At 60.0% G+C, this 55,460-nt stretch carries 60 protein-coding genes (2 of these 60 only partly in view); 52 read left to right on the top strand and 8 right to left on the bottom strand.

Annotation, left to right across the window (positions count from 1 at the left end; translation table 11 throughout):
• The 5 genes from tmk to NAV32_RS03490 form a co-directional block, all read left to right on the top strand.
• On the top strand, positions 1-25 hold the end of the coding sequence (tmk, locus tag NAV32_RS03510; protein WP_256051402.1) for a dTMP kinase. The gene continues 608 nt to the left of window position 1, outside the view; the window shows 25 of its 633 coding nt (coding positions 609-633); its start codon lies off the left edge, out of view; its stop codon occupies positions 23-25.
• On the top strand, positions 18-1,004 hold the full coding sequence (locus tag NAV32_RS03505) for a DNA polymerase III subunit delta' (protein WP_256051401.1): 987 nt from the start codon (positions 18-20) through the stop codon (positions 1,002-1,004). The genes tmk and NAV32_RS03505 overlap by 8 nt, the downstream gene beginning before the upstream one ends.
• Before the next feature lie 31 nt (positions 1,005-1,035).
• Positions 1,036-1,392, top strand: coding sequence for a PilZ domain-containing protein (locus NAV32_RS03500; RefSeq protein ID WP_256051400.1), 357 nt, complete (start codon positions 1,036-1,038; stop codon positions 1,390-1,392).
• 110 nt (positions 1,393-1,502) lie between these two features.
• Entirely contained in the window at positions 1,503-2,288 is a 786-nt protein-coding gene (locus tag NAV32_RS03495; protein ID WP_256051399.1) for a TatD family hydrolase, read from the top strand.
• 170 nt (positions 2,289-2,458) lie between these two features.
• Positions 2,459-3,856 (top strand): amino acid permease, encoded by a 1,398-nt coding sequence (locus NAV32_RS03490; protein WP_256051398.1) that lies wholly within the window; start codon positions 2,459-2,461, stop codon positions 3,854-3,856.
• 208 nt (positions 3,857-4,064) lie between these two features.
• Here the strand turns inward: NAV32_RS03490 and NAV32_RS03485 are convergent, their stop codons facing one another.
• Positions 4,065-5,198, bottom strand: a complete 1,134-nt coding sequence (locus NAV32_RS03485; RefSeq protein WP_256051397.1) for an aminotransferase class V-fold PLP-dependent enzyme — start codon at positions 5,196-5,198, stop codon at positions 4,065-4,067.
• Positions 5,199-5,270: 72 nt separating this feature from the next.
• Between NAV32_RS03485 and NAV32_RS03480 the strand changes: the two genes are divergently transcribed.
• The 4 genes from NAV32_RS03480 to NAV32_RS03465 all read left to right on the top strand — a co-directional run bounded on the left by NAV32_RS03480 (position 5,271) and on the right by NAV32_RS03465 (position 10,118).
• Positions 5,271-5,891, top strand: coding sequence for a TetR/AcrR family transcriptional regulator (locus NAV32_RS03480; RefSeq protein ID WP_181082353.1), 621 nt, complete (start codon positions 5,271-5,273; stop codon positions 5,889-5,891).
• A gap of 61 nt (positions 5,892-5,952) precedes the next feature.
• Positions 5,953-6,555, top strand: a complete 603-nt coding sequence (locus NAV32_RS03475) for a DUF4823 domain-containing protein (protein WP_256051396.1) — start codon at positions 5,953-5,955, stop codon at positions 6,553-6,555.
• An 8-nt stretch (positions 6,556-6,563) separates the two neighbouring features.
• The gene (locus NAV32_RS03470) at positions 6,564-7,127 is read left to right on the top strand and encodes a DUF1285 domain-containing protein (RefSeq protein ID WP_256051395.1); all 564 of its coding nucleotides are present in this window, start codon (positions 6,564-6,566) and stop codon (positions 7,125-7,127) included.
• Between the two features lie 336 nt (positions 7,128-7,463).
• Entirely contained in the window at positions 7,464-10,118 is a 2,655-nt protein-coding gene (locus tag NAV32_RS03465) for a molybdopterin-dependent oxidoreductase (protein ID WP_256051394.1), read from the top strand.
• Positions 10,119-10,211: 93 nt separating this feature from the next.
• On the opposite strand, the gene NAV32_RS03460 is transcribed toward NAV32_RS03465, so the two are convergent.
• Positions 10,212-11,867 (bottom strand): electron transfer flavoprotein-ubiquinone oxidoreductase, encoded by a 1,656-nt coding sequence (locus NAV32_RS03460; RefSeq protein ID WP_256051393.1) that lies wholly within the window; start codon positions 11,865-11,867, stop codon positions 10,212-10,214.
• 330 nt (positions 11,868-12,197) lie between these two features.
• Between NAV32_RS03460 and NAV32_RS03455 the strand changes: the two genes are divergently transcribed.
• The 6 genes from NAV32_RS03455 (at position 12,198) to NAV32_RS03430 (ending at position 17,529) form a co-directional block, all read left to right on the top strand.
• Positions 12,198-12,947, top strand: coding sequence for an electron transfer flavoprotein subunit beta/FixA family protein (locus NAV32_RS03455; protein WP_256051392.1), 750 nt, complete (start codon positions 12,198-12,200; stop codon positions 12,945-12,947).
• Positions 12,948-13,877, top strand: a complete 930-nt coding sequence (locus NAV32_RS03450) for an electron transfer flavoprotein subunit alpha/FixB family protein (protein WP_256051391.1) — start codon at positions 12,948-12,950, stop codon at positions 13,875-13,877. It abuts the gene before it with no gap.
• Between the two features lie 117 nt (positions 13,878-13,994).
• Positions 13,995-14,810, top strand: a complete 816-nt coding sequence (locus tag NAV32_RS03445) for a substrate-binding periplasmic protein (protein ID WP_256051390.1) — start codon at positions 13,995-13,997, stop codon at positions 14,808-14,810.
• 52 nt (positions 14,811-14,862) lie between these two features.
• Positions 14,863-15,186, top strand: coding sequence for a DUF4398 domain-containing protein (locus NAV32_RS03440; protein WP_256051493.1), 324 nt, complete (start codon positions 14,863-14,865; stop codon positions 15,184-15,186).
• On the top strand, positions 15,183-15,983 hold the full coding sequence (locus NAV32_RS03435) for an OmpA family protein (protein WP_256051389.1): 801 nt from the start codon (positions 15,183-15,185) through the stop codon (positions 15,981-15,983). The genes NAV32_RS03440 and NAV32_RS03435 overlap by 4 nt, the downstream gene beginning before the upstream one ends.
• 115 nt (positions 15,984-16,098) lie before the next feature.
• A complete protein-coding gene (locus NAV32_RS03430) occupies positions 16,099-17,529 on the top strand; it encodes a PLP-dependent aminotransferase family protein (protein WP_256051388.1) in 1,431 nt (476 codons plus the stop codon).
• 3 nt (positions 17,530-17,532) lie between these two features.
• On the opposite strand, the gene NAV32_RS03425 is transcribed toward NAV32_RS03430, so the two are convergent.
• Positions 17,533-17,700 (bottom strand): DUF2897 family protein, encoded by a 168-nt coding sequence (locus NAV32_RS03425; RefSeq protein ID WP_256051387.1) that lies wholly within the window; start codon positions 17,698-17,700, stop codon positions 17,533-17,535.
• Positions 17,701-17,853: 153 nt separating this feature from the next.
• Between NAV32_RS03425 and pyrF the strand changes: the two genes are divergently transcribed.
• Positions 17,854-18,564, top strand: a complete 711-nt coding sequence (gene pyrF, locus NAV32_RS03420) for an orotidine-5'-phosphate decarboxylase (protein ID WP_256051386.1) — start codon at positions 17,854-17,856, stop codon at positions 18,562-18,564.
• A 92-nt stretch (positions 18,565-18,656) separates the two neighbouring features.
• Here the strand turns inward: pyrF and NAV32_RS03415 are convergent, their stop codons facing one another.
• Together NAV32_RS03415 and NAV32_RS03410 are read right to left on the bottom strand one after the other, a co-directional pair.
• Complete coding sequence (locus NAV32_RS03415; RefSeq protein ID WP_256051385.1) at positions 18,657-19,658, bottom strand: NADP-dependent oxidoreductase; 1,002 nt, start codon at positions 19,656-19,658, stop codon at positions 18,657-18,659.
• 124 nt (positions 19,659-19,782) lie between these two features.
• Positions 19,783-20,979: a benzoate/H(+) symporter BenE family transporter gene (locus NAV32_RS03410; protein ID WP_256051384.1), complete on the bottom strand. Its 1,197-nt coding sequence runs from the start codon at positions 20,977-20,979 to the stop codon at positions 19,783-19,785.
• A 255-nt stretch (positions 20,980-21,234) separates the two neighbouring features.
• Here NAV32_RS03410 and fliE point away from each other — a divergent pair, with 255 nt between their 5' ends.
• The 16 genes from fliE to flhB all read left to right on the top strand — a co-directional run bounded on the left by fliE (position 21,235) and on the right by flhB (position 34,415).
• A complete protein-coding gene (fliE, locus tag NAV32_RS03405) occupies positions 21,235-21,564 on the top strand; it encodes a flagellar hook-basal body complex protein FliE (RefSeq protein ID WP_256051383.1) in 330 nt (109 codons plus the stop codon).
• A gap of 14 nt (positions 21,565-21,578) precedes the next feature.
• Entirely contained in the window at positions 21,579-23,360 is a 1,782-nt protein-coding gene (fliF, locus tag NAV32_RS03400; protein WP_256051382.1) for a flagellar basal-body MS-ring/collar protein FliF, read from the top strand.
• A complete protein-coding gene (fliG, locus tag NAV32_RS03395) occupies positions 23,353-24,369 on the top strand; it encodes a flagellar motor switch protein FliG (RefSeq protein WP_256051381.1) in 1,017 nt (338 codons plus the stop codon). Before fliF ends, fliG begins: the two co-directional genes overlap by 8 nt.
• A gap of 3 nt (positions 24,370-24,372) precedes the next feature.
• Positions 24,373-25,164 carry a flagellar assembly protein FliH gene (fliH, locus tag NAV32_RS03390; protein ID WP_256051380.1) on the top strand — a complete coding sequence of 264 codons (792 nt, stop codon included), beginning with the start codon at positions 24,373-24,375 and terminating at the stop codon, positions 25,162-25,164.
• Complete coding sequence (gene fliI / locus NAV32_RS03385; RefSeq protein ID WP_256051379.1) at positions 25,154-26,512, top strand: flagellar protein export ATPase FliI; 1,359 nt, start codon at positions 25,154-25,156, stop codon at positions 26,510-26,512. The genes fliH and fliI overlap by 11 nt, the downstream gene beginning before the upstream one ends.
• A 3-nt stretch (positions 26,513-26,515) precedes the next feature.
• A complete protein-coding gene (gene fliJ / locus NAV32_RS03380) occupies positions 26,516-26,968 on the top strand; it encodes a flagellar export protein FliJ (RefSeq protein WP_256051378.1) in 453 nt (150 codons plus the stop codon).
• A 141-nt stretch (positions 26,969-27,109) separates the two neighbouring features.
• Positions 27,110-27,418 carry an Hpt domain-containing protein gene (locus NAV32_RS03375; protein ID WP_256051492.1) on the top strand — a complete coding sequence of 103 codons (309 nt, stop codon included), beginning with the start codon at positions 27,110-27,112 and terminating at the stop codon, positions 27,416-27,418.
• A gap of 93 nt (positions 27,419-27,511) precedes the next feature.
• Entirely contained in the window at positions 27,512-28,741 is a 1,230-nt protein-coding gene (locus tag NAV32_RS03370; RefSeq protein WP_256051377.1) for a flagellar hook-length control protein FliK, read from the top strand.
• Positions 28,742-28,949: 208 nt separating this feature from the next.
• Positions 28,950-29,480: a flagellar basal body-associated FliL family protein gene (locus NAV32_RS03365; protein WP_256051376.1), complete on the top strand. Its 531-nt coding sequence runs from the start codon at positions 28,950-28,952 to the stop codon at positions 29,478-29,480.
• A gap of 11 nt (positions 29,481-29,491) precedes the next feature.
• Positions 29,492-30,463 (top strand): flagellar motor switch protein FliM, encoded by a 972-nt coding sequence (fliM, locus tag NAV32_RS03360; RefSeq protein ID WP_256051375.1) that lies wholly within the window; start codon positions 29,492-29,494, stop codon positions 30,461-30,463.
• A gap of 39 nt (positions 30,464-30,502) precedes the next feature.
• Complete coding sequence (fliN, locus tag NAV32_RS03355; RefSeq protein ID WP_256051374.1) at positions 30,503-30,982, top strand: flagellar motor switch protein FliN; 480 nt, start codon at positions 30,503-30,505, stop codon at positions 30,980-30,982.
• 1 nt (position 30,983) lies between these two features.
• Positions 30,984-31,403 carry a flagellar biosynthetic protein FliO gene (gene fliO / locus NAV32_RS03350; RefSeq protein ID WP_256051373.1) on the top strand — a complete coding sequence of 140 codons (420 nt, stop codon included), beginning with the start codon at positions 30,984-30,986 and terminating at the stop codon, positions 31,401-31,403.
• Positions 31,403-32,179, top strand: a complete 777-nt coding sequence (fliP, locus tag NAV32_RS03345; protein ID WP_256051372.1) for a flagellar type III secretion system pore protein FliP — start codon at positions 31,403-31,405, stop codon at positions 32,177-32,179. The genes fliO and fliP overlap by 1 nt, the downstream gene beginning before the upstream one ends.
• A gap of 11 nt (positions 32,180-32,190) precedes the next feature.
• On the top strand, positions 32,191-32,460 hold the full coding sequence (fliQ, locus tag NAV32_RS03340; protein WP_256051371.1) for a flagellar biosynthesis protein FliQ: 270 nt from the start codon (positions 32,191-32,193) through the stop codon (positions 32,458-32,460).
• Positions 32,460-33,239 carry a flagellar biosynthetic protein FliR gene (fliR, locus tag NAV32_RS03335; protein WP_256051370.1) on the top strand — a complete coding sequence of 260 codons (780 nt, stop codon included), beginning with the start codon at positions 32,460-32,462 and terminating at the stop codon, positions 33,237-33,239. The genes fliQ and fliR overlap by 1 nt, the downstream gene beginning before the upstream one ends.
• Positions 33,240-33,275: 36 nt before the next feature.
• Positions 33,276-34,415 (top strand): flagellar biosynthesis protein FlhB, encoded by a 1,140-nt coding sequence (gene flhB / locus NAV32_RS03330; protein WP_256051369.1) that lies wholly within the window; start codon positions 33,276-33,278, stop codon positions 34,413-34,415.
• A gap of 70 nt (positions 34,416-34,485) precedes the next feature.
• On the opposite strand, the gene sodC is transcribed toward flhB, so the two are convergent.
• Positions 34,486-35,007 carry a superoxide dismutase [Cu-Zn] SodC gene (gene sodC, locus NAV32_RS03325; RefSeq protein WP_256051368.1) on the bottom strand — a complete coding sequence of 174 codons (522 nt, stop codon included), beginning with the start codon at positions 35,005-35,007 and terminating at the stop codon, positions 34,486-34,488.
• 201 nt (positions 35,008-35,208) lie between these two features.
• Here sodC and flhA point away from each other — a divergent pair, with 201 nt between their 5' ends.
• The 14 genes from flhA (at position 35,209) to NAV32_RS03255 (ending at position 49,426) form a co-directional block, all read left to right on the top strand.
• A complete protein-coding gene (gene flhA, locus NAV32_RS03320; protein ID WP_256051367.1) occupies positions 35,209-37,329 on the top strand; it encodes a flagellar biosynthesis protein FlhA in 2,121 nt (706 codons plus the stop codon).
• Positions 37,330-37,344: 15 nt separating this feature from the next.
• Positions 37,345-38,625, top strand: a complete 1,281-nt coding sequence (flhF, locus tag NAV32_RS03315; RefSeq protein WP_256051366.1) for a flagellar biosynthesis protein FlhF — start codon at positions 37,345-37,347, stop codon at positions 38,623-38,625.
• Between the two features lie 91 nt (positions 38,626-38,716).
• Positions 38,717-39,544 (top strand): flagellar synthesis regulator FleN, encoded by an 828-nt coding sequence (gene fleN / locus NAV32_RS03310; RefSeq protein WP_256051365.1) that lies wholly within the window; start codon positions 38,717-38,719, stop codon positions 39,542-39,544.
• A 17-nt stretch (positions 39,545-39,561) separates the two neighbouring features.
• Entirely contained in the window at positions 39,562-40,287 is a 726-nt protein-coding gene (gene fliA / locus NAV32_RS03305) for an RNA polymerase sigma factor FliA (RefSeq protein ID WP_256051364.1), read from the top strand.
• A gap of 123 nt (positions 40,288-40,410) precedes the next feature.
• Positions 40,411-40,785, top strand: a complete 375-nt coding sequence (locus NAV32_RS03300; protein ID WP_171819274.1) for a chemotaxis response regulator CheY — start codon at positions 40,411-40,413, stop codon at positions 40,783-40,785.
• Positions 40,786-40,805: 20 nt separating this feature from the next.
• Entirely contained in the window at positions 40,806-41,600 is a 795-nt protein-coding gene (locus NAV32_RS03295) for a protein phosphatase CheZ (protein ID WP_256051363.1), read from the top strand.
• Positions 41,601-41,611: 11 nt separating this feature from the next.
• Positions 41,612-43,759 carry a chemotaxis protein CheA gene (locus NAV32_RS03290; RefSeq protein WP_256051362.1) on the top strand — a complete coding sequence of 716 codons (2,148 nt, stop codon included), beginning with the start codon at positions 41,612-41,614 and terminating at the stop codon, positions 43,757-43,759.
• 47 nt (positions 43,760-43,806) lie between these two features.
• A complete protein-coding gene (locus NAV32_RS03285; protein ID WP_256051361.1) occupies positions 43,807-44,910 on the top strand; it encodes a protein-glutamate methylesterase/protein-glutamine glutaminase in 1,104 nt (367 codons plus the stop codon).
• A complete protein-coding gene (locus tag NAV32_RS03280) occupies positions 44,910-45,650 on the top strand; it encodes a flagellar motor protein (protein WP_256051491.1) in 741 nt (246 codons plus the stop codon). Before NAV32_RS03285 ends, NAV32_RS03280 begins: the two co-directional genes overlap by 1 nt.
• Positions 45,651-45,810: 160 nt before the next feature.
• Positions 45,811-46,593, top strand: coding sequence for a flagellar motor protein MotD (gene motD / locus NAV32_RS03275; RefSeq protein WP_256051360.1), 783 nt, complete (start codon positions 45,811-45,813; stop codon positions 46,591-46,593).
• Positions 46,594-46,761: 168 nt separating this feature from the next.
• A complete protein-coding gene (locus NAV32_RS03270; protein ID WP_256051359.1) occupies positions 46,762-47,550 on the top strand; it encodes a ParA family protein in 789 nt (262 codons plus the stop codon).
• 79 nt (positions 47,551-47,629) lie between these two features.
• Complete coding sequence (locus NAV32_RS03265) at positions 47,630-48,442, top strand: CheW domain-containing protein (RefSeq protein WP_256051358.1); 813 nt, start codon at positions 47,630-47,632, stop codon at positions 48,440-48,442.
• Between the two features lie 84 nt (positions 48,443-48,526).
• Entirely contained in the window at positions 48,527-49,006 is a 480-nt protein-coding gene (locus NAV32_RS03260; protein ID WP_181082312.1) for a chemotaxis protein CheW, read from the top strand.
• 3 nt (positions 49,007-49,009) lie between these two features.
• Positions 49,010-49,426 (top strand): DUF2802 domain-containing protein, encoded by a 417-nt coding sequence (locus NAV32_RS03255; RefSeq protein ID WP_256051357.1) that lies wholly within the window; start codon positions 49,010-49,012, stop codon positions 49,424-49,426.
• 6 nt (positions 49,427-49,432) lie between these two features.
• Here NAV32_RS03255 and NAV32_RS03250 read toward each other — a convergent pair whose 3' ends face one another.
• Positions 49,433-49,756, bottom strand: a complete 324-nt coding sequence (locus NAV32_RS03250; RefSeq protein WP_256051356.1) for an EscU/YscU/HrcU family type III secretion system export apparatus switch protein — start codon at positions 49,754-49,756, stop codon at positions 49,433-49,435.
• The gene (locus NAV32_RS03245) at positions 49,753-51,276 is read right to left on the bottom strand and encodes a flagellar hook-length control protein FliK (RefSeq protein ID WP_256051355.1); all 1,524 of its coding nucleotides are present in this window, start codon (positions 51,274-51,276) and stop codon (positions 49,753-49,755) included. The genes NAV32_RS03250 and NAV32_RS03245 overlap by 4 nt, the downstream gene beginning before the upstream one ends.
• A gap of 133 nt (positions 51,277-51,409) precedes the next feature.
• Between NAV32_RS03245 and ccmA the strand changes: the two genes are divergently transcribed.
• The 6 genes from ccmA to NAV32_RS03215 all read left to right on the top strand — a co-directional run.
• A complete protein-coding gene (gene ccmA, locus NAV32_RS03240) occupies positions 51,410-52,045 on the top strand; it encodes a cytochrome c biogenesis heme-transporting ATPase CcmA (RefSeq protein ID WP_256051354.1) in 636 nt (211 codons plus the stop codon).
• Positions 52,042-52,713, top strand: coding sequence for a heme exporter protein CcmB (gene ccmB, locus NAV32_RS03235; protein ID WP_256051353.1), 672 nt, complete (start codon positions 52,042-52,044; stop codon positions 52,711-52,713). The genes ccmA and ccmB overlap by 4 nt, the downstream gene beginning before the upstream one ends.
• A 153-nt stretch (positions 52,714-52,866) precedes the next feature.
• A complete protein-coding gene (locus NAV32_RS03230) occupies positions 52,867-53,622 on the top strand; it encodes a heme ABC transporter permease (RefSeq protein ID WP_256051352.1) in 756 nt (251 codons plus the stop codon).
• Positions 53,619-53,795 (top strand): heme exporter protein CcmD, encoded by a 177-nt coding sequence (ccmD, locus tag NAV32_RS03225; RefSeq protein ID WP_256051351.1) that lies wholly within the window; start codon positions 53,619-53,621, stop codon positions 53,793-53,795. Before NAV32_RS03230 ends, ccmD begins: the two co-directional genes overlap by 4 nt.
• A complete protein-coding gene (gene ccmE, locus NAV32_RS03220) occupies positions 53,792-54,259 on the top strand; it encodes a cytochrome c maturation protein CcmE (protein WP_256051350.1) in 468 nt (155 codons plus the stop codon). The genes ccmD and ccmE overlap by 4 nt, the downstream gene beginning before the upstream one ends.
• Positions 54,256-55,460: the 5' portion of a heme lyase CcmF/NrfE family subunit gene (locus NAV32_RS03215; protein WP_256051349.1), read on the top strand. The gene runs 769 nt beyond the window's last position; the window shows 1,205 of its 1,974 coding nt (coding positions 1-1,205); its start codon is at positions 54,256-54,258; its stop codon lies off the right edge, out of view. The genes ccmE and NAV32_RS03215 overlap by 4 nt, the downstream gene beginning before the upstream one ends.

Genomic DNA, 55,460 nt, shown 5'->3' with positions numbered 1-55,460 from the left:
GATTCTGGAGCGTGTCAGTGGCTGAAATCCTTCCCTGGCAGGCTGGTCTGTGGCAGCTACTGGCAGGCCGCGCGCAGCATGCACATGCCTATTTGCTGCATGGGCCGACGGGTATCGGCAAGCGAGCACTGGCCGAACGCCTGATGGCACTGTTGCTGTGCCGACAGCCATCGATAGAGGGTGCTTGCGGTGAGTGCCGAAGCTGCCAGCTACTCGCTGCGCAGACTCACCCCGATCATTGCATTCTCGAACCGGAAGAGGCTGACAAGGCGATTCGTGTCGATCAGGTGCGCCAGCTGGTCGGTTTCGTGACCCAGACCGCTCAGATGGGTGGACGCAAGGTGGTGCTGCTCGAACCGGTCGAGGCAATGAATCTCAACGCAGCCAATGCGCTGCTCAAGAGTCTCGAGGAGCCCGCTGGCGATACGGTGCTGCTGCTGATCAGCCACCAGCCAAGCCGACTGCTGCCGACCATCAGAAGCCGATGCGTGCAGCAGGCCTGTCCCTTGCCGGCGCGGGCGCAAAGCCTCGACTGGCTGGCTGTGCAGCTCCCGGAGTTGCCTGCCGAGCAACGCGAGGAATTGCTGACGCTGGCGGCGGGTTCGCCCCTGGCCGCATGCCGACTGCATGCCCTGGGCGTGCTCGAGATGCGGGTGCAGGTCGTGGACGGGATAAAGAAGTTGCTCAAGCAGCAGCAATCACCCAGTCAGTTGGCTGAAGCCTGGAATCCACTTTCATTGATCCTGCTGTTCGACTGGTTCTGCGAATGGGCGCACCTGATCCTGCGCTATCAGATGAGCGAGGATGAGTCAGGGCTTGGCGCGACCGATATGGCCAAGGTGATCCAGTATCTGGCGCAGAAAACGACACCGGCAAAACTCTTGACGTTGCAGGATTGGTTGCTGGCCCATCGGCAGAAAGTGCTGGGCAAGGCCAACCTCAACCGTGTCTTGCTTCTCGAAGCGCTGCTGGTGCAGTGGGCAAATCTGCCTGGGGCGCGTTAGACTTCATCGGAATTTCTGCTAGGAACATCCCATGAGCCTGCCCGCAAATCTCGGCCCGCGTAACGGCATCCTGTCCCTGACCATCAAGGACAAGTCGGTGCTCTATGCCGCCTTCATGCCGTTCATCAAGCATGGCGGGTTGTTCATTCCTACCAACAAGAGCTACAACCTCGGCGATGAAGTCTTCATGCTGCTGAGCCTTATGGACGAGCCGGAGAAGATTCCGGTTGCCGGCAAGGTCGTCTGGATTACCCCGAAGGGCGCCCAGGGCAACCGCGCTGCAGGTGTCGGCGTGCAGTTCAGTGAAGGCGACTCGACGGCCCGGAACAAGATCGAAACCTACCTGGCCGGCGCGATGAAATCCGACCGACCGACGCACACCATGTAGAGAGTAACCGCGGTAATCATGCTGCTCCGACCCGAGCACCCTTTGCGCTTGGCCCCCAGAATTTTCCCCTATAATGCGCGCCCCGTTTCGATTCTCAGGTGGCGTGTTCAATGCTGGTAGATTCCCACTGTCATCTTGATCGGCTTGATCTCACTGCGCACGAGGGTTCCCTTGATGCGGCGCTGGAGGCTGCGCGGCAGCGTGGCGTTGGGCATTTCCTCTGCATCGGGATCAGTGCCGACAACGCCGCAGCCGTAAAGACGCTGGCGGAGCGTTATGCGGATGTCGATTGCTCGGTGGGTGTGCATCCTCTGGATCTTGCGCCGAATGCCGAGCCTGCGCTCGACTGGCTGTTGGCCGAGCTGGAGCATCCGTATGTGGTTGCCATCGGCGAGACGGGTCTCGATTACCACTACGAGCCGGAAGCTGCCGAGTTGCAGCAGCGCTCGTTCCGTCTCCACCTGGACGCGGCCAGCGTCTGTGGCAAGCCGGTGATCGTGCATACCCGCGCAGCCCGAACCGATACCCTTGGCCTGTTGCGTGAAGCGGCGTTGCCGCAGGCGGGCGTGCTCCACTGTTTCACCGAGGATTGGGACATGGCCAGGGCCGCGCTTGATCTGGGCTACTACATTTCGTTTTCAGGCATTGTGACCTTCCGCAATGCAGACGCTCTGCGTGATGTCGCGCGTCGGGTGCCGGCTGATCGCCTGTTGGTCGAGACTGATTCGCCCTATCTGGCGCCGATGCCTTATCGGGGCAAATCGAACCTGCCACAGTATGTGCGTGAAGTGGCGCAGTTCCTGGCCGAGCTTCGTGGCGTCGATTTCGAGCAGCTGAGCGAGCAGACCACCGATAATTTCCGGCGGCTGTTTCCGCTGGCGCGGGTCACTGCCTGACCACGCCCCGACAAAACGCAACGTCATGACGCAGGCCGTACGCACCGGCAACCTGTACAATCCGCGCCGCTTTTGTATGCCTGTCGTGTAGTGACTGGTAAGCAGGGCAGCATCTCTCCCGCGGATATCCAGCCGTTCGGGACGATACTTTTTCAGTAATAGGTGGCGCCATGTCCAGCGACACACTGCATACAGGCTCCCTGCAACGGGGCCTTAAAAACCGACATATCCAGTTGATTGCTCTGGGCGGCGCCATCGGCACGGGGCTGTTCCTCGGCTCTGCAGGCGTGCTGCGCAGTGCCGGGCCATCGATGATTCTCGGCTATGCCATTGGCGGTTTTATCGCCTTTCTGATCATGCGCCAGCTGGGCGAGATGATCCTCGAAGAACCGGTCGCCGGCTCTTTCAGCCACTTTGCGCACAAGTACTGGACGCCTTATGCGGGTTTTCTCTCGGGCTGGAACTACTGGGTGCTCTACGTGCTGGTGGGCATGGCCGAGCTGACGGCAGTCGGTAAATATGTGCAGTTCTGGTGGCCGGAGGTGCCGACCTGGGCCACGGCAGCGGCATTTTTCATTCTGATCAACCTGATCAATCTGGCCAACGTAAAAGCGTTCGGTGAGACCGAATTCTGGTTCGCGATCATCAAGGTCGGGGCAATTGTCGGCATGATTGTCCTGGGGCTGTATCTGCTGCTGAGCGGGCGGGGCGGCGAGCAGGCCAGCTTCAGCAACCTCTGGACGCACGGTGGATTCTTTCCCAACGGCATCAGCGGGATGGTGATGGCGCTGGCGATCATCATGTTTTCTTTTGGGGGGCTGGAACTGGTGGGTATTACTGCCGCCGAGGCGTCCAATCCCAAGACGGTGATTCCCAAGGCTATCAATCAGGTCGTTTACCGCATTCTGATCTTCTATATCGGCGCCTTGAGCGTACTGCTGGCCCTGTACCCCTGGGATAGCCTGCTGCAAACCCTGGGTTCGGCGGGCGATCCGTACAGCAGCAGCCCCTTCGTGCAGATATTTTCCCTGATCGGCAGCGACACTGCGGCACATATCCTCAATTTCGTGGTGCTGACGGCGGCGCTTTCGGTCTACAACAGTGGTGTGTATTGCAACAGCCGCATGCTTTACGGGCTGGCCGAACAGGGTGATGCGCCGCGGGCGCTGATGCGGGTGAACCGTCGCGGCGTACCGGTTTTGGCTATTGTTTTTTCGGGGCTGATGACGCTGCTGTGCGTGGTGGTTAATTACCTGCTTCCGCAGGGCGCCCTGGAACTGCTCATGTCGCTGGTGGTTGCGGCACTGCTGATCAACTGGGCCATGATCAGCCTCGCACACCTGAAATTTCGCAAGGCGATGATGGCGCAGGGCGTCGAGCCATCCTTCAAGTCGTTCTGGTACCCCTTCAGCAATTACCTGTGCCTGGCTTTCGTGGCGCTGATCGCAGTGATCATGCTCTGGCTGCCAGGTCTGCGCATGTCGGTCATGGCGGTGCCGTTCTGGGTGCTGTTCATCTGGTTCTGTTTCCGGCTGCGCCTTGCCCGGCAGCGCGCCGGATCGAACTGATTCGTTAAGCAGGATAAAAAGAACCCGGCGCAGGGCCGGGTCAAGACCATTAGGAGTTTGAGGTCACGTTCCTCGCTCCCTCAACTGGTCGTGCTTTTGGGGGGATGGCACGACCAGTGATTGAAGTATTGGCTGCTATCAAGGAGTTTGCAGGGTAATTGACGTGTTTTTAAAACGGATTTGGAATAGCCACCAGGCCACTGATCGCTCATCCCGCTTTCATGTTGCGAATGATCGACAGGGTCTGTTCGATGATCTCGGTCCGGGTATAAAAGTGCGGTGAAAGGCGTATGCCGCCACCGCGCTGCGCACAGACGATCTGTTCGGATTTCAGCCGTTCGAACAGCGCCTGATTGTCCCAGCCGTCGATCCTGAAGGTCAGGATACCGGCGCGCCGGAGGGGTTCGACAGGGCTCAGCAGCTGCACTCCCTGCATGGCCGACAGCTCGCGCTGCAAATGATCGATCCGTTCGGACAATCCCTGCTCCACTTTTTCCATGCCTACCTCTTCCAGTAGCGACAGGCTTGCCTCCAGTGCCATGGTAGCCAGCATGTTCGGACTGCCGCATTCGAAGCGGCGTGCGCTGCGTGCCGGTTCCCAGTCTTCGCGGTCGTAATCACCGGCGTGCTCGAGCATGTGCCAGCCGTACTCGTGCAGTTTCAGGCGGGCGCGCAAGTCGCTGCGGCAATAGAAAACGCCGAGGCCTTCGGGGCCCAGCAACCATTTGTGGCCATCGGCCATGGCAAAGGCGCAGCGGTTCTGCTGCACGTCGAAGGGCAGGGCGCCCAATTGCTGGATCGCATCGATGCACAGCAATACGCCGCGTTGCTCGCAACCTTCGCCGAGTCGCGGCAGGTCCAGGCGCAAGCCGCTGGCGTACTGCACGGCGCTGATGGCCATCAGGCGTACCTTCGGGCTGCAGGCGGCAAGCAGCGCGGCTTCAGGGTCTGCACCCTTCAGGCTGACGCGTATCACCTCGACGCCCTGCGGCTGCAAGGCCTCCCAGACGACCCGGTTGGAAGGGAATTCCTCATCGCTGATGACGATCTGGTCGCCCGTTTTCCAGTCCAGCCCGAAGGCGACGAATGACAGCGCTTCGGAGGTGTTCTTGACCAGTGCGATGTCTGCCGTGGACGGTGCGTTGAGCAGTCTGGCCAGCCGTCCGCGCAGGCTCGTCTCGACTTTCAGCCATTGCGGGTAATCCCGCGCGCCAACTGACATGTTCTCCTGGGCGAAGCGTTTCACAGCGTCGGTTGCACGACGTGGCCAGGGTGCGACTGCCGCATGGTTCAGGTAGCGAAGGCCTTCAATCTGTGGAAATTCGTCATTCAATGTGCTCATTGGTCTGGTTCCGTGCATTTTCTGACTGGATAGGCATAATGTTCTGCCTCGATTTTCACGTTGCAGCCTCTTATGCAGATTGAACCGCGCAAGGTCCGCGAATTCCGCCGTCGCGAGCAAGAGATTCTCGATATTGCTCTTCAGCTCTTTCTTGAGCAGGGCGAAGACAGCGTCACTGTCGAGATGATCGCCGACAAGGTCGGGATCGGCAAAGGCACCATCTACAAGCATTTCAAGTCCAAGGCCGAGATCTATCTGCGGCTGATGCTCGACTACGAGCGCGACCTCAACGAATTGCTGCATTCGCCGAGCCTCGATCAGGACAAGGAAGCGCTGTCGCGCGCCTACTTCGAGTTCCGCATGGGCGATCCGCAGCGCTATCGTCTGTTCGACCGCCTTGAAGAAAAAGTGGTCAAGGGCAATCAGGAACCTGAAATGATCGAGGAGCTGCACCGTATTCGTGCCTCGAACTTCGAGCACCTGACCCAGCTGATCAAGGGGCGGATTGCCGAAGGCAAGCTGGAAGACGTGCCGCCATACTTCCACTACTGCGCGGCCTGGGCGCTGGTGCATGGCGCTGTGGCGCTGTACCACTCGCCGTTCTGGAGTAACGTACTGGAAGATCAGGAAGGCTTTTTCCAGTTCCTGATGGATATTGGCGTGCGCATGGGTAACAAGCGCAAGCGCGATTGATCGTCTGCTGCATGGTCGACGGCGCAAAGCCTGATTGCTGGTTCATGAAGGGAGGGGGGATATGCGACTGTGGAGCCTTGCACTACTGGTCTTTGCGCTGAGTGGCTGCATGAAGGTCAGCGATATGGCTGAAGGCACGCGCTATCACCTGCGCGATGTTGGCATTCTCGACCATAGCGAGACCCGTCGTGCCGCTTCCTGGCGGTTGCAGGCAGATTCCTTCATCTATGTAGCCCAGGCCCATTTCGTTCCGCCGGGAGACGCCTATCCACGGCCTAACGTGGTCGCCGAGGAGGCCTTCAAAGGCTTCGTCGAATACTTTCCCATGGTGCGTCGTTCGGCTCAGCCGCTCGGCTTTGAGGAGGCGATGGCTCAGGCGTCATCCGTCGGCGCCCACTACCTGCTGTATACACGCTTCGCCGCCGCGGACGACCGCATCGGCAGTTTCGACGAGCTGAATGATCAGCGTGCGCTGGATCGTCTTGGGGTGGACAGCAGCGTGGTGCAACTGATGCTGGTGGAAACCGGGACGCGCTACCTGGTGGATACGGCGCGCATCCGCAGTCGAGGTGGGTTGTTGTGGCTGTACGACAATCAGCCCGAAGAGTTGCTGGGGCCGCCGTTGCGTGACTATGCACGGCGCTTGTTGGGTACCGCTCGCTGAGGCATGCAATGACTGATTCAGACCAGGCCGCAAATCTGCTGGGGCAGATTCCACGAAGCGAGAAAAAGGGACCGGCCCCCGTGCATCTGTGGAATCCGCCATTCTGCGGTGACCTGGACATGCGCATTGCCCGTGACGGTCGCTGGTACTACATGGGCACGCCAATCGGTCGCCCGGCCATGGTGCGATTGTTTTCCACGGTGATTCGCCGCGACGGTGATGATTATTTCCTGGTGACGCCTGTCGAGAAGGTCGGAATCCAGGTCGAGGATGTGCCCTTCGTGGCGGTTCGACTCGAGGTTGAGGGGCAGGGTGAGGTGCAGTTACTGCGCTTTTTCACCAATGTTGAGGATGAGGTCGAAGCGGGAGCTGAGCATCCCTTGCGTTTCGAGATTGATCCGGCTACTCGGGAGCCGGCTCCCTACATACATGTACGCGCCAATCTCGAAGCGCTGATGCATCGCAATGTCTTCTATCAGTTGGTGGACCTGGCGGTGCCTTGCGAGATTGACGGCCAGAGCTGGCTCGGCGTCTGGAGCGGCGGGGTGTTTTTTCCCATCGGGTCGTTGTAGCGCACCCCACGCGTTGTTTGCTGCCATGCCATGCAGATAGCCACCCGAGCATCAATGTCATCGGCTCGCCTGGGCTCAACAGACGCTAGTCATGGGCGAACTCTCTTCTTTGCTTTCCGTAGTGCGCTCCTTCCTCTGCTGCAGTTCTGCATTGTGCGCTCATTCATTTGAGCGTCTGCCAGGTTGGTAGATGTTCCGGATATAACCATGCGGATAGCGCGTGATCTTCAATCTATCTGTGCTAGCTTAAGGCCAACCCACACTCCTAACCGCCTAAAAAATAAATATTTTTTGGCCTGGCGATGGGAAGTTGTGGATAGAGTCGAAGGAGACGATATGCCGGTCAGCAGAAGAAAGTTTCTCAAAACTACAGTGGCTTCGGCCGTGGCTGTACAGGGGTTCAGTTGGTTTGGCAGCGATGAGGTTTTTGCCGACGATACCGTCATCATTCCCAGTGCTGACCACTGGGGGCCTTTCCGGGCGGTGGTCAAGGACGGTGTTCTGGTAGGTATTCAGCCGGTGCCTGAATTGGACGCCATGCCCAACAAGATGCTGACCGAAGGTTATCTGGAGCGTGTCTACCACAAGACGCGGGTTATGTACCCGATGGTGCGCAAGTCGTACCTGGCTGATCCCACTGGCGATACCAAGCCGCATTTGCGTGGCAAGGAACCCTTCGTGCGGGTTACCTGGGAGCAAGCCCTGGCGCTGACGGCCAATGCCATCCTGAATACCGCTGAGAAACATGGCAACGAGGCGTTGTTCAGTGCTTCCTACGGCGGCTGGTCCCATGGCGGGCTGTTACGCCCGCAAGTGCTGCAGGGGCGCCTGTTCAACCTGATCGGCGGGCACTCCGTAACCACCGGCGACTATTCGGGTGGCGCCTCGCAAATCAGCCTGCCTCACATCATCGGCGATATGGAGGTCTATTCGCCGCAGACGTCCTGGACCATGGTGGCTGAAAATACCGAGGTTATGGTTATGGTCGGTTGCGATCCCTGGAAGAACAACCGGGTCGAATTCACCACCGCCGATCATCAGATGTACCCGCGCTGGCAGAAGATCAAGGAAAAGGGCGTCAAGTTCATTTCCATCAATCCGCAGTACACGATTACCGATGTGGAGCTGGGCTCGGACTGGGTGAAAATCATCCCCAACACCGATACGGCGCTGTTCCTGGCCATGTCCTACCATGTCTATAAGACCGGTAAGTACGATCAGGCCTATCTGGATAAGTACACAGTGGGCTTCGATAAATTCCTGCCCTATCTGCTGGGTGAGGATGCCGACGGAACTCCTGCCAAGACGCCCGAGTGGGCGGCGGCCATCACTGGTATTGCTGCAGAAAAAATCATCGAGATGGCCGAGTTGTTCGCCAGCAAGCGTACCCAGTTCGCCATGGCCTGGTCGTTGCAGCGTGCGCACCATGGTGAAATGCCGCACTGGGCCGCAGTCAACTTTGCCGCCATGGTCGGCAAGATTGGCAAGCCGGGCGAGGGTATCGGGTTCAGCTGGCATTACGGCGGTGGCGGTATGCCGCAATCCACCAAGACCATGCCTATCGGTCTTCCGCAGGGGCGCAACCCGGTCAAGACACGTTGTCCAGCCTCGCGAATCAGCGAAATGTTGCTCAACCCCGGCAAGAAGTTCACTCGCGATGGCAGCGAGGAGGCTTACCCAGACGTCAAGCTGGTGTATGTGGCGGGTAACAACGTGTTTTCCCATCAGCAAAACACCAATGAACTGCTGCGGGCGATGAACCAACAGGTAGAAACTTATATCTGCCAGGACCCTTGGTGGTGTGCGTCTTCACGCTTCGCCGATATTGTCTTGCCCGCGACCACGGTGCTGGAACGCGACGACATGAGTTCGGGCGGCACTTACAGTAACGACAAGATCTATGCGATGCGCCAGGTTATCGAGCCGTATGGCGAAAGCCTTGATGACTTCGAGATATTCAAGCGCCTGGCTGATCTGATGGGTGTGGGCTATCAGTTCACCGAGGGCCTGACGGTTCGTCAGGTGCTGGAAAATGCCTATGCCCATGCCAATCCGGGGATTCCCTTCGAGGAGTTCTGGGAAAAAGGCTACGTCAAGCTGGACGTGCCGGAAGAGATGTACCGCTGGGTGCGTCACGGCGATTTCTTCACGGACCCGGAAAAGAACCCGCTACATACAGCGTCTGGAAAAATCGAGCTGTATTGCGAAACCATTGCCAAGGCCAATGTGCCGGATTGCCCGCCGATACCGAAGTACCTCGAACCGGCAGAGTTTCTGGGTAACGCCAAGCCGGGACAGGTGCATGTGGTCAGTCCGCATCCGTTCAACCGCTTGCATTCGCAAATGGCCAACACGGAGCTGCGTCACGAGGAGCATGTGCAGGGACGCCAGCATGTGCTGATCAGCATTGAGGACGCCCAGGCCAACGGCATCGAAGAGGGTGACCTTGTCGAGTTGTTCAATGATCGCGGCATTACCATTGCCGGAGCGCGGGTGACCGATCAGATCATGCAGGGGGTTGCCAGTCTTGAAGAGGGTGGCTGGGTGCAGTTCGACTCGAAAGGACGTTGCAATAGCGGGTCGATCAACGTCATCACCACCAGTCTCGCAGCGAGTGGCCTCAGTCAGGCAACCAGCGCCAATACCTGCCTGGCCGGCCTGAGGAAGTGCATCGATCCCGAGTCGGAGAACCTGGCGTTCGAGCCGCCGGAAATCGAAGAGGCACCGCAGGATCTACTCATCGATGCTGCTTCGATGAACCTTATGGCCCGCGCTCAGGCCGTTAAAGGCGCGACGATGGGGAGCATGGGGCCGGGTGAGAAGCTGTTCTACGGTCGTTGTACGCTGTGTCACGTTGCCAAGGAGCCAAGTGACTACACCATCACTCAGTGGCGTGGCATTACCCAGAGCATGTTCCCGCGTGCGGGCTTGACGCCCAGTGAGCAGGAGCTGGTGCTGCAATTTTTGGCGGAGAATGCCAAAGGCGGTTAGTTTGGTTGTGAGAGCGAAGGGCATGAGTCGACGGATGTGACTTCATGCTATTCGGGAGACGAAAAAGGCGGGCTGAATAGCCCGCCTTTCTTTTTACATGTTGGGATAGTTAGGTCCGCCGGCACCTTCCGGTGCCACCCAGGTGATGTTCTGGGCGGGGTCCTTGATATCGCAGGTTTTGCAGTGCACGCAGTTTTGCGCGTTGATCTGGAAGCGCTTGCTGCCGTCGTCGTTGGCCACCACTTCGTAGACACCCGCAGGGCAGTAGCGCTGTGCGGGCTCGTCGTACATCGGCAGGTTCTTGTCGATCGGGATGCTCGGGTCGGTCAACTTGAGGTGAACCGGTTGTTCTTCCTCATGGTTGGTATTGGAGAGGAACACTGAACTCAGCTTGTCGAAACTGAGCTTGCCGTCGGGTTTCGGGTAGTCGATCTTCTTCGCTTCGTCGGCCAGTTTCAGGCAGGCATGATCCGGCTTGGTGTCATGCAGCGTGAAGGGAATCTTGCCGCCGAAAATGTTCTGATCGATGAAGTTGAATGCGCCACCCTTGATCGCGCCCCACTTGTGGATCGCGGGCCCGAAGTTGCGGCTCTTGTACAGCTCGTCGTACAGCCAGCTGTTCTTGAAGCCCTCTTCGTAGGTGGTCAGTTCATCGCCACCTTCGTTCCCTGCCAACAGCGCATCGGCGACAGCCTCCGCCGCCAGCATGCCGGACTTCATCGCCGTGTGGCTGCCTTTGATCTTGGCGAAGTTCAGCGTGCCCGCATCGCAGCCGATCAATGCGCCGCCCTTGAAGACCATCTTCGGCAGGGAGTTCAGGCCGCCTTTGGCGATGGCGCGGGCACCGTAGGACACACGCTTGCCGCCTTCCAGGTACTGCTTGATTACCGGGTGGTGCTTGTAGCGCTGGAATTCATCGAACGGAGACAGGTGCGGGTTGCTGTAGGACAGGTCGACAATCAGCCCGACCACCACCTGGTTGTTCTCCAGGTGGTAGAGGAAGGAGCCGCCAGTATTCTCGTCATTCAGCGGCCAGCCGGCGGTATGCACGACCAGGCCCTGTTCATGCTTGGCCGGATCGATGTCCCAGAGTTCCTTGATGCCGATACCATAGTGCTGCGGATCGACGTTGGCGTTGAGCTGGAAGCGGCTGATCAGTTGTTTGCCGATATGACCACGGCAGCCTTCGGCAAACAGCGTGTACTTGGCGCGCAGTTCCATGCCGGGCGTGTACATGCCTTCCTTGGGATTGCCTTCGCGATCAACGCCGAGATCGCCAGTGAGGATGCCCTTGACTACACCCTGTTCATCAATGAGCGCTTCCTGGGCAGAGAAGCCGGGGTAGATTTCAACGCCCAGGTTCTCGGCCTGCTGCGCCAGCCAGCGGCACAGATTACCCAGGGAAATGATGTAGTTGCCCTCGTTGTGCATGGTCTTGGGCACGAAGGCATTGGGCAGCTTGCTGGCCGATTCGGCGTTCTTGAGCAGGTAGATGTCGTCGCGCTTGACCGCTGTATTAAGCGGCGCTTCGAGCTCCTTCCAGTTGGGAAAGAGTTCATTGAGCGCACGTGGTTCGAATACCGCACCGGAGAGAATATGTGCGCCGACTTCAGAGCCTTTCTCGACGACACAGACACTGATTTCCTGGCCTGCGTCGGCAGCTTTCTGTTTCAGCCTGCAGGCAGCGGACAGGCCCGCGGGGCCGGCGCCGACGATGACGACGTCGAATTCCATGTATTCGCGTTCCATTGGCTTTCTCCTACTCAGGCTTGATTGTTTTATAGAGGGTGGAGGGGGCTGTGAGCGGTTCCCTGACCCCGCCGGGCAGGCATTATATATAGCCGCCCGAATGGGTCCAATACAAACGTTTGTTTGAATTTTTCCGAACCCTGTTAGAATCGGTCCGTCGTACCCCGTGACGGGCTGTATGTTTTGTTGACCGGCCCAATGCCCAGCGTTCAAGATACGGGCAGTTTTGTACTCGCCGAACAGGCTGGCGGCCATGATTGCAGCCAGAATCACGAATCGAGCTCGGTTCGCCTCGGCGGAATCCCCATCACCGGAGAGTAAGAGGAATCCATGAAGATTCTCGTAGCTGTCAAACGAGTGGTCGATTACAACGTCAAGGTTCGCGTCAAGGCGGACAACTCCGGCGTCGACCTCGCCAACGTCAAGATGTCGATGAATCCCTTCTGCGAAATCGCCGTGGAAGAAGCCGTGCGCCTGAAAGAGAAGGGTGTGGCGAGTGAAATCGTTGTCGTCACCATCGGCCCGACCGCTGCCCAGGAGCAGCTGCGTACCGCATTGGCGCTGGGCGCTGATCGCGCCGTGCTGATCGAATCCGGCGAGGAACTCAACTCCCTGGCCGTGGCCAAGCTGCTCAAGGCCGTAGTCGACAAGGAACAGCCGCAGCTGGTCATTCTCGGCAAACAGGCCATCGACAGCGACAACAACCAGACTGGCCAGATGCTTGGTGCGCTGACCGGCTATGCCCAGGGCACCTTCGCCTCCAAGGTGGAAGTCGAGGGCGACAAGGTCAAGGTTGCGCGTGAAATCGACGGAGGTTCGCAAACTGTCGCGCTGAACCTGCCCGCCATCGTTACCACCGACCTGCGCCTGAACGAGCCGCGCTATGCGTCGCTGCCAAACATAATGAAGGCCAAGAAGAAGCCGCTGGAAACCCTTACGCCAGACGCGCTGGGTGTTACCACTACGTCTACTCTGAAGACCCTGAAAGTCGAGGCGCCGGCTGCACGCAGCGCCGGCGTCAAGGTCAAGTCCGTGGCTGAACTGGTCGAGAAACTGAAGAACGAGGCGAAGGTAATCTAAATGACTATCCTGGTTATCGCTGAACACAACAACGCCGTCCTCGCGGCCGCGACCCTGAACACCGTTGCCGCGGCGAAAGCCATCGGTGGTGACATCCACGTGCTGGTAGCCGGTAGCGGCTGCGGCGCCATCGGCGAAGCTGCTGCCAAGATCGAGGGCGTGGCCAAAGTGCTGGTTGCTGACGACGCTGCCTACGCCAACCAGCTGCCCGAGAACGTCGCGCCGCTGATCACTGACCTGGCGAAGAATTACAGCCACGTGCTGGCCGCCGCTACCACCAATGGCAAGAACTTCCTGCCGCGCGTGGCTGCGCAGCTGGACGTCGATCAGATCTCCGAGATCGTTTCGGTAGAAAGCCCCGACACCTTCAAGCGTCCGATCTACGCCGGTAACGCGATTGCCACCGTGCAGTCCTCGGCGGCCATCAAGGTCATCACCGTGCGCGCCACCGGCTTCGATCCGGTCAGCGCCGAGGGCGGTTCTGCTGCAGTCGAGCAGGTGTCCGGTACTGGCGACAAGGGCATTTCCTCCTTTGTTGGTGAAGAACTGGCCAAGTCTGACCGTCCTGAGCTGACCGCTGCCAAGATCGTCGTTTCCGGCGGCCGCGGCATGGGTAACGGCGAGAACTTCAAGCATCTGTACTCGCTGGCCGACAAGCTCGGCGCCGCTGTCGGTGCTTCCCGCGCCGCTGTCGACGCAGGCTTCGTACCCAACGACATGCAGGTCGGCCAGACCGGCAAGATCGTCGCGCCGCAGCTGTACATTGCGGTTGGTATCTCCGGTGCCATCCAGCACCTGGCGGGCATGAAGGACTCCAAGGTGATCGTCGCGATCAACAAGGACGAGGATGCCCCGATCTTCCAGGTAGCCGACTACGGCCTGGTAGGCGATCTGTTCGAGATCGTGCCGGAGCTGGAAAAGCTCGTCTGAGCTGATGCGTTGTAGAAAAAAACCCGCTCGCGTAGCGGGTTTTTCTTGGGCGCTCGGTTGCAATGCTAAGATCGCCGTTCGGCTCCATCGGGCCTGCTATCCATGACGAGGCTTTCCATGCGCTGTGCTTTGCTGCTGAAATCCGCTTTGATCGTGCTGTCACTGGCGGCTCCGCTGGCTGCGAGTGCAGCGGCAGGAAAGTGCGAGCGGCTGATAGCCACCGGGGGCGCGGACAATCCGCCGTTTCTCTGGCGAGATCCGCAGAATCCCAAGCGATTGATAGGCGCCAATGCCGATCTGTTGAAAAAAATCACCGACTCACTCGACTTGAAGCTTGAAGTGCTCTACGCAGGTGATGCCAGCAAAGCCTTCGAGGAGGTTCGAAGCGGCAGGATGGATCTGTTGGTCGATGCAGGCCTGAATGTGCAAACGCTTGAGCATCTGGATGTCGTCCATCCGGCGATAACTTCGCTGCAGCTGGTGGCCTGGGTTCGTCATGAGCCGGGCTTTCTTTATGCCAGTCGCGAGGATCTGCACGGGCGCTCTGGAGCCTATGTGGCGACGATGAGCACTGGCGAGGCATTCGACCATTACGCGAAGAACAACCTGCGCCTGCGTTCGGCAACCGGCCTGACTGAATCGGTGCAGCAATTGCTGGGTGGAAAGCTCGATTACGTCCTGCATGAGCGCTACAACGCTGTTGCACGGCTGAATTCACAGGGGCTGCTGGATGATGTGCTGCGCCTGGAACCGCCCGTGGCCGAGCGAAGCATGCATTTCGCGATCGCCCACGACTCTGCCTGCAACAGCCCCTGGCTGCGCGGACAGCTGGCGGTCAAAATGACAGAATTGCGCGCGGCTGGCGTTGAGGAGCAACTGCTGGCGGAAAATCTCGAACGCTGGAAGCAGCAGTCGATGAAGACGAAACCCTAACCTGCTATCCGGGAATACGCGCTTGAGAACATCTCTTTCCTGCACGCTTGTGATGCTGGCCATGATCGGCGGTTGCGCCAGTGATCCAGCGCCATATGCGCAGCTGAAACTCAGCGAACAAGCTGTGGCACAGGCACATGCAGTTGGCGTTCCGGTACAGGCACCGGAACTGCTCATGGCTCAAGAAAAACTCGACGAAGCCCGGGCTGCGATGGACCGCGGGCACTACCGGGAAGCGCGTCTACAGGCTGAGCAGGCGGAGCTGGATGCGCGGCTGGCTGAGGCCAGGGTATTGAACGAGAAGAGCCAGTTGCAGCTGCTGGAACTGAACGGACGTATCGCGCGGCTCCGCGAACAGCTGGGGGCTGTGCAGTGAAGAATTGTCTTGTCGCCGGACTGTTGGCACTGGGCGTGCTTCAGGGATGCGCGAGCCCTGATGTCAAACAGGCGCTGGAAGAGGCGAAGCTGGCATACCAGGCCGTCAGCAGTAATCCGCAGGTAGTGGGTGATGCGCCCCTGGATGTGAGACGTGCCGAGGAGTCGCTGGAGCGCGCTCAGCGCTTTGCCAGTTATCTGGGCAACACCGAGGATGCCTTGCATTACGCCTACCTGAGCCAGCGTTATAGCCAGATCGCCAGCCAGCATGGCGAGCAGACGCAGAACCAGCGCCGCGTGACGCAGCTGGAAATGGAGCGCGAACGGTTGCGCCGGACCCTGCAGCAGGCGCGTTTGATGAATATCCGCCAGCAGGGCCAGTGGCTGGAAGATCAGATGATCAACCTTGCTGCAGCCGAAACCGGTCGTGGCCTGGTGATGACCCTGGGCGATGTACTGTTCAAGCCGTCCAGTGCCGAACTGGGGCCGGCAGCCAATCATCGGCTGCTCAAACTGGCGCATTTTCTTCAGCTCAACCCTGCACGCAGGGTGCGTATCGAAGGTTACACCGACAATCGCGGTAGCGCGGCTGAGAATCTTGCGCTGTCCCACTCCCGTGCCCAGGTGGTAGCCAACTTCCTTGGGGAGCTGGGTATTGATGCCCGGCGCATCGAGGTCGTGGGTTACGGAGAGGCCTTTCGGGTGAGCGAGAACGCATCGGCGCGGGGGCGTGCGCAGAACCGCCGGGTCGAGATCGTCTTTTCCGATGCCGAGGGGCGGCTGGGCGCCTCGCGCTGAAAGCGGCGGTAGGCTTCGCGGGATCGACTGTGTCGGCCAGTCGCTGCATAACTGTATTGGTCGTGCCTGGCAGCGCTGTACTACTGTTACGGTCCAGTAGGCGGGAATCGACAAAATGACCAGTCTGTTGCTTTACCAGCGCATCGCACATCAGCTTGCCGAGGATATTCGGCAGGGTGTCTATCTACCAGGCGAGCGCGTGCCCTCGGTACGCAAACTAAGCCAGCAGCTGAACGTCAGTCACGCCACCGTGTTGCAGGCTTACGCCAATCTCGAAGATCAGGGGATGATCCGCGCGCGGCCGCAGTCCGGCTTCTATGTCCACCACACACCGGCCCTGACCGCGCCGACGCCGGACATCGCTCTGGTTGAGCGTCCCGCGTTGGTAACCCGCGGCAGCATCATCAACCAGGTGCTCAGCGAGTCGCGTCGTGACGGCCTGATTCCTTTTGGCGCGGCGGTGCCCCACGTCGATTACCTGCCGGTGCGGGCGCTGCATCAGCAACTGGCCAAGGTCACCCGCTTCCAGAGCCAGCGGGCCTTCAGCTATATGTTCAGCCCCGGCTACGAACCGCTGCGCCGGCAGGTGGCGATTCGCATGCGCGATGCCGGCGTGGTGGTCGGGCCGGATGAAGTGGTGATCACCCATGGCTGTGTCGATGCGCTGCAGATGTCGTTGCGTGTGCTGACCCGCCCTGGAGACCTGATCGCAGCCGAGTCGCCCAGCTACTACGGGCTGTTGCAACTGGCTGATCTGCTTGGGCTGAAGGTTATCGAGATTCCCTGTGACCCGGATACCGGCCTAAGCCTCGATGCCTTGCAACTGGCTGCCAGTCAGTGGCCGATCAAGGCGCTGGTGCTGACGGCGCGCCTGAGCAATCCGCTGGGCGGCAGCATGCCTGACGTGCGACAGAAGCAGTTGCTCAAGCTGGCGGCACGTTTTGATATTCAGATCGTTGAAGACGATATCTATGGCGAGCTGATGTTCGATCAGGGTCCGATCAGGGCGCTCAAGGCCAATGATCAAGAGGGACGGGTGATCTATTGTTCAAGCTTTTCCAAGACGATTTCACCGGGCGTGCGCATCGGCTGGATCCTTCCCGGACGCTATCGCGAAGAGATCCAGCGGTTGCAGACCTTCAGCACCCACTCGGCCTGTAGCGTCACCCAGATGGGCGTTGCGGCCTATCTGGAAAATGGCGGCTATGACCGTCACCTGCGTTCCATCCGGCAGGAATACCGCAAGAATCTCAGCGCTTTTCAACTGGCGGTACAGCGCTATTTTCCGCAAGGCACCCAGATGACGCGCCCCACCGGGGGCTTCATTCTCTGGGTCAGCCTGCCGGCCCGGATCAATACCAAGGACCTGCATGCGCTGGCCTTGGAGAAGGGCATCAGCATCGCGCCGGGCCTGATCTTCAGCAATACCGAGCAGTTCAACCACTGCGTGAGGCTCAATTGCGCACTGCCGTGGACGGTCGAGGCGGAGCGGGCGCTGAAGACGCTGGGCGAACTCGCTGTGCAGCTCTGCCGTCAGGCGGCCTGAGCACTACCTGTTTCGTGCATCCTCGGCGTCCGCTTCGGCGTTTCGCCGGGCGATACGCTGCTTCTGTTCTTCGGTCAGGGGAATCTTGCGGGCGCCGGCGCGCAACATCAGCAACCCGCCGACGATAGTGCCGAGCACCAGGGCCAGCAGTAACCAGATATACCAAGGCATTTTTCTCTCCTGAACACGGGAAGGTGGTACCTGTCACCTTACGCCGTGGCAGGGGTAGCGTCACCTCCGGTTGGCTATGGGGACGTCCGGCAGCGAAGTTTAAAACGTTGTTTTCTGCGACAATACGCGCCGAATTTTCTCAAGGATTTCGCCATGACCTGCCAGACGCCCATCATCGTTGCGCTCGATTTTCCTTCCCGTGATGCCGCGCTGGCGCTGGCCGGACAGCTTGATCCGACACTCTGTCGGGTCAAGGTTGGCAAGGAGCTGTTCACCCGCTGCGGTCCGCAGGTGGTCGAAGCCCTGCAAGCCAAGGGCTTCGAGGTGTTTCTGGATCTGAAATTCCATGACATTCCCAATACCACCGCGATGGCCGTCAAGGCTGCGGCAGAACTGGGTGTGTGGATGGTCAACGTACATTGCTCGGGCGGCCTGCGGATGATGACGGCTTGCCGCGAGACGCTGGACAAGGCGAATGGCACTAAGCCTTTGCTGATTGGTGTGACGGTGCTGACCAGCATGGAACAGGCGGATCTTGCCGATATCGGTCTGGATCTCGCGCCGCAGCAGCAGGTTCTGCGCCTGGCAGGGCTGGCCGCGCAGGCGGGACTGGACGGGCTGGTGTGTTCAGCGCTGGAGGCGCAGCCGCTGAAAGAGCGGTTTGCGCAGTTGCAGCTGATAACGCCCGGCATCCGGCCAGCCGGCAGCGCCGCTGATGATCAGCGGCGCATCCTGACGCCGACCGAGGCGATGGCGTCTGGCTCGGATTATCTGGTCATCGGTCGTCCCATCGCCCAGGCTGCCGATCCGGCCCAGGCATTGGCCGCTGTGGTGGCCGAGCTGGAGTCTGTTTCCCTGTCATAGCGTTCACGCCATACGGCTTGTAGGGCCGAATTTATTCGGCTTTGCGCATTCGCGGCTGAATAAATTCAGCCCTACAGACGCGAAAGAGCGGATCAGACCTTTAGCACCAGTTTGCCGAAATTGCCGCCGGTGAAGAGTTTCATCAGCGTCTCGGGGAAGGTTTCCAGTCCTTCGACGATGTCCTCCTTGCTCTTCAGCTCGCCGCTTTGCAGCCAGCCAGCCATGTCCTTCATGGCCTCCGGGTAACGTGAAACGTAATCGGTGACCACCATGCCCTGCATGCGTGCGCGGTTGACCAGCAGCGACAGGTAGTTCGCCGGCCCCTTGACCGCTTCCTTGTTGTTGTACTGGCTGATCGCGCCGCAAATCACCACGCGGGCACCCACGCTGAGGCGGGTCAGTGCGGCATCCAGTATCTCGCCGCCGACATTGTCGAAATAGACGTCGACGCCCTTGGGGCACTCACGCTTGAGTCCCGCAGCCACGTCTTCGCTCTTGTAGTCGATGGCGGCATCGAAGCCGAGTTTCTCGGTGAGGAAACGGCACTTGTCTGCGCCGCCGGCGATACCCACCACACGGCAACCCTTGATTCGGGCGATTTGTCCGGCAACGCTGCCCACAGCGCCCGCCGCTCCCGAAATAACAACGGTTTCGCCTGCCTTGGGCTCGCCCACGGCCAGCAGGGCAAAGTAGGCGGTCATGCCGGTCATGCCCAGGGCGGAAAGGTAGCGTGGCAGTGGCGCCTGGTTCGGATCGACCTTGTAGAAACCCTTGGGTTCGCCGAGGAAGAACGCCTGCACGCCCAGCGGGCCGTTGACGTAGTCGCCTTCGGCATAGCCTGGATGCCTGGATGCGATCACTTTGCCTACACCCAGCGCACGCATGACTTCACCGATGCCGACGGGCGGAATATAGGATTTGGCGTCGTTCATCCAGCCGCGCATTGCCGGGTCCAGCGACAGGTATTCCACCTGGACCAGAATCTGGTTAGGGCCGGGCTCATCCAGCGGCTTTTCGACGAATTCAAACGTATCGCGGCTAGGCGCGCCGACGGGGCGCTTGGCCAACAGGAACTGGCGGTTGATCTGGCTCATGGAAACCTCTGCTGAGTACAAACCCTTGGTTTAGTCGTCCGGGAACCGCCACGCAAGCAAAGCCGGAAGGCTGGAATGTCAAGGTATCCGCCCAAGTGATAGCGGTATACGAACGTTGCCAGCCTTACTCCGCAGTTTTGTGGCCATTGAGGATCCAGAGTGTCAGTACGCCGGCGACCAGCCCCCATAGTGCTGAGCCGATGCCGAACAGTGTCAGGCCCGATGCAGTAACCATGAAGGTGATCAGCGCCGCTTCGCGCTCGCGTGGCAGGTGCATGGCCTGGGTCAGGCCGCTGCCGATCGACCCCAGCAGGGCCAGCGCGGCGATGGACAGCACCAGTGCCGCCGGAAAGGACGCGAACAGGGCTGCCAGCGTCGCCCCGAAAATACCGGCAATGCCATAGAACAGCCCGCACCAGACCGCAGCGGTATACCGCCTGGAAGGGTCTGGATGCGCTTCCGGGCCGCTGCAGATGGCCATGGTGATGGCCGCCAGATGAATGCCATGGGAGCCGAATGGCGCAAGCAGCACCGAGGCGATGCCGGTGATGGAAATCAGCGGCGAGGCCGGCACCTGATAGCCTTCCGCGCGCAGTACTGCAAGCCCCGGCATGTTCTGCGACGCCATGGCAATCACGAACAGCGGGATGCCGATGCTGAAAATGGCCGCGAACGACAGTGCCGGAGTCGTCCACACCGGTACTGCAATTTCCAGACTCAGCTGCCTGAAGTCCAGCAGACCCAGCCCACCGGCCAGCGCGCAGCCGACAACCAGTGCGGTGAGCACTGCGTAACGTGGCAGCAGGCGCTTGGCCAGCAGGTAACCGAAGAACATCCCCAGGACCAACAAGGGCTGTACTTCAACGGCACGGAAAATCTCGATACCGATGTTGAACAGCACGCCGGCCAGCAGGGCCGCCGCGAGCGACGCCGGAACCCGACGCATCAGGCGTTCAAAGCTGCCGGTCAGCCCGCACAGGGCAATCAATGCGGAGGCGAAGATAAAGGCGCCGATGGCCTCGCCATAGGGAACGCCGGGCAGGCTGCTGATCAGCAGTGCCGCGCCGGGTGTCGACCAGGCAATGACCACGGGGGTTCGATAGCGCAATGAAAGGCCAATGCTGCAAATCGCCATGCCAATGGACAGTGACCAGATCCAGGATGAAATCTCGCCACTGCTGAGTCCGGCGGCCTGGCCTGCCTGAAACATCAGCACCAGCGAGCTGGTGTAGCCGGTAAGCATGGCGATGAAACCGGCGACTATCGTCGAGGGCGAGCTGTCGGTGAGTGGGCGGGAGAGCAAGCGAGCGGTGTCCGGCATGGTTGTCCTTGTTGGTTTTATTTGCGCTTTAGCCTAAGGGGTCGGATGGCTCGCGTCACCATACAGCCGGCAGCGTGACGGGCATTACAGCTGGTAAATCGCCAAGACGGTTCCTGCGTCAGGGAGCAGCAGAAGGGACTGCGTGGATTTGCCGACGAGTTCCATGTGGCTTCGTTCCAGGACTGGCATTGATGTTGCTATTACGAACGTGCTCGCTGCGATGCGTCAAAAAAACCGCAGCTGTTGGAGGAAGCAATGAGTCAAGGTGTTGAATTCAATCGATTGATGCTGGAAATGCGGGCCATGCAGACTGATGCCATGGCGCGTTCCAGGCCGGAGCCTGCAGTGCCGGAGGTCGGTGCGCCGAGCTTTTCCGAGATGCTCGGGCAGGCGGTCAATAAAGTGAATGAAACCCAGCAAGCCTCCAATCAGCTGGCTACTGCCTTCGAGATGGGGCAGGGCGGTATCGATCTGACGGATGTCATGATCGCTTCGCAAAAGGCCAGCGTTTCCTTTCAGGCCATGACACAGGTTCGTAACAAGCTGGTCCAGGCCTATCAAGACATCATGCAGATGCCGGTTTGAGGCAGGGTTGAACAATGGCTGACGCGCTTGGCAAGGTTCCAGTGACGGTTGATTCGGGTGAGCCGAAGAAGCCTCTGCTTGGCCTGTCCTTCCTGGAAAATCTTTCCGAGATGTCGATGCTGCGGCAGATCGGCCTGCTCGTCGGGCTGGCTGCGAGTGTCGCCATTGGCTTTGCCGTGGTGCTCTGGTCGCAGCAGCCGGATTATCGTCCGCTGCTCGGCAGTCTCGCCGGCATGGATGCCAACCAGGTCATGGAAACCCTCGCGGCAGCCGATATCACCTATACCGTAGAGCCCACTTCCGGCGCCTTGCTGGTCAAGGCGGGCGATCTCGCCCGTGCACGACTGCGGCTGGCCAGCGCTGGGATCGCGCCTGCTGACAGCAACATTGGTTTTGAAATTCTTGACCGTGAGCAGGGGCTCGGCACCAGTCAGTTCATGGAAGCCACGCGTTATCGCCGGGGCCTGGAAGGCGAGCTGGGGCGTACCGTCTCCAGCCTGAACAACGTCAAGGGTGCGCGTGTGCACCTGGCCATTCCGAAAAGCTCGGTGTTCGTTCGCGACGAACGCAAGCCCAGTGCCTCGGTACTGGTGGAACTCTATCCGGGGCGCAGCCTTGAGCCGAGCCAGGTCATGGCGATCATCAACCTGGTGGCAACCAGCGTGCCGGAGCTGCACAAGTCCCAGATCACCGTGGTGGACCAGAAGGGCAACCTGCTATCCGACCAGCAGGAGCTGACCGAGCTGAGCATGGCCGGCAAGCAGTTCGATTACAGTCGCCGCATGGAAAGCCTCTACACCCAGCGCGTGCACAATATCCTGCAGCCCGTGTTGGGCAGTGGCCGCTACAAGGCCGAAGTGTCCGCCGATGTGGACTTCAGCGCAGTCGAGTCAACCTCGGAAACTTTCAACCCCGATCAGCCGGCGCTGCGCAGCGAGCAAAGCGTCAATGAGCAGCGCCAGAGCAGCCTCGGCCCGCAGGGCGTGCCAGGGGCATTGAGCAACCAGCCACCCGGCCCCGCCGCAGCGCCGGAAAATGCCTTGGCCGGGCAGGCCGCGGCCGGCGCCATTGCGCCCGGGCAGCCGCTGCTGGACGCCAATGGCCAGCAGGTCATGGACCCTGTGACCGGGCAGCCGATGCTGGCGCCTTATCCGGCAGACAAGCGCGAGCAATCGACGCGCAACTATGAGCTGGATCGCTCCATCAGCTACACCAAGCAGCAGCAGGGTCGCCTGCGCCGCCTGTCGGTTGCCGTGGTGCTGGATGACCAGGTTGTGATTGCCGCTGACGGACAAACGACACGGGTGCCGCGAACCGCCGAAGAATTGGCGCGCTTCACCCGTCTGGTGCAGGATGCCGTGGGCTTCGATGCCAGCCGTGGCGACAGCGTCAGTGTGATCAACGCGCCCTTTGCGCCTGACTCCTTCGGCGAAGCCTTTGAAGAGCCGCCGTTCTACTCGCAGCCCTGGTTCTGGGACATCGTCAAACAGGTGCTCGGCGTGCTGTTCATCCTGGTGCTGGTGTTCGGCGTACTGCGCCCGGTACTTAAAGGCCTGACCCATGCCGGCAAGGGCAAGGAATTGCAGTCGGTTGGTGGTGACGCCGAGCTGGGCGATATGGACGCCGAGGGTGCGCTGTCCAGCGACCGGGTCAGCCTGAGCGGTCCGCAGAGCATCATGCTGCCGAGCCCGAGCGAGGGATACGATGCGCAACTGAATGCCATCAAGAATCTGGTAGCCGAGGACCCGGGCCGGGTGGCCCAGGTCGTCAAAGAGTGGATCAACGCCGATGAGTGATGCCCGTATTGCCACCAAGCTGAACAAGGTCGACAAGGCCGCAATCCTGCTGCTGTCCCTTGGCGAAGCCGATGCCGCGCAGGTGCTGCGCCACCTCGGCCCCAAGGAAGTGCAGCGCGTGGGCACGGCGATGGCGCAGATGCGCAACATCCATCGCGATCAGGTCGAGCGGGTGATGAGCGAGTTTGTCGAGATCGTTGGCGATCAGACCAGTCTCGGCGTGGGTTCCGATGGTTATATCCGCAAGATGCTTACCCAGGCGCTGGGCGAAGACAAGGCCGGCGGCCTGATCGACCGGATCCTGCTGGGCGGCAATACCAGCGGTCTGGACAGCCTCAAGTGGATGGAGCCGCGCGCGGTCGCCGACGTGATTCGCTACGAGCACCCGCAGATCCAGGCCATCGTCGTGGCCTACCTCGATCCGGATCAGGCCGGTGAGGTGCTGTCGCATTTCGATCACAAGGCGCGGCTGGATATCGTCCTGCGCGTGTCCTCGCTCAATACCGTGCAGCCGGCGGCCTTGAAGGAACTCAACCAGATTCTCGAGAAGCAGTTTTCCGGCAACTCCAACACCAGCCGGGCTACTTTGGGCGGCGTGAAGCGCGCCGCCGACATCATGAACTACCTCGACAGTTCGGTCGAAGGCCAGTTGATGGACGCCATTCGTGACATCGATGAAGACCTCTCGGCACAGATTGAAGATCTGATGTTCGTCTTCGACAACCTGGCCGACGTCGATGACCGGGGCATTCAGACGCTGCTGCGTGAAGTATCCTCCGAGGTGCTGGTGATGGCGCTCAAGGGTGCCGACGAGGCGATCAAGGAGAAGGTGTTCAAGAACATGTCCAAGCGTGCTGGCGAATTGTTGCGTGACGACCTGGAAGCCAAGGGGCCGGTCCGCATCAGTGAAGTCGAGAGCGCCCAGAAGGAAATCCTCACCATTGCCCGCCGCATGGCCGAAGCCGGAGAAATCGTGCTCGGTGGCAAGGGCGGCGAAGAGATGATCTAAACCATGTCCAGGGAAAACCCCAGCGACGTCATTCGTGCGAAGGACATCAACGTCTTCGATCGCTGGGCCCTGCCGAGTTTTGACGAGCCGGGCCAGGAACCTCCGCCTTCTGTCGAGGACGAGCCGGTTGACGCCGAAGAGCTTTCCCGCAGCGAAGATGTGCCTGTCGAGGAGGTCAAGCCGCTGACCCTCGATGAGCTGGAGGCGATTCGTCAGGAAGCCTACAACGAGGGTTTCAGTACTGGCGAAAAGGATGGTTTTCATGCCGGTCAGCTCAAGGCCCGGCAGGAGGCTGAAGCAGCCCTGGCGCCCCGGCTCGACAGCCTGGAACGGGTGATGACACAACTCCTCGATCCCATTGCCGAGCAGGATCGCAATCTTGAACACGCCATGGTCACGCTGGTCAGCCAATTGGCCCGCGAGGTCATCCAGCGTGACCTGCTAATCGATTCCAGTCAGCTTCATCAGGTCTTGCGCGAAGCCCTTAAATTGCTGCCCATGGGGGCCGGCAATATCCGTATTTATATCAATCCGCAGGACTTCGAGTTGATCAAGGGGCTGCGTGAGCGCCACGAGGAGAGCTGGAAGATCGTCGAGGACGCAGACCTGCTGCCCGGTGGCTGCCGGATCGAAACCGAACACAGTCGTATCGACGCCAGTATCGAAACGCGGCTGGCGCAAGCCATCAAGCAGCTGTTCGAGCAGCAGCGCGAGAACGCTACCAGCCCACCCGAGGCGGACCTGCATCTGGATCTGGATCTGGATTCGGCGGTGGAGGGCTCCGATGCGCCTTGAACGGGTCAGTTTCGCCAGGCGCCTCGAGATTTACGGCGAGGCGATCAAATTGCCCAGCCAGCCGATCCTTGAGGGTCGGCTGTTGCGTATGGTCGGCCTGACTCTTGAGGCCGAAGGGTTGCGCGCAGCTGTCGGTAGCCGCTGTCTGGTGATCAACCAGGACAGTTACCAGCCTACCCAGGTCGAAGCTGAAGTGATGGGTTTCTCCGGCGACAAGCTTTACCTGATGCCGGTCGGCAGTCTGGCCGGTATCGCACCGGGTGCTCGCGTGGTGCCGCTGGCCAATACCGGGCGCCTGCCCATGGGCATGTCGATGCTGGGGCGGGTGCTTGACGGTGCCGGACGGGCGCTGGATGGCAAGGGTGGGATGAAAGCCGAGGACTGGGTGCCAATGGATGGTCCGGTCATCAACCCGCTCAAGCGTCACCCCATCAGTGAGCCGCTGGACGTGGGCATTCGCAGCATCAATGGTTTGCTCACGGTCGGGCGCGGCCAGCGTCTCGGCCTGTTTGCAGGCACCGGCGTCGGTAAATCGGTGTTGCTGGGCATGATGACCCGCTTCACCGAGGCCGACATCATCGTTGTAGGGCTGATCGGCGAACGGGGTCGTGAGGTCAAGGAGTTCATCGAGAACATCCTCACCGAGGAGAGTATCAAGCGCTCAGTGGTCGTCGCTTCGCCGGCTGATGAAGCGCCGTTGATGCGCCTGCGCGCGGCCATGTACTGCACCCGCATCGCCGAATATTTTCGCGACAAGGGCAAGAATGTGCTGCTGTTGATGGATTCGCTGACACGGTTTGCCCAGGCCCAGCGTGAAATCGCCCTGGCCATTGGCGAGCCGCCAGCGACCAAGGGGTATCCGCCCTCCGTGTTCGCCAAGCTGCCGAGTCTGGTGGAACGCGCCGGCAACGCCGAAGAGGGCGGTGGTTCGATCACGGCCTTCTACACGGTTCTGTCGGAAGGTGATGATCAGCAGGACCCCATCGCCGACGCCGCGCGTGGTGTGCTTGATGGTCATATTGTGCTGTCTCGTCGCCTGGCCGAGGAAGGTCACTACCCGGCCATCGATATCGAAGCCTCCATCAGTCGGGTGATGCCGCAAGTGGTCAGCGCCGAACATGTGCGCCATTCGCAGCGCTTCAAGCAACTCTGGTCGCGCTACCAGCAAAGCCGCGATCTGATCAGTGTTGGCGCCTATGTGCCTGGTGGCGACCCCGAAACCGACCTGGCTATTGCTCACCAAGCGGAGATGGTCGGTTATCTGCGCCAGGGGCTCGATGAGGCTGAGCACCTGGCGCAGAGTGAAGCCATGCTGGCTACCGTGTTCAATCCCCGGTCAGGCGGTTAATTCTTGCCTGCGAGTCGAGCGGCACGCCTGGCGCCGGTGATCGATATGGCCGAGCGCGCCGAACATGAGGCGGCACGTCTGTTCGGTCAGGGGCAGATGCAGCTTTCCCAGGCAGAAGCCAAGCTGGGTGAGCTGCGCCAGTATTTTACTGATTACCAGCAGCAATGGATGACGCAGGGCAGTCAGGGTGTATCCGGTCAGTGGCTGGTCAACTATCAGCGCTTTCTCTCGCAGCTCGAATCGGCCATCGGCCAGCAGCAGCGCAGTGTGGACTGGCACCAGGCCAATCTGGACAAGCTGCGCCAGCAATGGCAGCAGCGCCGTGCCAGGCTTGATGGCTTGCGCAAGCTGGTCGAGCGTTATCTGCAAGAGGCAAGAACAGCGGCCGACAAGCGAGAGCAGAAGCTGCTTGACGAGTTTTCACAGCGTCTGGCCGGGCGTTCCAGGCAGGAGTGAAATGTTCCTGTGACGGATTATTGCTGTTTGTCAAATAGTTGACGATATGGGTGGCTCGAAGTGGCGGTTACCAAGTTTCAACCGGGAGCAGTTGTGGCCGATCATCTGGATATTGCTGTCTTGCAGGCACTGCAGCAGGTGATGGAGGCTGAGTACCCGCAGTTGCTGGATACCTTTCTTAGCGATTCCGAGGAGCGGCTGCGGTTGCTGCAGGTGGCCTGTGGGAGTGGCGAAGCAGAGCGCCTCCGTCAGGCTGCGCACAGTTTCAAAGGCAGTTGCAGCAACATGGGTGCCACCCTGCTGGCGGAGCGTTGCCACGATCTGGAAGCGCTTGCGCAGAGCGGCGAGCTTGAAGAGGCCTCCGCGCTGATCGAACAAATCGAACGCGAATTCGCCATCGTGCGGATTCTCTACCGTGCCGAGCGCCAGCGTTTCTGCGGGCCTGTCTAAGAGGCGGTGCTCCGGTATCTCTGGGTGAGTGGCCCGGAGTTTGCTTGATGTTGGTTCACGCAATTCAACTTTTTACTTTGAGCGGAAATTTCCATGGCCGTTTCTCCCGATTTAATGCTCAACATCAAGGCGCCGGCAACGGTCGCCAGGACTGCGAGCACCTCTTCCAGGGATGCCTCGCAAGCCGGTCGGGACGACTCTTCCAGCTTTTCCGAGGTCTATGCCAGGGAGCGCCAGGGCAAGCCGGTGGAGCGTCAGGGTGGCGCTGCCACTGCCACGCGTGATGCATCCGGCAAAGACAAGCCGGTAGACAAAGCTGCCGAGGAAAGCGGCGCCCAGTCGCCGTCCCTCGCCGAGGCTGGCAACGAGTTGCCGGTGTCCGAAGGGGGGGAGCAGGACGCTGAAGCTGAGCTCGATCCGTTGCTGTTACTGGGGATGGGTGGGCAAGCCGAAGGTGTGGATGAGATGCCATCGGCGCCAAGTGGCGAGTTCCTGACAGCATTGCCGCAGGGCCTGGTGCCAATGGCGGCAACGGATGCCACGCTGGAAACCGAGGAATCGTTACTGCCACAGCGTCCGCTGATCGATGTTCAGACAGCAGCGCAGAAGGGGGTGGCTGCACAAGGCTCGGTAGAAGGTGAGGCTGGTACGGAAGCTGAAACATACATTTCTGCAAAGATGCTTTCGAGCCAGATGGTTAATGAAGACGGTGAGACGTTTTCGCTTGAAGAGGAGACTGCCGAGCTGCTCGATCAGCAGCCCATGGCGAAGGAGAGCCGCAGCAGCACGGCTGATGCGGCGCCCGACCGGCTCAACGCCCTGACTCAGGCGATGACTCAGCAGAATTTGCAGCAGCTACAGCAACGTCCGGTACTGGTTCCGGGGCAGCCGCTGCAGATGCAGCATCCCGGCCTGAGCGAGGCGGTGGTTGATCGGGTGATGTGGCTCTCGAGTCAGAATCTCAAGTCGGCGGAGATCCAGCTTGATCCGGCCGAGCTGGGGCGCATGGAAATTCGCATCGACATGAGTAAGGAGCACAGCCAGGTGACCTTCCTCAGCCCTCACGCCGGTGTTCGTGACGCGCTTGAAGGGCAGATGCAGCGCTTGCGCGACATGTTTGCGCAGCAGGGCATGAGCATGGATGTGAACGTCTCGGACCAGTCTGCACATGGCCGACAGGGCGAAGGCGATGCCGGTTCGCGTGAAGGGCGCGGCGCTCTTGTCGGGTTGGACGGCGATGAAAGCGAGGTGGTTCAGGGGGCGATGGAGGTCATCGGCGGTTCTGTCGGAGATAGACGCGGCCTGGTCGATTACTACGCCTGACGCCTTTGCGATTCACAAAAAACCGGGCACCAACAGGCTGTTGGTGCCCGGTTTTTGTTTTACGGGGATAATGCGCGGTTCTTTCTTCAGGGCTTCTGCAGGCAGTCGAATCATTTACTGTGCATCCCCACTGATCGATACTTTGGCACAGCAGTTGCTCCCAACTCACTTCATGAAGTGAACTCACGCGTGATGACGGATATTTGGCATGGCTAAGACACAGGGACCCCCGGATATAGCGAGTCCCGCTGCGGCGGCTCCGGCAGATGGCAAGCGCAAACTCAAGCTGATCGTACTGGTCGTGCTCGGCCTGTTGATGGCCGTTGGGCTGTCGGTGGGCAGTACGCTGTACTTCATGAACAGGGGTGAGCCGGCCAATCCGGATGCGGCGGCTACCCAGGCGGCACCTCAGCGTCAGGCAGCGATCTATGAAGTACTGATGCCGGCGTTCGTGGTCAATTTCAGCAACAACGGGGGTCGCCAGCGCTACATGCAGGTCAGCGTGGCCCTGATGTCGCGTGATCAGGCGGCGCTGGATGCGTTGAAGGAACACATGCCCCTGTTGCGCAATCAACTGGTCATGCTGTTTTCCAGTCAGGAGTTTGCTTCGCTGGCCACTCCGGTAGGGCAGGAGATGCTGCGCCAGCAGGCTACCGCCAGCGTTCAGGAGCTGGCCCAGAAGGAAATCGGCAAACTGGCCATTGAGCAAGTGCTGTTCACCAACTTCGTACTTCAATAGGGGCCCCGCAGATGGCTGTTCAAGACCTGCTCTCGCAAGACGAGATCGACGCACTCCTGCATGGGGTCGACGATGGTCTGGTCGATACCGAAGGCGATGCCGAGCCGGGCAGCATCAAGAGCTACGACCTGACCAGTCAGGACCGCATCGTCCGTGGTCGCATGCCCACGCTGGAAATGGTCAACGAGCGCTTCGCCCGCTATACGCGTATCAGCATGTTCAACCTGCTGCGCCGTTCGGCGGATGTTTCGGTCGGCGGCGTGCAGGTGATGAAGTTCGGCGAGTACGTGCATTCACTGTACGTACCGACCAGTCTCAACCTGGTGAAAATCAAGCCGCTGCGCGGGACATCCCTGTTCATTCTCGACGCCAAGCTGGTGTTCAAGCTGGTGGACAATTTTTTCGGCGGTGATGGTCGTCACGCCAAGATCGAAGGTCGCGAATTCACGCCTACTGAACTACGCGTCGTACGCATGGTGCTGGAGCAGGCATTCGTCGATTTGAAGGAAGCCTGGCATGCGGTGCTGGACGTCAATTTCGAGTATGTGCATTCGGAAGTGAATCCGGCGCTGGCCAATATCGTCAGCCCCAGTGAAGTGGTGGTCGTTTCGACTTTTCATATCGAGCTCGACAGTGGGGGCGGCGATCTGCATGTGACCATGCCGTATTCGATGATCGAACCGATCCGAGAGATGCTCGATGCCGGTTTCCAGTCGGATGTCAGTGACCAGGACGAGCGTTGGTCCAAGGCCCTGCGCGAGGATGTCCTTGACGTCAGCGTACCGCTTGGTGCCACCGTCGTGCGGCGCCAGCTCAAGCTGCGTGACATCCTCAATATGCAACCGGGCGACGTTATCCCGGTGGAAATGCCCGAAGACATGATCCTGCGCGCCAATGGCATGCCGGCCTTCAAGGTCAAGCTCGGCGCGCACAAGGGCAACCTGGCCCTGCAGGTGCTGGAATCCGTGATGCGATCACGCTGATTCAGGCCTTAACCATTACCAGCCGGTCGAGGATTTGCGATGGCAGACGAACACGAAAACACATCCGCTGATGAGCAGGCGCTTGCCGATGAATGGGCTTCGGCACTGGCCGAGGCGGGTGATGCCAATCAGGACGATATCGATGCGTTGCTGAATCAGGGGCCGGCAGCGGCTCCGGCGGCTGCAGCACCGCCGCGTGCACCGTTGGAGGAGTTTGGCAGCAGCCCCAAGATGAGCGCGAATCCGGCCGGGCTCGAGGGGCCGAATCTGGACGTGATTCTTGATATCCCGGTGTCGATTTCCATGGAAGTCGGTAGTACGGAAATCAGCATCCGCAACCTGCTGCAGCTCAACCAGGGTTCGGTCGTCGAGCTCGATCGACTGGCCGGTGAGCCGCTGGACGTGCTGGTCAACGGTACCCTGATCGCCCATGGTGAGGTGGTGGTGGTGAACGAGAAGTTTGGCATCCGTCTCACTGACGTGATCAGCCCGAGCGAACGCATCAAGAAGTTGCGCTGAGATGCGGGTTCCGGCCTTTCTCACACTGCTGCTGGCCCTGCCGGTCATGGCGGCCGAGCCATCGGCGAATATGAGCGGCGTCGATATGGGCGGACAGATGACCAAGCTGCTGCTGGGTCTGTTGCTGGTCATCGGTTTGATCTTTCTGCTGGCCTGGGGGTTGCGACGGATGCAGCAGTTCAACCCGCGTAGCAATCAAGCCATCAAGCTGATTTCCAGTCATGCCCTCGGCCCGCGTGAGCGCCTGTTGCTGGTGCAGGTCGGCAGCGAGCAGATACTGCTTGGCTTGAGCGCCGGTCGTATTACGCCCTTGCATGTACTTGAAGAGCCGGTACATCTGCCGGACGCCGAACCCGCCAACCCGGAATTCGCCCAGCGCCTCATGGAGCTGCTTGGCCGGGATCAAAAGGACAAGCCCTGATGCTTCGATTGTTGCTGGCGATCATGCTGGTGCTGATCGCGCCGCTCGCCGTGGCCCAGGATGTCGGCTCGCTGATTACCCAGGGCAACAACCCCCTGTCGATCCCGGCGATTACCCTGAGCACCGATGGCGAGGGGCAGCAGGAATACTCGGTCAGCCTGCAGATCCTGCTGATCATGACGGCGCTGAGCTTCATCCCGGCATTCGTCATGCTGATGACCAGCTTTACCCGCATCATCATCGTCTTCTCCATCCTGCGTCAGGCGCTGGGCCTGCAACAGACGCCATCGAACCAGATCCTCGTGGGCCTGACGATCTTCCTCACCCTGTTCATCATGGCGCCGATATTCGAGCGGATAAACAACGAGGCGGTGCAGCCCTATCTGAGCGAACAGTTGTCGGCCCAGGAGGCGATTGCCCGTGCTGAAGTGCCGCTCAAGGGCTTCATGCTGGCGCAAACACGTGAAAGTGACCTGGCACTGTTCGTGCGGTTGTCCCGGCGCACCGATATCCAGACGCCAGAAAGCACACCGCTGACCATCCTGGTGCCGGCGTTCGTCACCTCCGAGCTGAAAACGGCATTCCAGATCGGTTTCATGATCTTCATTCCCTTTCTGATCATCGACATGGTGGTGGCCAGCGTGTTGATGGCGATGGGCATGATGATGCTTTCGCCGCTGATCATTTCGTTGCCGTTCAAGATCATGCTGTTCGTGCTGGTTGACGGCTGGGGACTGATCATTGGCACCCTCGCCAGCAGTTTCGGAACACTTTAGGGAGTACGCCGATGACACCCGAAGTTGCGATCGATCTGTTTCGCGGTGGGTTGTGGATGACCGCCATGATCGTCGGTGTGCTGGTAATGCCGAGTCTTCTGGTGGGGCTGCTGGTGGCGATGTTTCAGGCCGCCACCCAGATCAACGAACAAACCCTCAGCTTTCTGCCGCGTCTGCTGATCATGCTGATGACGCTGATCTGGACGGGACCCTGGCTGGTGCGCACGTTGATGGAGTACACCGAGAACCTGATCCAGAACATTCCGTTGATCATCGGCTGATGTTTGCCCTGAGCGATGCGCAGATCGGCGCCTGGGTAGGGCAGTTTCTGCTGCCGCTGTTTCGCATTGCGGCGCTGCTGATGAGCATGCCGATCATTGGTACCCAGCTGGTGCCGATGCGGGTGCGCCTGTATCTGGCGGTCGCCATTGCCGTGGTGCTGGTGCCGGGCTTACCCGCCGTGCCAGTGGTGGAGGCACTGAGTGGGCAGGCACTGATGCTGATCGCCGAGCAGATTCTCATCGGGGTAATGCTGGGTTTCGTGCTGCAACTGTTCTTTCAGGTCTTCATCGTGTCCGGGCAGATGCTGGCCATGCAGATGGGCCTTGGCTTCGCCTCGATGGTCGACCCGGCCAATGGTGTCTCGGTGCCGGTGCTCGGGCAGTTCTTCAATATGCTGGTGATCCTGCTGTTCCTGGCCATGAATGGCCATCTGGTGGTGCTGGAAATCCTGACCGAGAGCTTCGTCACCCTGCCCATTGGCGGTTGGCTGGTCGGCACCAATCATTTCTGGGAAGTGGCGGGTAAGCTCGGCTGGGTGCTGGGTGCCGGCCTGTTGCTGGTGCTGCCGGCCATTACCGCGCTGCTGGTGATCAACCTCGCCTTCGGCCTGATGACCAGGGCTGCACCTCAGCTGAACATTTTCTCTATTGGTTTTCCGCTGACGCTGGTGCTGGGCCTGGTCATCGTCTGGCTCGGCATGAGCGATATCCTGGCGCAGTACCAGACTTTCGTCAGTGAGGCGCTTGCGATGTTGCGCGAGCTGATTGGGTTGCGCTGATGCGGCTGTCTTCTTCAATTCGCCGGGAGGCCGTGTATGGCTGAGAACGAAAACGGCACCGACAAAAGCGAGGAACCCACGGCCAAACGGCTGCGTGAATCCCGTGAGAAAGGACAGCTTGCGCGTTCCCGTGAACTCAACACGGTGGCCGTTACCCTGGGTGGGATCGGTGGTCTGCTGGCCTCCGGTGCTGGCCTGGCCAGCAGCCTGATGATGATGATGCAGGGCAGTTTCGATCTCAGCCGCGAAGTATTGCTGGATGAAAGCTCAATGGTCAGGTTGCTGATGAGCAGCGGCATGATTGCACTGGAGGCGATCATGCCGCTGCTCATCGTGTTGCTGATCGTCTCCATCGTCGGTCCGATTTCGCTGGGTGGCTGGCTGTTTTCAGCGAAGTCTATGGCGCCGAAGTTCAGCCGAATGAATCCCGGCGCGGGCCTCAAGCGAATGTTCTCGGCCAAGGCGCTGGTGGAGCTGCTCAAGGCGCTCGGCAAATTCCTGGTGGTGCTGACGGTGGCGCTGCTGGTGCTCAATGCCTATCAGGATGACTTGCTGTCCATCGCCAAGCAGCCGCTGGAACTGGCCATCGCTCATAGCGCGGAAATTGTCGGCTGGTGTGCATTGTGGATGGCCTGTGGGCTGATCCTGATCGCCGCAGTGGATATTCCCTTCCAGCTCTGGGACAACAAGCAGAAGCTGATGATGACCAAGCAGGAGGTCAAGGACGAATACAAGGACGCCGAGGGCAAGCCCGAGGTCAAATCGCGGATTCGACAGCTGCAGCGCGAGGCTGCCCAGCGGCGCATGATGCAGGCCGTGCCCGAGGCTGATGTGGTGATCACCAACCCGACCCACTTTGCCGTGGCGCTCAAATATGACGGCGGCAAGGGTGGCGCGCCGAAGCTGGTGGCCAAGGGTGGCGACTTCGTTGCCCTGAAGATTCGCGAGATCGCTCAGGAACATCAGGTGACTGTGCTCGAATCGCCCGCGCTGGCGCGGGCGGTCTATTACTCCACAGAACTGGAGCAGGAAATCCCGGCCGGTCTTTATCTGGCGGTTGCGCAGGTGCTGGCTTATGTCTATCAGTTGCGGCAGTACCGCGCCGGCAAGGGCAAGCGTCCCGAGCCGCTGAGCAATCTGCCGATTCCGCCGGATCTGCGTCGGGACGAAACGTAGGGCGGGTGCAACCCGCCGATCATGGCCGAAGCCAACCTCTGTTCGGCGGGTTGCGCCCGCCCTACTGCTGTTATTCGATGACCCCGCAGGCAACCCGTGCGCCGCCACCGCCGAGTGGGGCGGGGTGGTCGGCATGGTTGTCACCGCCCTGGTGCACCATGATCGCCAGGCCCTTGATATCGCCGAGACTCTGAAGTCGGGGCGCCAGGACCGGCTGGTTGGCCTTGCCCTGGGCATCGACCATCAGCGCCGGTAGGTCGCCCAGGTGACCTTCGCCCCAGGGTTCACCATGCTTGCCGCTGTTTTGCGGGTCCCAATGCCCGCCTGCTGCACCTGCCGGGGTGGTTTTGCCATCGATTTCGGCGGGCTCGCAGCTGCCCTTGGCATGCAGATGGAAGCCGTGGATGCCAGCGTCGAGACCGGACAGTTCAGGATGAAAAATCAGCCCGTACTGACTGGTTTCGATCTTGACATTGCCGAGCGACTCGCCGACCCCTTGGGTCGATACGGCGTTGATCGGCACGTTGAGCGTTTCAGCCTGCAGCGCCAGCGCAGTGCAGCTGGCGAGTGCCGCGATAAACCACTGTTTCATGGCAAGACTCCTGTGAAGTGAGATGAGCGGCAACTGCTGCCGGCAGGGCAGTGTCGTTGAAGTCTTCCGACGGCCCTGGAGTTGAGACTGTCCGGGGTTGGCTCGGTTCGATCGCTGCCAGCAAGTTGGACCCCTTCTTGCTATAGCCGGAGCAGGGCGCGTTTTGCGTCAATTCTTTGTTCTGCTTTACTGGGGTTCAAGTTGGATCGAGCGCAATTCGTCCGGATAGGCAATGGTCTGGCGGGGGCTGGTCGAGGCAATCTCGGCGTGCCGCTGCTGCTGTTGGTGATGCTCGGCATGATGATGCTGCCGGTACCGCCGTTCCTGCTGGACGTGCTGTTCACCTTCAATATCGCGCTGTCCATCGTCGTGCTGCTGGTTAGCGTCTATGCATTGCGACCGCTTGATTTCGCCGTCTTTCCAACCGTGCTGCTGGTCGCCACGCTGTTGCGCCTGGCGCTGAACGTCGCTTCTACGCGAGTTGTGCTGATTCATGGGCATGAAGGTGGCACCTCTGCCGGTCATGTGATCGAAGCCTTCGGCAATGTGGTGATCGGCGGTAATTACGTCGTAGGTATCGTGGTCTTCGCGATTCTGATGATCATCAACTTTGTCGTGGTGACCAAGGGTGCCGGGCGTATTTCCGAAGTGAGTGCCCGCTTTACCCTTGATGCCATGCCGGGCAAACAGATGGCCATCGATGCCGATCTGAACTCCGGTCTGATCGATCAGGAAGAAGCCAAGAAGAGGCGCGTCGAGGTTTCATCGGAAGCCGATTTCTACGGCTCCATGGACGGTGCCAGCAAGTTCGTTCGTGGTGACGCCATTGCCGGCCTGCTGATCCTGTTCATCAACCTGCTTGGCGGTATGGGTATCGGCATGCTCCAGCACGGCCTGAGCTTCTCCGAGGCCGGGCAGATTTACGCGCTGCTGACCATCGGTGACGGCCTGGTGGCGCAGATTCCCTCGCTGCTGCTGTCTACTGCAGCGGCAATCATGGTCACCCGCGTCACCAGTTCCGAAGACATGGGGCAGCAGGTCAACCGGCAGATGTTCGCCTCGCCCAAGGCGCTTGCGGTGGCTGCAGGGCTCATGATTGCCATGGGCCTGGTCCCGGGCATGCCACACATGTCGTTTCTCGGTCTGGGTGCAGTGGCCGCAGCGGGGGCGTACTGGATCTGGCATCGGAAGAATCAGGTCAAGCAGCAGGCCGAGCAGGAAGTGCAGAAACAGCAGGAGCTGTTGCCGGCCCAGCGCTCTGCGGAAACCAGGGAGCTCGGCTGGGATGATGTAACGCCGGTGGATATGGTTGGGCTGGAGGTTGGTTATCGGCTGATCCCGCTGGTGGATCGCAACCAGGGCGGTCAGCTGCTGGCCAGGATCAAGGGCGTGCGCAAGAAGCTTTCCCAGGACCTCGGCTTCCTGATGCCCTCGGTACACATTCGCGACAACCTCGACCTGCTGCCCAATGCCTATCGGCTAACGCTGATGGGCGTAAGCCTGGCCGAGGCCGAGGTCTATCCCGATCGCGAGCTGGCAATCAATCCCGGACAGGTATTTGGCCCGCTCAACGGCATCGCAGCCAAGGACCCGGCGTTCGGTCTGGAGGCGGTGTGGATTGAGGCCGGTCAGCGTGACCAGGCGCAGTCGCTCGGCTACACGGTGGTCGATGCCAGTACCGTGATCGCTACTCACCTGAACCAGGTCCTGCACAAGCATGCCCATGAACTGCTGGGGCATGAGGAAGTGCAGCAACTGATGCAGTTGCTGGCCAAGAGCTCGCCCAAACTGGCCGAGGAACTGGTGCCAGGGATGATTTCCCTTTCGACGCTGCTCAAGGTGCTGCAGGCGCTGCTGCAGGAACAGGTTCCGGTGCGCGATATCCGCACCATTGCCGAGGCCATCGCCAATGTCGCCGCCAAGAGTCAAGATCCCGCCGCAATGGTGGCAGCGGTACGGGTCGCGCTTTCCCGTGCAATCGTGCAAAACGTTGTGGGACTAGAGCCGCAGCTGCCTGTGATTACTCTGGAACCCAGGTTGGAACAGATATTGCTCAATAGTCTTCAGAAGGCTGGGCAGGGTGCCGACGACGGTATTCTGCTGGAGCCGGGAATGGCCGAAAAGTTGCAGCGGTCACTGGTAGATGCAGCACAGCGTCAGGAAATGTTGGGCAAACCGGCGATTTTGCTGGTGGCGGGTCCGGTTCGCGCGATGCTGTCGCGATTTGCCCGCCTGTCGGTACCCGGCATTCATGTCCTGGCTTACCAGGAAATACCGGATAACAAGCAGGTCACCATCGTTGCGACGGTGGGTCAGAATTAACCGAGGGTACAGGCCATGCAGGTCAAACGTTTCTTCGCAGCCGACATGCGCATCGCCATGAAGATGATTCGTGACGAGCTGGGCGCTGATGCCGTGATTACCGGCAATCGTCGTGTCGCCGGCGGCGTCGAGCTGACCGCTGTGCTCGATTACCCGATGGAGCCCGTCGCCTCCAAGCAGCCGAACGCGGCGCTTGAGGTCGAGCTGCGCAAGACGCAGGCGCGGATCGCCACCGCCCATGCCGAGTTGAATGCACCTTCGCGGGTACAGGCCGGTAAGGACCGTCAACTGCTTGACGACCAGCCGGCAGCACCCGTTCAATCGGCGCCTTCTGCACCGACAGCTTCGCTTGACTCTCGCGCTGTCGAGGCCATGCACAGCGAGTTGCAGGGGCTGCGTGAGCTGATCGAAGTGCGGTTGGGTTCCATTGCCTGGGGGCAGGAGCAAAGTCGCCGTCCGCAGCAGGCAAATCTCTGGCGCCGACTGCAGCGTATCGGTCTTCCGGCTGATCTGTCGCGGAGTCTGCTGGAGAAGGTCTCTGCCGTGGCCGAGCCGCGTCAGGCCTGGCGCATGTTGCTGGCGCATCTGGCGCAATCGATCAAGGTCACCAAGGTCGAGCCGCTGGAAGAGGGCGGTGTCATTGCGCTGGTCGGTCCGGCCGGTGCCGGCAAGACCACCACGCTGGCCAAGCTGGCGGCACGCTACGTGCTCAAGTACGGACCGCAGAGCATCGCCTTGGCGAGTATGGACAATTACCGTATCGGTGCCCAGGAGCAGTTGAGGACGCTCGGGCGCATCCTCGATGTACCGGTCATTCAGATCGACCCCAGCCAGCCTCTGGGCAAGACGCTACAGCCGCTGGCGCGCAAGCGGCTGATTCTTGTCGACACCGCTGGGCTGCCTGCAGGCGATGCGATGATGCGCATGCAGCTCGAAACCCTGGCTGATCGGGGTATCAAATCGAAGAATTATCTGGTGCTGGCGGCAACCAGCCAGAGCCAGGTGTTGAAGGCGGCGTGGCACAACTATCGCCGTTGCGGGCTGGCTGGCTGCATCCTGACTAAACTGGATGAAGCCGGGAGCCTGGGTGATGTGCTTGGGCTAACGATTAGCCAGCATCTGCCGATAGCCTATCTGGCCGATGGCCCACGAATCCCTGATGACCTGCAGTTACCTCGCAGTCATCAGCTGGTCAGTCGGGCGGTGAGCCTGCAATTGGACGAGTCTCCCAGTGAGGAGACCATGGCCGACATGTTCACCGGGCTGTACAACGGATCATCACGGAAGGTCGGATGAAGGCTTCGCACCGTGATACAGACAATGAAGAAGCGTTCGGGCTGAACGCATCGATGGCCCTGTGGCCCCAGCAAGATATAGGCGTGTGAAGATGGGTACTCATCCGGTACAGGTGATTGCAGTGACTGGCGGCAAGGGGGGCGTCGGCAAGACCAACGTGTCGGTCAATCTGGCGCTGGCGCTGGCCGATCTCGGTCGCAGAGTGGTGCTGCTCGATGCCGACCTTGGCCTGGCCAATGTCGATGTGCTGCTGGGCTTGACCACCAAGCGCACCCTGGCTGATGTCATTGCTGGCGAATGTGATCTGCGCGATGTGCTGATCCAGGGGCCGGGCGGCGTACGTATCGTGCCTGCAGCTTCCGGGACCCAGAGCATGGTGCAGTTGTCCAGCTTGCAGCACTCGGGTCTGATCCAGGCATTCAGCGACATTGGCGATGACATTGACGTGCTGATTATCGACACTGCCGCCGGTATTGGTGATGGTGTGGTGAGCTTCGTCCGTGCCGCGCAGGAAGTTTTGCTGGTGGTAACGGACGAGCCGACGTCCATTACCGATGCCTATGCCCTTATCAAACTGCTCAACCGTGACTATGGCATCAGCCGTTTCCGGGTGCTGGCCAACATGGCACATGCACCTCAGGAAGGTCGCAATCTGTTTGCCAAGCTGGCCAAGGTCACCGAGCGCTTCCTCGACGTGGCCTTACAGTATGTGGGCGCGGTGCCTTACGATGAGTCCGTGCGCAAGGCCGTCCAGAAGCAGCGCGCCGTCTATGAGGCTTACCCTCGGGCAAAGTCTTCGCTGGCGTTCAAGGCCATCGCTCAGAAAGTGGATACCTGGCCGCTGCCGGCAACTCCGCGCGGCCACCTGGAGTTCTTTGTGGAGCGCCTTGTCAGGCCCGCCGCAGACACTCACGAATGACAGTGGCTGGATTGGGTATGTATTACAGCAAGGCTCAGGCAAAAGATTCGCAATACCAGCTCATCGATCAGTACGCGCCGTTGGTCAAGCGTATTGCCTATCACTTGCTGGCGCGATTACCGGCAAGTGTGCAGGTGGACGACCTGCTGCAGGCTGGCATGATTGGTTTGCTTGAAGCATCGAAAAAATACGATTCCGGAAAAGGCGCGAGTTTCGAAACCTATGCCGGTATTCGTATTCGCGGAGCCATGCTTGATGAGGTGCGCAAGGGTGACTGGGCGCCGCGTTCGGTGCACCGCAACTCGCGCATGGTCAGTGAGGCGATTCGGACCATTGAGGCGAAAACAGGCCGCGACGCTAAAGATCATGAGGTTGCGGCCGAACTTGAATTGAGTCTGGATGAGTACTACGGCATTCTGGGCGACACTCTGGGCAGCCGCCTGTTCAGTTTTGATGATCTGCTGCAGGAAGGCGAGCACGGAGAGTTCGGTGAGGATGCTGCCAGTGCGCATCCTGAGCCATTTCGTGATCTCGAAGACGAGCGTTTTCAGCAGGCTCTGGCCGAGGCCATCAGTAACCTGCCGGAACGTGAAAAGCTGGTGCTTTCGCTGTACTACGACGAAGAATTGAACTTGAAGGAGATCGGCCAGGTTCTGGGGGTCAGCGAGTCGCGGGTGAGCCAGTTGCACAGTCAATGCGCGGCGCGTTTGCGTGCTCGCCTCAGCGAGTGGCGCGCGCGCTGACACCGGTTTGCAGAAAAAGCATTCGAGGCCGCTTTCTACAGGCTTTATTCATGAGGCCCGCAGGAAGCCGTGAGCAGGGCTTTGGGGATTTCGGGATTTACGGAGGTGTACTTGGACAAGAACATGAAAATCCTCATCGTTGACGATTTCTCGACGATGAGACGGATCATCAAGAACCTCTTGCGCGATCTGGGCTTCACCAATACTGCCGAGGCAGACGACGGCACCACCGCGTTGCCCATGCTCAAGAGTGGCAGCTTCGACTTCCTCGTGACCGATTGGAACATGCCCGGCATGAGCGGCATCGACCTGTTGCGTCATGTGCGCGCCGATGAGCGTCTCAAGCATCTGCCTGTCCTGATGGTCACTGCCGAAGCCAAGCGCGACCAGATTATCGAAGCTGCACAGGCCGGGGTTAACGGCTATGTGGTCAAGCCATTCACGGCTCAGGTGCTCAAGGAGAAGATCGAGAAGATCTTCGAGCGCGTCAACGGCTGAAGCATCGCCGCGAGGGGACTATGACGCAAGCAGATCAAAGCTTTGTGGAGTTCGAAGCAACTCTGCGGGCCCGTGCGCCTCAATTGCTCGAGAGCCTGCAGCAAGGCCGGCTCGACGAGACGGCGCAGATGCTCAATGAGCTCAACCAGATGCGCAATAACGGCCTCTATCAGGAGGTTGGCAAGCTCACGCGCGAGCTGCATAACGCCATCGTCAAACTCGAGATGGATACCAGTGCCACGGGAGGTGATCCATCGCCGATCACCGATGCGACCGATCGCCTTTCCTATGTGGTGACGATGACCGAAAAGGCGGCCAATCGCACCATGGACCTGGTGGAAGAGTCGACGCCCCTGGTGAACTACGTCAGTTATGAAGCCCAGAGCCTGACTGCCGACTGGCAGCGCTTCATGCGGCGGGAAATGAACGCCGAAGAGTTTAGGGAGCTTGTCCGTCGAGTCGACTCGTTTCTTCAGCGCTCCATGAACGACGGCAGCCAGCTTTCACAGAATCTCAGCGAAATCATGCTGGCTCAGGACTTCCAGGACCTGACAGGGCAGGTGATCAAGCGTGTCACTCGGCTGGTCAGTGAGCTTGAAAGCAACCTGCTCAATCTTGTGCTGATGGCCGGACAGGTCGATCGCATGGCCGGTATCCGGCATGACTGCGACGCGATGCGCCTGGAGCAGGAACGGAAAAAAAGAGAAAAAGAACCTTCCAACGGTGAAGGTCCGCAGATGCATGCCGATATACGAGAGGATGTCGTGTCCGGTCAGGATGATGTCGACGATCTGCTTTCGAGCCTGGGCTTTTAGGGGATGTGAATATGAGCTTCGACGCCGATGAAGAAATCCTCCAGGACTTCCTGGTAGAGGCCGGCGAGATTCTCGAACTATTGTCAGAGCAGTTGGTGGAGCTGGAAAGCAGCCCGGATGACGCCGCCTTGCTCAATGCGATTTTTCGCGGCTTTCACACGGTAAAAGGCGGTGCCGGTTTTCTCCAGCTGCATGAGCTGGTTGAGTGCTGTCACGTCGCTGAAAACGTTTTCGACATCCTGCGCAAGGGCGAGCGCCGCGTCGAGCCGGAATTGATGGATGTCGTGCTGCAAGCGCTGGACGCCGTCAATGCCATGTTCAATCAGGTGCGTGAGCGCACTGAAGTGACGCCGGCCTCACCCGAGCTGCTGGCTGCACTGGCACGACTGGCGGAGCCTGCCAGCATGGATTCCCCGGCTGTCGAGCCAGAGCCGGAAGCTGCAACCGCAGATCACGAATTTGAACAGTTGCTCGGTGCGCTGGATGATTCGGCTGTCGCTGCCTCAGGCGCCTCTGGTGATGAAATTACCGACGCCGAGTTCGAGTCGCTGCTGGATCAGCTGCATGGCCATGGGCAGTTCACTGTCGACTCCGGCGCCGCGCAGATTGCTTCTGCGCCCAAGGCTAGCGAGGCGCCTGCCAGCGACGAGATCACCGACGCTGAGTTTGAGTCGTTGCTTGATCAGCTCCACGGCAAGGGCCAGTTCACCGAAGCGCCTGCTGCCGCTGAGCCGAAGCCGGCAGGCGCCGATATCAAAGTGGCGCCCGCTGCAAGCGGCGGCGAGCACATCACCGATGATGAATTTGAAGCCTTGCTCGATCAGTTGCATGGCAAAGGCAAGTTCGAAGCGGAGGTGGTCGCGTCAGCTCCACCGCCTGCCCCTGCCAAGCCGGCCGTCGTGCCGAAGGCTGCAGCAGCGAAGCCGATAGCCGCACCCGTCAAGGCTGCTGCACCTGCAAAGGCTGCTGCGGCAGACAAGCCGGCTAGTGAAGCCGAAACGACGGTGCGCGTTGATACGGCGCGGCTCGACGAGATCATGAACATGGTCGGGGAGCTGGTGCTTGTGCGTAACCGCTTGGTAAGGCTGGGCGCTGACAGCGGCGACGAGGCCATGTCCAAGGCCGTGTCCAACCTCGACGTGGTCACCGGTGACCTGCAAAGCGCGGTGATGAAAACCCGTATGCAGCCGATCAAAAAGGCATTCGGTCGTTTTCCGCGCCTGATCCGCGATATGGCGCGCAACCTCAAGAAAGAAATCAACCTTGAACTGATCGGTGAAGAAACCGATCTGGACAAGAACCTTGTCGAAGCTCTGGCCGATCCGCTGGTGCACTTGGTGCGCAACGCGGTCGACCATGGCATCGAGATGCCCGAAGAGCGCGAGGCTGCGGGCAAGCCGCGCATGGGCAAGGTGGTGTTGTCCGCGGAGCAGGAGGGTGATCACATCCTGCTGATCATCAGTGACGACGGCAAAGGTATGGATGCCAACATTCTGCGTGCCAAGGCTGTTGAGAAGGGCATGCTGGACAAGGATGCAGCCGAGCGGCTGAGCGACCTTGAGTGCTACAACCTGATCTTCGCGGCGGGTTTCTCGACCAAGACGGAGATCTCCGACGTATCCGGTCGTGGTGTCGGCATGGATGTGGTCAAGACCAAGATTTCCCAGCTCAACGGCACGGTCAATGTCTTCTCCGCCAAGGGCCAGGGCTCGCGCGTAGTAATCAAAGTGCCGCTGACATTGGCGATCATGCCGACCCTGATGGTGATGCTGGGCAACCAGGCATTCGCGTTTCCGCTGGTCAACGTCAACGAAATCTTTCATCTCGATCTGTCCCGCACCAATGTCGTCGACGGCCAGGAAGTGGTCATCGTACGCGACAAGGCGCTGCCACTCTTTTATCTCAAGCGCTGGCTGGTACAGGGCGCGCAGCAGGAAGAGCAGCGCGAGGGGCATGTGGTAATTCTGAGTGTCGGCAACCAGAGCATCGGCTTCGTCGTCGACCAACTGGTAGGGCAGGAAGAAGTGGTGATCAAGCCACTGGGCAAGATGCTGCAAGGCACGCCAGGAATGTCCGGGGCGACCATTACAGGCGACGGTCGGATAGCCCTGATCCTCGATGTTCCAAGCATGCTCAAGCGTTACGCACGCAGGATCTGATCAGTTGGGCGGCGCTCTCTGTGGAGCGCTGCCGCTAGGAGTGTTTTATGGCAGTCAAGGTCCTGGTAGTGGACGATTCCGGCTTCTTTCGGCGTCGGGTATCGGAAATCCTCTCTTCAGACCCGAATATCCAGGTGATCGGCACCGCCACCAACGGACGTGAGGCGATTGAGCAGACGCTGGCGCTAAAGCCCGACGTCATCACCATGGACTACGAAATGCCGACAATGGACGGCATCTCTGCGGTGCGGCAGATCATGCAGCGCTGTCCGACACCAGTGCTGATGTTCTCATCGCTTACCCATGAAGGCGCGCGCGTCACGCTGGATGCGCTGGACGCCGGGGCAGTGGATTTCCTGCCGAAGAATTTCGAGGATATTTCGCGAAACCCAGACAAGGTCAAGCAGATGCTCTGCGAGAAGGTGCACACCATCTCGCGCAGCAATCGACATTACGGCAGCACTCCAACTCCTCGAGCGCCAGCGCCGGTTGGCCGTACAGCAGCGGCGCCAGCTGCACCCGCTTTCAACGCGCAACGCAGCGCGTCAGTGGCTGCACAGGCTCCGGCATCACCTGCGCCACGGCGCAAGGCCTATCGGTTGGTTGCTATCGGGACCTCCACTGGCGGTCCCGTGGCGCTGCAGCGGGTACTGACCCAGCTGCCGTCGGGATTCCCTGCGCCTATCGTGCTGATTCAGCACATGCCCGCCGCCTTTACCAAGGCTTTCGCCGAGCGTCTGGACAAGCTCTGCAATATTCGCGTCAAGGAAGCTGAAGATGGCGATCTGCTGCGGCCCGGTCTGGCGCTGCTGGCGCCCGGCGGCAAGCAGATGATGGTAGACGGGCGTGGCGCTGTGCGCATTCTGCCGGGTGATGAGCGACTCAACTATCGGCCCTGTGTTGATGTGACCTTCGGCTCTGCGGCCAAGGCATTCAACGACAAGGTTCTGGCGGTAGTCCTCACCGGTATGGGAGCCGACGGTCGGGAGGGCGCGCGCATGCTCAAGCAATGTGGCAGCCAGGTCTGGTCACAGGATGAGGCCAGCTGCGTGATCTATGGGATGCCCATGGCCGTGGCCAAGGCGAACCTCAGCGATGCCGTCTACGCACTTGATGACATTGGTCGTCACCTGAGTGAGGCGTGCATCTGATGGACGTGCTCAGCCTTATCGGGCTGGTTCTTGCGTTCGTCGCCATTGTCGGCGGGAATTTTCTCGAGGGTGGGCACATCTCCGCACTGCTCAATGGGCCGGCGGCACTGATTGTGCTGGGCGGAACCCTCGGGGCTGTGCTGTTGCAGACGCCCATGGCGGTTTTCATGCGGGCAATGTCGATCATTGGCTGGATTTTCTTCCCGCCTCGTGTCGACATGCTCAGGGGCATCAGCCTGGTCACGAGCTGGAGCACTACCGCTCGCAAGGAGGGCCTGCTGGGCCTCGAGCCGGTTGCCGAAACCGAGCCAGACCCCTATGCCCGCAAAGGTTTGCAGTTGCTGGTCGATGGTGCCGAACCTGAAGTGATTCGCAGCATTCTCGAAGTTGACATGTATACCCAGGAAACCCGGGATATCCGTGCGGCCAAGGTATTCGAGAGCATGGGCGGCTATTCGCCCACCGTTGGCATCATCGGTGCTGTTATGGGGCTGATCCACGTCATGGGCAATCTGGCCGATCCCAGTCAGCTGGGCAGCGGCATTGCAGTGGCTTTCGTGGCGACCATCTATGGCGTCGCCTTTGCCAACCTGCTGGTGTTGCCGATTGGCTACAAACTCAAGAGCATCGTGCAGAAGCAGACCACCTACCGTGAGTTGCTGCTCGAAGGTGTTCTGTCGATTGCCGAGGGTGAAAACCCCCGCTCGATAGAAATGAAACTGCAAGGCTTCATCGATTGAACGGCTCAAGGCCAGAGGCGTACATCCTGCGTCCAGGAAGCACGCGTATGACAGTGATCGATAGCAGGCCGGCCATGATGGAGCATGGAGTCGGGTCTACGTCGGCGCGTCTCCTCGCTGTTGCAGTTGCTCCCTTTCCTGCTTTTCAAAAGGCCTGAGTATGGCCCGCCGTAGACACCAGGAAGAACCGGAGAATCACGAGCGCTGGCTGGTTTCCTATGCCGACTTCATCACGCTGCTGTTTGCGTTTTTTGTGGTCATGTATTCGATATCCTCGCTTAACGAGGGCAAGTACAAGATTCTTTCGGACTCTCTGGTCGGCGTGTTTAATCAGCCGGACCGAGCCGTCAAGCCGATTCCGGTTGGAGAAGAGCGGCCTCGCACCACCCAGCCGAATCTGTCTCAGGTCGACGAGCCGTCGCAGGCCATCGACCCGCTGGAAAGCATCATGCGCAGCATGCGTGAGGCCTTTGCCGATCTGATCGGTTCGAATCAGCTGACCCTGCGTGGAAACGAGATGTGGGTGGAGATCGAGCTTAATTCGAGTCTGTTGTTTCCCAGCGGTGACGCCTTGCCCAACGACCATGCCTTTGAACTGCTGGAGAAAGTCGCCAGGATCCTGGCACCTTTCGATAATCCGGTTCGGGTTGAAGGGTTTACCGACAATCTGCCGATCAGTACGGATAAATTCCCCACCAACTGGGAGCTGTCCGCTGCCCGTGCCGGTAGTGTGGTGCGGATGCTGGCCGCCGATGGGGTAGCTCCGTCACGGCTGGCGGCAGTGGGTTACGGTGAATTCCAGCCTATTGCGGGCAACGAAACACTGGAGGGTAGGGCGCGCAATCGGCGGGTAGTCCTGGTCATTTCACGTAATCTCGATGTTCGACGCGCTGAGACCGGCTCGCGCGGCGAGACCGCTCGACCCGTTGAGCAGGGGCAGTAGCGTAGCAGCACGGCTTGCAGCGAAACGTCAACAGACCCTGGGGTCTGGCACATAAAGTGCTTTTCCTTCGAGTCAAATAGAGGCAATGGGATGATGTTGTCAAAACTTCGTCACCCGTGTCGTCGTGGCATATTCACGCTCTGATTCGAGCCGGATGGAAAGAGAGTTATGAGAGTCTGGGCTGTCGCCAACCAAAAAGGCGGAGTGGGTAAGACCACCACATCCATTGCCCTCGCCGGATTGCTGGCCGATGCCGGCAAGCGAGTCGTGGTGCTGGATCTCGATCCCCACGGATCGATGACCAGTTATTTCGGCCATGATCCTGACAACCTTGATCACAGTGTGTTCGACCTGTTTCAGCATCAGGGCACGGTTCCCGAGGGATTGCCCTGGCAATTGCTGCTGCCGACCAGTCATGAACGGATTTCATTGCTGCCGTCCAGCACCGTGCTGGCGACCCTGGAGCGCCAGGCGCCCGGCCAGAGCGGTTTGGGGCTTGTGATAGCAAAGAGCCTTTCTCAGCTCTGGCAGGATTTCGATTACGCCATCATTGACAGTCCGCCATTGCTCGGTGTCCTGATGGTCAATGCGCTGGCAGCCAGCCAGCAGCTGATTATTCCGGTGCAGACCGAGTTTCTCGCGATCAAGGGCCTGGAGCGAATGGTCAGTACCATTGCCATGATCAACCGTTCGCGCAAGCAGGCGCTGCCCTACACGATAGTGCCGACCATGTTCGACCGTCGCACGCAGGCCTCCATGAATACACTGAAAGTATTGCGCAATGGCTATCAGGCCAACCTGTGGCAGGCGTTCATACCTGTCGACACGCGCCTGCGTGATGCCAGCCTTGCAGGCGTCACACCCTCGCAGCATGATTCAAGCAGCCGTGCGGTGCTCGCCTATCGTTCGTTGCTCAAGGCGTTACTGGCGGCACAAACCTCTCCACAGGTGGCCTGATGACGCGTCATCCAGCAGGTTCAAGTTCAGTGGATGAGCAGCCGATAGCCTTCCTAGTTGGTTCGCGCGAGTGGGTTTCATGAGTCGTACCCTTCTTAAAGAAAACCGGTCGCAACAGGCGCTGCAGTCCTACCTCGATGAACTGCTGCTCGATGCCAGTCTGGAATTGGCCGATGCCGTCAGTCATGACGAGTTTCAGGCGGCGGTGCTTGAAGAGCAGCTGCGCGACAGGCAGCGGGTGGTTGCACCCCTGCAAGCTGAAATCCTGCAGCCGGTTGCCCGGATGGTCGAGCCTGTTGCCCTGCTGACGCTTGAACCCGAGCTTCCGCTAGCGGCGCCGCCGGTTCTGGTCGAACCTGTCGCCACGCTGGAGGCTGCAGGGCTGATGGCGGGCGGCTTGCCACCACACAAGGGCAGTCAGCCGGAGTGGGGTGAAGCGCCGTTCGAGTGCCTGCTGTTCGATGTTGCCGGTCTGACGCTGGCGGTGCCGCTGATCAGTCTCGGTTCGATTTACCCGCTCACTGGGCAGGAACTGACGCCACTGTTCGGTCAGCCCGACTGGTTTCTCGGTATCCTGCCAAGCCAGGCAGGCAACCTGAAGGTGCTGGACACGGCTCGCTGGGTGATGGCGGATCGTTACCGCGACGATTTTCGGCAAGGCTTGCAGTATGTGATATCGGTCCAGGGTTATGAGTGGGGGCTGGCTGTGCATCAGGTCAGTCGCTCGATTCGCCTGGACCCGAGCGAGGTCAAGTGGCGCTCGCAGCGTACCCAGCGGCCCTGGCTGGCAGGGACGGTGATCGACCATATGTGCGCCTTGCTGGACGTGGCCGCGCTAGCGGAGCTGATTGCCAGCGGCGCGACGCGGCATCTGAAGGGCGTTCCTTCATAGAAAAATGAATAAGCCGGGTATGCGCACGCGACCTGGGTAATCGATAGAATCGACCGCCACAGCGGTACAACAAGAGGTGGGGCTATGAAGATGACTTCCGCGCAGGGTTCCGACGATCCAGTCCTGCAATGGGTGACCTTCCGTCTGGATAATGAGACCTATGGCATCAATGTGATGCAGGTTCAGGAAGTGTTGCGCTATACCGAGATTGCCCCGGTGCCGGGTGCGCCCAGCTATGTTCTGGGCATCATCAACCTGCGTGGCAATGTGGTGACGGTCATCGACACGCGCCAGCGCTTTGGTCTGCAGACTGCGCCGATTACGGACAATACCCGCGTCGTCATCATCGAGGCGGATCGGCAGGTAATCGGCATTCTGGTCGACAGCGTTGCCGAAGTGGTCTATCTGCGGCAGTCGGAGATTGAAACCGCGCCCAATGTCGGTAACGACGAATCGGCGAAGTTCATTCAGGGCGTTTGCAACAAGAACAATGAGCTGCTGATTCTGGTCGAGCTTGAAAAACTGATGAATGAAGAAGAATGGGCGGAACTTGAGAGCATCTGATACATGCTGATTGCCTCGCTGGTCGCGTCAGTCGTCGCGCTTGCCCTGTGTTGCGTTGCGCTGCTGGGGTTATGCGTCTGGCTGTTTCGGCGCCAGCGACAGCAGGCCCAGTTGCAGGCGCGTAACGATGCCATTCGTGACCGCCGAATCAAGGAGCTGGGTGTTCGCCTGGATACTTTTCTGGACGGCAGCGTGCATATGGGGCAGGAGTTGAGCGAGCTGTCGCGCTTGGTCACGCCGCTGCCCGACCGGATTACCCAGCTCGAACAGCGTGATCCGAACAACTTTTCTTTTTCCCAGGCCGCCAAACTGGTTGGAATGGGTGCCAGCGTTGATGATCTGACGCAATCCTGCGGGCTGTCCCAGTCCGAAGCCGAATTGATGAGCAAGCTACACCAGGCGCGGCGCAAGCCCAACTGACTCGACTCAGGGCTTCGGCGCGTCGAGCAGGGGCAGCATCGATGCGGTCTGTTGTTCGGCAAAGCCCGACGGGCATTTACCTTTCAGATACCAGGCGAAGGCGATGATCTCGGCGATGGTTCGATACAGCGCCTCGGGAATGGCATCGCCCAGTTCCAGGCGCGCCAGCAGTCTGACCAATTCAGCATTTTCGTAGATCGGCACTTCATGCTCGCGGGCAATGGCCAGTATGGCCTCGGCCAGTTCATCGTCGCCCTTGGCTGAAAGGCTGGGTGCGCTGATGCCGTCATAGGTGAGCGCAATGGCCTGGCGCGGGGTCTTGGTTGTCATGCGGTTTCATCCACGAAGCGTTGATCGACAGCTGTGCGAGGCCCTTGGGGCGGCGCACCCTGACTGCAGGCCAGTTCGCCGACACTCAGTCCGGCGTTTAGCAGGCGCTGGCGGAGGTAGTCGAGTTCATTAGATATCAAGCGGGCGGTATCTCCGCGCTCGGCCCAGATTTGGCTCGACAGGCTGCCACTGATCAGTTGTGCCTGAACCTGCAGGGGCCCCAGAGGGGCGACGTCGAATGCCAGTTCCACCTTCCACAGGGTTTCGCCTTTTTCCTTGCCGTTTTGCCTGGAGTCCTCCTCTCGCTGCAGCTTGACCTGCAGCGGAACGATGTCGCGCGTATCGCGCATCGGCACTTCGATCTGCCAGGTCGTTACCTGCGTGCCGTCGGGGCCGGTCTGGGTTTGTGCGAGGCTGGATAGCTGGTGGGTCTGCAATCGTGATATCGCTGCCGCAGCGAGTTTCAACATGAGTTCCAGGTCCGCTTCGCCATCGGCATTGAGCAGGAGCCGGCTCGGCAGGGGAAAACTCTGTGCGAGCTGGCGCGCATTCGGTTGTCCGAGCGCGCCGAGGGCACTACGTGCGAATGCTGGGAGTGCCTGGCCAAGTGTTGCAGCTGTCTGGGCCGCTGCGAGTGGCCCGCTGCCCGGCAGGCCCGGCAGCTGCGCTATCAGACGCAGCAGGGCGGCCTTCATGTCCGTGGGGAGGCTGTCTGTTTGCCCGCTAAGCAGGCGTGCTTCAAGGAAGATACCGCTCTTGGCCAGGGCCTGAGCCAGGGTTTTGGCGTCACCCAGTTGCTGCATTTCGGGAATCAGGCCGAGCAGGCGCTCGGCTGCGCCGCGCAAGCCTTCGGGCAGGGCGGCGCCTTTGGTCAAGGTGCTGAACAGGCCTTCAAGCGAGCCCTGGCGACTGTTCTGCGCGCCGAGATGCTGGCCCAGTACCAGTTGATCGAGGCGACCGCTCAGCGGCATGAATACCATCGACTGATCGCCCTGTACGCGCGCAGTGATCAGGCTACCCGGCGCCAGCGGCAGGCTCGACTCGATATTCAGCTTCTGCCCGGCCAGTGGAGAATTGAGCAGGCTGATCACCAGCTTGAATACGGTCTGGCCAGCTTGCTGGGTCTGCTGGCTGGCGGTGACCTTGCCCTGAACGATCGTGCCTACGGGAAGCTGGCCGAGATCGATGCTGCCGAGTGGTTGTCGACTGCCAGGCTGTAATACAGCCATCAGACGGGTATCGGAAGCGGCGGTGACGAACAGGGCCGCGCCTGGTGCGACGGCCTTGTTGCTGGCGGCTTCGACTGTTGCCTGCCGGCCATTGCCGAGCGTCAGGCGTAGCGTCAGCTGAAAGGCCTGGAGCGCTTCCTTGATCTTGATGACTTCGGCCTCGGCACTTTCCCCAGCCGTCAGCAGCCCCTGCATGGGCTGCAGCATCTTCAGTGCCAGTTCGGCAGGACCTGCCGCTGAGCGGGACGGATTGGCCGGTGGAATTGCCTGGGTGCTTTTGATCTCGGTCATTTTTACTTAAATGCTCTTACAACCTTTCGACTTTGTGTTCTTCGGCCCCAAGGCGCGGCATGTATAATTCGGCCCGCCCGGCGTGTCTCTCATTGTAGCGGCTACGCCCTTTTCATCTTGAGGTGTCCATAGCGTGTCCAGTCCCTTTCTAGAAGCTGTGGCGCTTTCCTGCGAACGGGACTGGCGTCTGTTGTTCGAAAGGCTGGACCTGCAGATTGCACAAGGCGAAATGGTGCAGATCGCCGGCCCCAATGGCAGTGGCAAGACCAGTCTGTTGCGGCTGTTATCAGGCCTGATGCAACCCACTGCAGGCGAAGTGAGGCTTAATGGCCGCAACCTTGAAAGCCAGCGTGATGAACTGGCGCGCAATCTTCTCTGGATCGGCCATGCGGCGGGCATCAAGGGCCTGCTTACGGCTGAGGAAAATCTCTTGTGGCTCTGTGCATTGCACCAGCCGGCAACTCGCGAAGCCATTTGGCAGGCGCTGGATGCGGTTGGGCTCAAGGGGTTCGAGGACGTTCCCTGCCACACGCTGTCTGCCGGTCAGCAACGCCGCGTGGGTCTTGCGAGGTTATATCTTTCGCCTCCGCCGCTGTGGATTCTCGATGAACCCTTCACTGCGCTCGACAAGTATGGCGTTGCGCAACTGGAGCAACACCTTGCCACACATTGCGAGCAGGGCGGGATGGTTGTGCTGACCACTCATCATTCGCTCACTGAAAAGCCGGCCGGCTTTCGTGAAATCGACCTGGGGCAGCGCGCCGCATGAGTAACGTCTTCACCTTGTTGTTGGCCCGCGAAACCCGCCTGCTGTTTCGTCGCCCCGCAGAGCTTGCCAACCCGCTGGTGTTCTTCGCCATCGTCATCGCGCTGTTTCCGTTGGCGGTCGGGCCGGAGTCGCAATTGCTGCAAACCATTTCGCCGGGTCTGATCTGGGTGGCGGCGTTGCTGGCTGTCCTGCTCTCGCTGGACGGGCTGTTTCGCAGCGACTTTGAAGACGGCTCGCTCGAACAGTGGGTCGTTTCGCCACATCCGCTGGCACTTCTGGTGCTTGCCAAAGTGCTGGCACACTGGGCCTTTTCCGGCCTGGCGCTGGTTCTGTTGGCGCCGCTGCTGGGATTGATGCTGGGTATGCCGATGAGCGCGCTGCCGGTTTTGCTGATTTCTCTGCTGCTGGGCACGCCGGTACTCAGTCTGCTTGGCGCGGTTGGTGCGGCGTTGACCGTCGGCCTCAAGCGCGGTGGCCTGTTGCTGGCCTTGCTGATTCTTCCGCTTTACATCCCTGTGCTCATCCTGGGAAGTGGCGCGCTGCAGGCGGCTTTGCAGGGGTTGCCGGCGGTGGGCCATCTATTATGGCTTTCCAGCCTGACTGCCCTGGCTGTCACCCTTACACCCTTTGCAATAGCAGCCGGCCTGAAAATCAGTGTTGGCGAATGATGGATGCACGATGAATCTATTCGATAGGGCTTCAGCTCTTCCCGAAGCGGGACGGACGGTCTGGACAACGACGCATTTACTGATCGCGAACAAGTGGCGTCTGTCTGATTTCGGGGCAGTATCGGAATGCGTAGCGGATGTGAGGCAGGTGCTATGAACTGGACATGGTTCCACAAGCTGGGTTCGCCCAAATGGTTCTACGGGATCAGCAGCCGCTGGATGCCCTGGCTTGGCTGGGCGGCGCTGGTGCTACTTGCAGTGGGTACGGTCTGGGGGCTGGCCTTTGCGCCGCAGGACTACCAGCAGGGCAACAGTTTCCGGATCATCTACATTCATGTGCCTGCTGCATTCCTGGCGCAGTCGATCTATGTGATGCTGGCAGTCGCTGGCCTGGTCGGTCTGGTCTGGAAGATGAAGCTGGCGGATGTTGCATTGCAACAGGCCGCGCCCATCGGAGCCTGGATGACCTTCATTGCGCTGCTGACCGGGGCAGTATGGGGCAAGCCGACCTGGGGCGCCTGGTGGGTCTGGGATGCCCGTCTGACGTCCATGCTGATTCTGCTGTTTCTGTACTTCGGCATCATTGCCCTGGGACAGGCCATCAGCAATCGCGACAGCGCTGCAAAGGCCTGCGCAGTGCTTTCCATCGTCGGTGTGGTGAATATTCCGATCATCAAATATTCGGTGGAGTGGTGGAACACCCTTCATCAGCCCGCGACCTTCACGGTTACCGAAAAACCTGCGATGCCGGTCGAGATGTGGTTGCCACTGCTGGTCATGGTTCTGGGCTTTTACTGCTTTTTCACGTGGGTGCTGCTGATGCGCATGCGCCTGGAAGTGCTGCGTCGTGAATCGCGCAGCAGCTGGGTCAAGGCCGAGGTGAAGGCGCTGGTAGGTAAAGCATCATGAATTTCTCGACATTTTCCGATTTCATTGCCATGGGCAACCATGGTTTGTACGTCTGGACATCCTACGGTATCAGCCTGGCTGTCCTGGTTCTGAACGTGGCGTTGCCGCTGCTGGCACGCCGGCGATATCTGCAAGATGAGGCGCGTCGTCTGCGCCGGGAGGAAATGAAGTGAATCCTGTGCGCAAGAAGCGTCTGTTCATCGTGCTGGCCATTCTGGCCGGCGTGGGCGTCGCGGTAACGCTGGCTCTGTCTGCCTTGCGAGAGAACATCAACCTTTTCTACACGCCGACTCAGATTGCTGCCGGTGAAGCGCCGGAAGGCACTCGAATCCGCGCCGGGGGGCTGGTGGAAGATGGTTCGGTGACACGCAGCAAGGACTCGCTAACCGTTTCCTTCAGGGTCACGGACAATAACGCGACAGTAACCATCCGCTATCAGGGCATTCTTCCGGATCTGTTCCGCGAAGGGCAGGGCATCGTTGCGCTGGGGCGGGTCAACGCCGATGGCGTGCTGGTCGCCGACGAAGTGCTGGCCAAGCACGATGAAAACTATATGCCGCCGGAAGTCACCCAGGCGCTGGAGCAGAGCGGGATGATGAAGCACTACGAAGGTGATAAGCAGGAGTATGCGAAATGATTCCCGAGCTCGGCCATTTGGCCATGATTCTGGCGCTGTGCCTGGCCGTTGTGCAGGGTACGCTGCCGCTGATTGGTGCCTGGCGCGGTGATCATCAGTGGATGAGTCTGGCGCAGCCGGCTGCCTGGGGGCAGTTTGCCTTCCTCGGCTTTTCCTTCATCTGTCTGACCTACGCGTTCATGGTCGATGATTTCTCCGTCGCCTATGTCGCGAACAACTCCAACAGTGCGTTGCCCTGGTACTACAAGTTCAGTGCCGTATGGGGTGCTCATGAAGGCTCGCTGCTGCTCTGGGCCTTTATTCTGGCCGGCTGGACCTTCGCCGTGGCGATTTTCTCTCGCCAGCTGCCCGAGGACATGCTGGCGCGGGTACTGGGCATCATGGGCTTGATCAGCATTGGTTTCCTGTTGTTCCTGATCGTTACCTCCAACCCTTTTGAGCGCTATCTGCCGCAAGCACCGATGGACGGGCGCGACCTCAATCCGCTGTTGCAGGACTTCGGTCTGATTGTGCATCCGCCGATGCTCTACATGGGCTATGTCGGTTTCTCGGTGGCCTTCTCCTTCGCCATCGCCGCCTTGCTGGGTGGCCGTCTGGATGCCGCCTGGGCACGCTGGTCGCGGCCTTGGACACTGGTCGCCTGGGCCTTCCTCGGCGCGGGTATTGCGCTGGGCTCCTGGTGGGCCTATTACGAGCTGGGCTGGGGTGGCTGGTGGTTCTGGGACCCGGTTGAAAACGCATCCTTCATGCCTTGGCTGGTCGGTACGGCGTTGATTCATTCGCTGGCCGTGACGGAGAAGCGTGGCGTATTCAAGAGTTGGACAGTATTGCTGGCGATTGCCGCATTCTCGCTCAGCCTGCTGGGTACCTTCCTCGTTCGCTCTGGTGTACTGACCTCGGTGCATGCTTTTGCCACCGATCCGGAGCGCGGCGTTTTCATTCTGGCCTTCCTGTTGCTGGTGGTGGGCGGTTCGCTGACCCTGTTCGCCTTGCGCGCGCCGGTGGTGAAAAGCCGGATTGGCTTTGGTCTCTGGTCCCGCGAAACCCTGTTGCTGGTCAATAACCTGCTGCTGGTGGTCGCTACCGCCATGATTTTGCTGGGTACCTTGTATCCACTGCTGCTCGACGCTTTGTCCGACACCAAGCTGTCCGTTGGGCCTCCTTACTTCAATGCGATGTTCCTGCCACTGGTTGCCGCCAT

Origin of the sequence: Stutzerimonas stutzeri (assembly GCF_024448695.1) — a bacterium.
GTDB classification, from domain to species: Bacteria; Pseudomonadota; Gammaproteobacteria; order Pseudomonadales; family Pseudomonadaceae; genus Stutzerimonas; species Stutzerimonas stutzeri_T.
Note: the sequence above shows the minus strand (reverse complement) of the source record. Positions and strands in the feature narration are given on the sequence as shown.

Excerpts from the sequence above, each read along its gene's own strand:
- NAV32_RS03500 (WP_256051400.1), top strand. The coding sequence starts at position 1,036 with ATGAGCCTGCCCGCAAATCTCGGCCCGCGTAACGGCATCCTGTCCCTG.
- NAV32_RS03495 (WP_256051399.1), top strand. The coding sequence starts at position 1,503 with ATGCTGGTAGATTCCCACTGTCATCTTGATCGGCTTGATCTCACTGCG.
- NAV32_RS03490 (WP_256051398.1), top strand. The coding sequence starts at position 2,459 with ATGTCCAGCGACACACTGCATACAGGCTCCCTGCAACGGGGCCTTAAA.
- NAV32_RS03485 (WP_256051397.1), bottom strand. The coding sequence starts at position 5,198 with ATGAGCACATTGAATGACGAATTTCCACAGATTGAAGGCCTTCGCTAC.
- NAV32_RS03480 (WP_181082353.1), top strand. The coding sequence starts at position 5,271 with ATGCAGATTGAACCGCGCAAGGTCCGCGAATTCCGCCGTCGCGAGCAA.
- NAV32_RS03475 (WP_256051396.1), top strand. The coding sequence starts at position 5,953 with ATGCGACTGTGGAGCCTTGCACTACTGGTCTTTGCGCTGAGTGGCTGC.
- NAV32_RS03470 (WP_256051395.1), top strand. The coding sequence starts at position 6,564 with ATGACTGATTCAGACCAGGCCGCAAATCTGCTGGGGCAGATTCCACGA.
- NAV32_RS03465 (WP_256051394.1), top strand. The coding sequence starts at position 7,464 with ATGCCGGTCAGCAGAAGAAAGTTTCTCAAAACTACAGTGGCTTCGGCC.
- NAV32_RS03460 (WP_256051393.1), bottom strand. The coding sequence starts at position 11,867 with ATGGAACGCGAATACATGGAATTCGACGTCGTCATCGTCGGCGCCGGC.
- NAV32_RS03455 (WP_256051392.1), top strand. The coding sequence starts at position 12,198 with ATGAAGATTCTCGTAGCTGTCAAACGAGTGGTCGATTACAACGTCAAG.
- NAV32_RS03450 (WP_256051391.1), top strand. The coding sequence starts at position 12,948 with ATGACTATCCTGGTTATCGCTGAACACAACAACGCCGTCCTCGCGGCC.
- NAV32_RS03445 (WP_256051390.1), top strand. The coding sequence starts at position 13,995 with ATGCGCTGTGCTTTGCTGCTGAAATCCGCTTTGATCGTGCTGTCACTG.
- NAV32_RS03440 (WP_256051493.1), top strand. The coding sequence starts at position 14,863 with ATGCTGGCCATGATCGGCGGTTGCGCCAGTGATCCAGCGCCATATGCG.
- NAV32_RS03430 (WP_256051388.1), top strand. The coding sequence starts at position 16,099 with ATGACCAGTCTGTTGCTTTACCAGCGCATCGCACATCAGCTTGCCGAG.
- NAV32_RS03425 (WP_256051387.1), bottom strand. The coding sequence starts at position 17,700 with ATGCCTTGGTATATCTGGTTACTGCTGGCCCTGGTGCTCGGCACTATC.
- pyrF (WP_256051386.1), top strand. The coding sequence starts at position 17,854 with ATGACCTGCCAGACGCCCATCATCGTTGCGCTCGATTTTCCTTCCCGT.
- NAV32_RS03415 (WP_256051385.1), bottom strand. The coding sequence starts at position 19,658 with ATGAGCCAGATCAACCGCCAGTTCCTGTTGGCCAAGCGCCCCGTCGGC.
- NAV32_RS03410 (WP_256051384.1), bottom strand. The coding sequence starts at position 20,979 with ATGCCGGACACCGCTCGCTTGCTCTCCCGCCCACTCACCGACAGCTCG.
- fliE (WP_256051383.1), top strand. The coding sequence starts at position 21,235 with ATGAGTCAAGGTGTTGAATTCAATCGATTGATGCTGGAAATGCGGGCC.
- fliF (WP_256051382.1), top strand. The coding sequence starts at position 21,579 with ATGGCTGACGCGCTTGGCAAGGTTCCAGTGACGGTTGATTCGGGTGAG.
- fliG (WP_256051381.1), top strand. The coding sequence starts at position 23,353 with ATGAGTGATGCCCGTATTGCCACCAAGCTGAACAAGGTCGACAAGGCC.
- fliH (WP_256051380.1), top strand. The coding sequence starts at position 24,373 with ATGTCCAGGGAAAACCCCAGCGACGTCATTCGTGCGAAGGACATCAAC.
- fliI (WP_256051379.1), top strand. The coding sequence starts at position 25,154 with ATGCGCCTTGAACGGGTCAGTTTCGCCAGGCGCCTCGAGATTTACGGC.
- NAV32_RS03375 (WP_256051492.1), top strand. The coding sequence starts at position 27,110 with ATGGAGGCTGAGTACCCGCAGTTGCTGGATACCTTTCTTAGCGATTCC.
- NAV32_RS03370 (WP_256051377.1), top strand. The coding sequence starts at position 27,512 with ATGGCCGTTTCTCCCGATTTAATGCTCAACATCAAGGCGCCGGCAACG.
- NAV32_RS03365 (WP_256051376.1), top strand. The coding sequence starts at position 28,950 with ATGGCTAAGACACAGGGACCCCCGGATATAGCGAGTCCCGCTGCGGCG.
- fliM (WP_256051375.1), top strand. The coding sequence starts at position 29,492 with ATGGCTGTTCAAGACCTGCTCTCGCAAGACGAGATCGACGCACTCCTG.
- fliN (WP_256051374.1), top strand. The coding sequence starts at position 30,503 with ATGGCAGACGAACACGAAAACACATCCGCTGATGAGCAGGCGCTTGCC.
- fliO (WP_256051373.1), top strand. The coding sequence starts at position 30,984 with ATGCGGGTTCCGGCCTTTCTCACACTGCTGCTGGCCCTGCCGGTCATG.
- fliP (WP_256051372.1), top strand. The coding sequence starts at position 31,403 with ATGCTTCGATTGTTGCTGGCGATCATGCTGGTGCTGATCGCGCCGCTC.
- fliQ (WP_256051371.1), top strand. The coding sequence starts at position 32,191 with ATGACACCCGAAGTTGCGATCGATCTGTTTCGCGGTGGGTTGTGGATG.
- fliR (WP_256051370.1), top strand. The coding sequence starts at position 32,460 with ATGTTTGCCCTGAGCGATGCGCAGATCGGCGCCTGGGTAGGGCAGTTT.
- flhB (WP_256051369.1), top strand. The coding sequence starts at position 33,276 with ATGGCTGAGAACGAAAACGGCACCGACAAAAGCGAGGAACCCACGGCC.
- sodC (WP_256051368.1), bottom strand. The coding sequence starts at position 35,007 with ATGAAACAGTGGTTTATCGCGGCACTCGCCAGCTGCACTGCGCTGGCG.
- flhF (WP_256051366.1), top strand. The coding sequence starts at position 37,345 with ATGCAGGTCAAACGTTTCTTCGCAGCCGACATGCGCATCGCCATGAAG.
- fleN (WP_256051365.1), top strand. The coding sequence starts at position 38,717 with ATGGGTACTCATCCGGTACAGGTGATTGCAGTGACTGGCGGCAAGGGG.
- fliA (WP_256051364.1), top strand. The coding sequence starts at position 39,562 with ATGTATTACAGCAAGGCTCAGGCAAAAGATTCGCAATACCAGCTCATC.
- NAV32_RS03300 (WP_171819274.1), top strand. The coding sequence starts at position 40,411 with ATGAAAATCCTCATCGTTGACGATTTCTCGACGATGAGACGGATCATC.
- NAV32_RS03295 (WP_256051363.1), top strand. The coding sequence starts at position 40,806 with ATGACGCAAGCAGATCAAAGCTTTGTGGAGTTCGAAGCAACTCTGCGG.
- NAV32_RS03290 (WP_256051362.1), top strand. The coding sequence starts at position 41,612 with ATGAGCTTCGACGCCGATGAAGAAATCCTCCAGGACTTCCTGGTAGAG.
- NAV32_RS03285 (WP_256051361.1), top strand. The coding sequence starts at position 43,807 with ATGGCAGTCAAGGTCCTGGTAGTGGACGATTCCGGCTTCTTTCGGCGT.
- NAV32_RS03280 (WP_256051491.1), top strand. The coding sequence starts at position 44,910 with ATGGACGTGCTCAGCCTTATCGGGCTGGTTCTTGCGTTCGTCGCCATT.
- motD (WP_256051360.1), top strand. The coding sequence starts at position 45,811 with ATGGCCCGCCGTAGACACCAGGAAGAACCGGAGAATCACGAGCGCTGG.
- NAV32_RS03270 (WP_256051359.1), top strand. The coding sequence starts at position 46,762 with ATGAGAGTCTGGGCTGTCGCCAACCAAAAAGGCGGAGTGGGTAAGACC.
- NAV32_RS03265 (WP_256051358.1), top strand. The coding sequence starts at position 47,630 with ATGAGTCGTACCCTTCTTAAAGAAAACCGGTCGCAACAGGCGCTGCAG.
- NAV32_RS03260 (WP_181082312.1), top strand. The coding sequence starts at position 48,527 with ATGAAGATGACTTCCGCGCAGGGTTCCGACGATCCAGTCCTGCAATGG.
- NAV32_RS03255 (WP_256051357.1), top strand. The coding sequence starts at position 49,010 with ATGCTGATTGCCTCGCTGGTCGCGTCAGTCGTCGCGCTTGCCCTGTGT.
- NAV32_RS03250 (WP_256051356.1), bottom strand. The coding sequence starts at position 49,756 with ATGACAACCAAGACCCCGCGCCAGGCCATTGCGCTCACCTATGACGGC.
- NAV32_RS03245 (WP_256051355.1), bottom strand. The coding sequence starts at position 51,276 with ATGACCGAGATCAAAAGCACCCAGGCAATTCCACCGGCCAATCCGTCC.
- ccmB (WP_256051353.1), top strand. The coding sequence starts at position 52,042 with ATGAGTAACGTCTTCACCTTGTTGTTGGCCCGCGAAACCCGCCTGCTG.
- NAV32_RS03230 (WP_256051352.1), top strand. The coding sequence starts at position 52,867 with ATGAACTGGACATGGTTCCACAAGCTGGGTTCGCCCAAATGGTTCTAC.
- ccmD (WP_256051351.1), top strand. The coding sequence starts at position 53,619 with ATGAATTTCTCGACATTTTCCGATTTCATTGCCATGGGCAACCATGGT.